Annotated in this window: 46 protein-coding genes and 1 pseudogene (1 of these 47 running past the window's edge); 30 read left to right on the plus strand and 17 right to left on the minus strand. The window is 71.2% G+C overall.

Annotated elements, in window-relative coordinates; genetic code table 11:
- Together ACK4TT_RS07925 and ACK4TT_RS07930 are read right to left on the minus strand one after the other, a co-directional pair.
- A protein-coding gene (locus ACK4TT_RS07925) for a CoA transferase (protein WP_410212757.1) crosses the window boundary here: on the minus strand, positions 1 to 592 show its 5' end (the start). The gene continues 617 nt to the left of window position 1, outside the view; 592 of the gene's 1,209 nt are visible here — the first part of the coding sequence; its start codon is at positions 590 to 592; its stop codon lies off the left edge, out of view.
- Positions 593 to 651: 59 nt separating this feature from the next.
- Positions 652 to 1,578, minus strand: a complete 927-nt coding sequence (locus ACK4TT_RS07930) for an aldo/keto reductase (protein WP_409635254.1) — start codon at positions 1,576 to 1,578, stop codon at positions 652 to 654.
- A 168-nt stretch (positions 1,579 to 1,746) separates the two neighbouring features.
- Between ACK4TT_RS07930 and cpaB the strand changes: the two genes are divergently transcribed.
- The 6 genes from cpaB to ACK4TT_RS07960 are packed head-to-tail and all read left to right on the plus strand — an operon-like array spanning position 1,747 to position 8,453.
- Positions 1,747 to 2,640: a Flp pilus assembly protein CpaB gene (gene cpaB, locus ACK4TT_RS07935; RefSeq protein WP_409635256.1), complete on the plus strand. Its 894-nt coding sequence runs from the start codon at positions 1,747 to 1,749 to the stop codon at positions 2,638 to 2,640.
- A gap of 17 nt (positions 2,641 to 2,657) precedes the next feature.
- Positions 2,658 to 3,974, plus strand: coding sequence for a type II and III secretion system protein family protein (locus ACK4TT_RS07940; RefSeq protein WP_409635259.1), 1,317 nt, complete (start codon positions 2,658 to 2,660; stop codon positions 3,972 to 3,974).
- Entirely contained in the window at positions 3,974 to 5,140 is a 1,167-nt protein-coding gene (locus ACK4TT_RS07945) for a CpaE family protein (protein WP_409635262.1), read from the plus strand. The genes ACK4TT_RS07940 and ACK4TT_RS07945 overlap by 1 nt, the downstream gene beginning before the upstream one ends.
- Entirely contained in the window at positions 5,140 to 6,549 is a 1,410-nt protein-coding gene (locus ACK4TT_RS07950) for a CpaF family protein (RefSeq protein WP_409635264.1), read from the plus strand. The genes ACK4TT_RS07945 and ACK4TT_RS07950 overlap by 1 nt, the downstream gene beginning before the upstream one ends.
- A gap of 3 nt (positions 6,550 to 6,552) precedes the next feature.
- Positions 6,553 to 7,506, plus strand: coding sequence for a type II secretion system F family protein (locus tag ACK4TT_RS07955; protein ID WP_409635267.1), 954 nt, complete (start codon positions 6,553 to 6,555; stop codon positions 7,504 to 7,506).
- Positions 7,507 to 7,511: 5 nt separating this feature from the next.
- The gene (locus ACK4TT_RS07960) at positions 7,512 to 8,453 is read left to right on the plus strand and encodes a type II secretion system F family protein (RefSeq protein ID WP_409635271.1); all 942 of its coding nucleotides are present in this window, start codon (positions 7,512 to 7,514) and stop codon (positions 8,451 to 8,453) included.
- On the opposite strand, the gene ACK4TT_RS07965 is transcribed toward ACK4TT_RS07960, so the two are convergent.
- Positions 8,450 to 9,526: a hypothetical protein gene (locus ACK4TT_RS07965; RefSeq protein ID WP_409635274.1), complete on the minus strand. Its 1,077-nt coding sequence runs from the start codon at positions 9,524 to 9,526 to the stop codon at positions 8,450 to 8,452. The genes ACK4TT_RS07960 and ACK4TT_RS07965 overlap by 4 nt on opposite strands.
- Positions 9,527 to 9,672: 146 nt before the next feature.
- Here ACK4TT_RS07965 and ACK4TT_RS07970 point away from each other — a divergent pair, with 146 nt between their 5' ends.
- The gene (locus ACK4TT_RS07970) at positions 9,673 to 10,689 is read left to right on the plus strand and encodes a phosphotransferase family protein (RefSeq protein WP_410212758.1); all 1,017 of its coding nucleotides are present in this window, start codon (positions 9,673 to 9,675) and stop codon (positions 10,687 to 10,689) included.
- Positions 10,686 to 11,069, plus strand: a complete 384-nt coding sequence (locus tag ACK4TT_RS07975) for a hypothetical protein (RefSeq protein ID WP_410212759.1) — start codon at positions 10,686 to 10,688, stop codon at positions 11,067 to 11,069. The genes ACK4TT_RS07970 and ACK4TT_RS07975 overlap by 4 nt, the downstream gene beginning before the upstream one ends.
- A gap of 109 nt (positions 11,070 to 11,178) precedes the next feature.
- Here the strand turns inward: ACK4TT_RS07975 and ACK4TT_RS07980 are convergent, their stop codons facing one another.
- Complete coding sequence (locus ACK4TT_RS07980) at positions 11,179 to 11,595, minus strand: DUF1810 domain-containing protein (RefSeq protein ID WP_410212760.1); 417 nt, start codon at positions 11,593 to 11,595, stop codon at positions 11,179 to 11,181.
- Positions 11,596 to 11,848: 253 nt separating this feature from the next.
- Between ACK4TT_RS07980 and ACK4TT_RS07985 the strand changes: the two genes are divergently transcribed.
- The 4 genes and pseudogenes from ACK4TT_RS07985 (at position 11,849) to ACK4TT_RS08000 (ending at position 14,251) form a co-directional block, all read left to right on the plus strand.
- A complete protein-coding gene (locus tag ACK4TT_RS07985; RefSeq protein ID WP_409635286.1) occupies positions 11,849 to 12,058 on the plus strand; it encodes a cold-shock protein in 210 nt (69 codons plus the stop codon).
- Between the two features lie 62 nt (positions 12,059 to 12,120).
- Positions 12,121 to 12,342 (plus strand): hypothetical protein, encoded by a 222-nt coding sequence (locus ACK4TT_RS07990; protein ID WP_410212761.1) that lies wholly within the window; start codon positions 12,121 to 12,123, stop codon positions 12,340 to 12,342.
- A 74-nt stretch (positions 12,343 to 12,416) separates the two neighbouring features.
- A pseudogene (gene infA / locus ACK4TT_RS07995) lies at positions 12,417 to 12,632 on the plus strand (translation initiation factor IF-1); the annotation flags it as partial.
- A gap of 125 nt (positions 12,633 to 12,757) precedes the next feature.
- Entirely contained in the window at positions 12,758 to 14,251 is a 1,494-nt protein-coding gene (locus ACK4TT_RS08000) for a CehA/McbA family metallohydrolase (RefSeq protein ID WP_410212762.1), read from the plus strand.
- Here the strand turns inward: ACK4TT_RS08000 and ACK4TT_RS08005 are convergent.
- Positions 14,248 to 14,673 carry an Lrp/AsnC family transcriptional regulator gene (locus ACK4TT_RS08005; protein ID WP_409635295.1) on the minus strand — a complete coding sequence of 142 codons (426 nt, stop codon included), beginning with the start codon at positions 14,671 to 14,673 and terminating at the stop codon, positions 14,248 to 14,250. The two genes, ACK4TT_RS08000 and ACK4TT_RS08005, sit on opposite strands and share 4 nt — an antisense overlap.
- 120 nt (positions 14,674 to 14,793) lie before the next feature.
- On the opposite strand from ACK4TT_RS08005, the gene ACK4TT_RS08010 reads away from it, so the two are divergent.
- The 4 genes from ACK4TT_RS08010 to ACK4TT_RS08025 all read left to right on the plus strand — a co-directional run bounded on the left by ACK4TT_RS08010 (position 14,794) and on the right by ACK4TT_RS08025 (position 20,005).
- On the plus strand, positions 14,794 to 15,903 hold the full coding sequence (locus tag ACK4TT_RS08010; protein ID WP_409635297.1) for a saccharopine dehydrogenase family protein: 1,110 nt from the start codon (positions 14,794 to 14,796) through the stop codon (positions 15,901 to 15,903).
- A gap of 4 nt (positions 15,904 to 15,907) precedes the next feature.
- A complete protein-coding gene (locus tag ACK4TT_RS08015; protein WP_409635300.1) occupies positions 15,908 to 17,434 on the plus strand; it encodes an aldehyde dehydrogenase family protein in 1,527 nt (508 codons plus the stop codon).
- Between the two features lie 254 nt (positions 17,435 to 17,688).
- Positions 17,689 to 18,642 (plus strand): AAA family ATPase, encoded by a 954-nt coding sequence (locus ACK4TT_RS08020; protein ID WP_409635303.1) that lies wholly within the window; start codon positions 17,689 to 17,691, stop codon positions 18,640 to 18,642.
- A gap of 10 nt (positions 18,643 to 18,652) precedes the next feature.
- A complete protein-coding gene (locus ACK4TT_RS08025) occupies positions 18,653 to 20,005 on the plus strand; it encodes a vWA domain-containing protein (RefSeq protein ID WP_409635305.1) in 1,353 nt (450 codons plus the stop codon).
- 173 nt (positions 20,006 to 20,178) lie between these two features.
- Here the strand turns inward: ACK4TT_RS08025 and ACK4TT_RS08030 are convergent, their stop codons facing one another.
- The 7 genes from ACK4TT_RS08030 to ACK4TT_RS08060 all read right to left on the minus strand — a co-directional run bounded on the left by ACK4TT_RS08030 (position 20,179) and on the right by ACK4TT_RS08060 (position 28,923).
- Positions 20,179 to 23,508, minus strand: a complete 3,330-nt coding sequence (locus ACK4TT_RS08030) for a carboxyl transferase domain-containing protein (protein WP_410212763.1) — start codon at positions 23,506 to 23,508, stop codon at positions 20,179 to 20,181.
- Between the two features lie 79 nt (positions 23,509 to 23,587).
- Positions 23,588 to 25,795: a molybdopterin cofactor-binding domain-containing protein gene (locus tag ACK4TT_RS08035; RefSeq protein ID WP_410212764.1), complete on the minus strand. Its 2,208-nt coding sequence runs from the start codon at positions 25,793 to 25,795 to the stop codon at positions 23,588 to 23,590.
- Between the two features lie 5 nt (positions 25,796 to 25,800).
- The gene (locus ACK4TT_RS08040) at positions 25,801 to 26,280 is read right to left on the minus strand and encodes a (2Fe-2S)-binding protein (RefSeq protein WP_410212765.1); all 480 of its coding nucleotides are present in this window, start codon (positions 26,278 to 26,280) and stop codon (positions 25,801 to 25,803) included.
- Positions 26,281 to 26,351: 71 nt separating this feature from the next.
- The gene (locus tag ACK4TT_RS08045; RefSeq protein WP_409635317.1) at positions 26,352 to 26,612 is read right to left on the minus strand and encodes a hypothetical protein; all 261 of its coding nucleotides are present in this window, start codon (positions 26,610 to 26,612) and stop codon (positions 26,352 to 26,354) included.
- A gap of 136 nt (positions 26,613 to 26,748) precedes the next feature.
- Positions 26,749 to 27,456 (minus strand): TPM domain-containing protein, encoded by a 708-nt coding sequence (locus tag ACK4TT_RS08050; RefSeq protein WP_410212766.1) that lies wholly within the window; start codon positions 27,454 to 27,456, stop codon positions 26,749 to 26,751.
- Between the two features lies 1 nt (position 27,457).
- On the minus strand, positions 27,458 to 28,264 hold the full coding sequence (locus tag ACK4TT_RS08055) for a TPM domain-containing protein (protein ID WP_409635322.1): 807 nt from the start codon (positions 28,262 to 28,264) through the stop codon (positions 27,458 to 27,460).
- Complete coding sequence (locus ACK4TT_RS08060) at positions 28,261 to 28,923, minus strand: LemA family protein (RefSeq protein ID WP_409635325.1); 663 nt, start codon at positions 28,921 to 28,923, stop codon at positions 28,261 to 28,263. The genes ACK4TT_RS08055 and ACK4TT_RS08060 overlap by 4 nt, the downstream gene beginning before the upstream one ends.
- Positions 28,924 to 29,046: 123 nt before the next feature.
- On the opposite strand from ACK4TT_RS08060, the gene ACK4TT_RS08065 reads away from it, so the two are divergent.
- Entirely contained in the window at positions 29,047 to 29,814 is a 768-nt protein-coding gene (locus ACK4TT_RS08065) for a class I SAM-dependent methyltransferase (RefSeq protein ID WP_409635328.1), read from the plus strand.
- On the opposite strand, the gene ACK4TT_RS08070 is transcribed toward ACK4TT_RS08065, so the two are convergent.
- Both ACK4TT_RS08070 and ACK4TT_RS08075 read right to left on the minus strand, forming a co-directional pair.
- Complete coding sequence (locus ACK4TT_RS08070; protein ID WP_410212767.1) at positions 29,811 to 30,587, minus strand: DUF1365 domain-containing protein; 777 nt, start codon at positions 30,585 to 30,587, stop codon at positions 29,811 to 29,813. The genes ACK4TT_RS08065 and ACK4TT_RS08070 overlap by 4 nt on opposite strands.
- Positions 30,584 to 31,924, minus strand: a complete 1,341-nt coding sequence (locus ACK4TT_RS08075; protein WP_410212768.1) for an NAD(P)/FAD-dependent oxidoreductase — start codon at positions 31,922 to 31,924, stop codon at positions 30,584 to 30,586. Before ACK4TT_RS08075 ends, ACK4TT_RS08070 begins: the two co-directional genes overlap by 4 nt.
- A gap of 95 nt (positions 31,925 to 32,019) precedes the next feature.
- Here ACK4TT_RS08075 and ACK4TT_RS08080 point away from each other — a divergent pair, with 95 nt between their 5' ends.
- The 11 genes from ACK4TT_RS08080 to ACK4TT_RS08130 all read left to right on the plus strand — a co-directional run bounded on the left by ACK4TT_RS08080 (position 32,020) and on the right by ACK4TT_RS08130 (position 41,645).
- On the plus strand, positions 32,020 to 32,829 hold the full coding sequence (locus ACK4TT_RS08080; protein ID WP_410212769.1) for a DUF1295 domain-containing protein: 810 nt from the start codon (positions 32,020 to 32,022) through the stop codon (positions 32,827 to 32,829).
- A complete protein-coding gene (locus tag ACK4TT_RS08085; protein WP_409635339.1) occupies positions 32,829 to 33,236 on the plus strand; it encodes a DUF2177 family protein in 408 nt (135 codons plus the stop codon). The genes ACK4TT_RS08080 and ACK4TT_RS08085 overlap by 1 nt, the downstream gene beginning before the upstream one ends.
- Before the next feature lie 73 nt (positions 33,237 to 33,309).
- A complete protein-coding gene (locus ACK4TT_RS08090; protein WP_410212770.1) occupies positions 33,310 to 34,893 on the plus strand; it encodes an AMP-binding protein in 1,584 nt (527 codons plus the stop codon).
- A gap of 76 nt (positions 34,894 to 34,969) precedes the next feature.
- Entirely contained in the window at positions 34,970 to 36,262 is a 1,293-nt protein-coding gene (locus tag ACK4TT_RS08095) for an amidohydrolase family protein (RefSeq protein WP_410212771.1), read from the plus strand.
- A 217-nt stretch (positions 36,263 to 36,479) separates the two neighbouring features.
- Positions 36,480 to 37,652 carry a DegT/DnrJ/EryC1/StrS family aminotransferase gene (locus tag ACK4TT_RS08100; protein ID WP_410212772.1) on the plus strand — a complete coding sequence of 391 codons (1,173 nt, stop codon included), beginning with the start codon at positions 36,480 to 36,482 and terminating at the stop codon, positions 37,650 to 37,652.
- 57 nt (positions 37,653 to 37,709) lie between these two features.
- On the plus strand, positions 37,710 to 38,495 hold the full coding sequence (locus ACK4TT_RS08105) for an SDR family NAD(P)-dependent oxidoreductase (RefSeq protein ID WP_409635351.1): 786 nt from the start codon (positions 37,710 to 37,712) through the stop codon (positions 38,493 to 38,495).
- A complete protein-coding gene (locus tag ACK4TT_RS08110) occupies positions 38,492 to 39,076 on the plus strand; it encodes a histidine phosphatase family protein (RefSeq protein ID WP_409635354.1) in 585 nt (194 codons plus the stop codon). Before ACK4TT_RS08105 ends, ACK4TT_RS08110 begins: the two co-directional genes overlap by 4 nt.
- A gap of 36 nt (positions 39,077 to 39,112) precedes the next feature.
- Positions 39,113 to 40,060, plus strand: coding sequence for a hypothetical protein (locus ACK4TT_RS08115; RefSeq protein WP_409635357.1), 948 nt, complete (start codon positions 39,113 to 39,115; stop codon positions 40,058 to 40,060).
- Between the two features lie 78 nt (positions 40,061 to 40,138).
- Positions 40,139 to 40,885 carry a YebC/PmpR family DNA-binding transcriptional regulator gene (locus ACK4TT_RS08120; protein WP_409635360.1) on the plus strand — a complete coding sequence of 249 codons (747 nt, stop codon included), beginning with the start codon at positions 40,139 to 40,141 and terminating at the stop codon, positions 40,883 to 40,885.
- A 29-nt stretch (positions 40,886 to 40,914) separates the two neighbouring features.
- Positions 40,915 to 41,082 carry a hypothetical protein gene (locus ACK4TT_RS08125; protein WP_409635363.1) on the plus strand — a complete coding sequence of 56 codons (168 nt, stop codon included), beginning with the start codon at positions 40,915 to 40,917 and terminating at the stop codon, positions 41,080 to 41,082.
- Between the two features lie 83 nt (positions 41,083 to 41,165).
- On the plus strand, positions 41,166 to 41,645 hold the full coding sequence (locus tag ACK4TT_RS08130; RefSeq protein WP_409635366.1) for an SRPBCC family protein: 480 nt from the start codon (positions 41,166 to 41,168) through the stop codon (positions 41,643 to 41,645).
- Between the two features lie 6 nt (positions 41,646 to 41,651).
- Here the strand turns inward: ACK4TT_RS08130 and ACK4TT_RS08135 are convergent, their stop codons facing one another.
- The 3 genes from ACK4TT_RS08135 to ACK4TT_RS08145 are packed head-to-tail and all read right to left on the minus strand — an operon-like array spanning position 41,652 to position 42,564.
- On the minus strand, positions 41,652 to 41,924 hold the full coding sequence (locus ACK4TT_RS08135) for a DUF5985 family protein (protein WP_409635369.1): 273 nt from the start codon (positions 41,922 to 41,924) through the stop codon (positions 41,652 to 41,654).
- Positions 41,921 to 42,193 carry a DUF5985 family protein gene (locus ACK4TT_RS08140; protein ID WP_409635371.1) on the minus strand — a complete coding sequence of 91 codons (273 nt, stop codon included), beginning with the start codon at positions 42,191 to 42,193 and terminating at the stop codon, positions 41,921 to 41,923. The genes ACK4TT_RS08135 and ACK4TT_RS08140 overlap by 4 nt, the downstream gene beginning before the upstream one ends.
- Positions 42,193 to 42,564 (minus strand): hypothetical protein, encoded by a 372-nt coding sequence (locus tag ACK4TT_RS08145; RefSeq protein WP_409635374.1) that lies wholly within the window; start codon positions 42,562 to 42,564, stop codon positions 42,193 to 42,195. The genes ACK4TT_RS08140 and ACK4TT_RS08145 overlap by 1 nt, the downstream gene beginning before the upstream one ends.
- Positions 42,565 to 42,783: 219 nt before the next feature.
- Here ACK4TT_RS08145 and ACK4TT_RS08150 point away from each other — a divergent pair, with 219 nt between their 5' ends.
- On the plus strand, positions 42,784 to 44,058 hold the full coding sequence (locus tag ACK4TT_RS08150) for an MBL fold metallo-hydrolase (protein ID WP_410212773.1): 1,275 nt from the start codon (positions 42,784 to 42,786) through the stop codon (positions 44,056 to 44,058).
- A 100-nt stretch (positions 44,059 to 44,158) separates the two neighbouring features.
- Positions 44,159 to 44,302, plus strand: a complete 144-nt coding sequence (locus ACK4TT_RS08155; protein ID WP_409635380.1) for a hypothetical protein — start codon at positions 44,159 to 44,161, stop codon at positions 44,300 to 44,302.
- The last annotated feature ends 171 nt before the right edge of the window (positions 44,303 to 44,473 follow it).

A 44,473-nucleotide genomic window follows, 5' to 3' on the forward strand; every position in this document is an offset into this window, starting at 1 on the left:
TGTCCGACAGCGGCGCGCGGATCTCGCGGCCCTCCCCGGTGCGGTGGCGCGCCAGCAAGGCCGAGACCAGGGTGAAGGCGCAGTAGGCGCCGGTCAGCAGGTCCCAGGCGGCCAACACGTGGTTCACCGGCCGGGGATCGTCCACCGGACCGGTCATCTGCGGCAGGCCGATGGCGGAGTTGATCGTGTAGTCCATGCCCTGGGAGCCGTCGGCCCAGCCCATGACACGCACGCAGATCAGGTCGGCGCGGAGCGTCTTCAGCGTCTCGTACGAAAGGAAGCCGTCCACCGGGAAGTTGGTGACGAAGAGGCCGCCGTCAGCACCCGGTGAGGCCGCCAGAGCCTGGGCGATCTCACGTCCCTTCGGGCTCGTCAGGTCGATGGCGACCGACTTCTTCCCCTTGTTCAGGCCCTCCCAGTAGAGGCTCATGCCGTTGTCGGCGAGCGGCCAGCGGCGGAAGTCGGGACCTCCGCCGATGTTGTCGAAGCGGATCACCTCGGCGCCCATCTGGGCGAGGTAAAGGCCGCAGGTGGGCGCGGCCACGAACGCGGCGCCCTCCACCACGCGCAGGCCCTTCAACAGGTCGTACATCCATCCTCCCAGCGATGCGGGCGCATCGTCCGCCAACTGCCCCTGCGTCCGGCAACCACCTAGGCGACGAGCGCCGTCACCTCGGCCACCTCGTCGGGCGTCAGCCGCCAGTCCGCCGTCGCGGCGTTGGCGCGGACCTGTTCCGGCCGGGTGGCGCCGGCGATCACCGACGAGACCACGGGCTGGCCCAGCAGCCAGGCGAAGGCCAGTTCCAGGAGCGTATGGCCCCGCGCCTTGGCCCAGCCCTCCAGCGCCTCGACCCTGTCGAAGTTGGCGTCGGTCAGGCCGCGCCCGCCCCAGGCGGCGAGCCGGCTGTCCGTGGGCGGCGCCTCGCCCCGCCGGTACTTGCCCGAGAGCAGCCCCGAGGCCAGCGGGAAATAGGGCAGCACGCCCAGGCCGAAGCGCTCGCAGGCGGGCAGCACCTCGAAGGCGGACTTGCGGTTCAGCAGCGAATATTCGTTCTGGGCCGAGACGAAGCGGTTAAGCCCCTCGGTCCGCGCGATCCAGTCGGCGTCGGCCACCTGCCAGCCGGCGAAGTTGGAATTGCCGATGTAGCGGACCTTGCCCTGGCGCACGAGGTCGTCCAGCGCCCGGAGCGTCTCCTCCACCGGCGTCTCCGGATCGGGCCGGTGGAACTGGTAGAGGTCGATCCAGTCCGTGCCCAGGCGCCGAAGGCTGTCCTCCACCGCCTGCATGATCCAGCGGCGCGAGCCGCCGGACTTCGCCGCATCGCCCCGGACATCCATGCCGAACTTGGTGGCCAGCACGATCTCGTGGCGGCGCTTGCCCAGCGCCTTGCCGAGGAACACTTCGGACTGGGTCCCGCCATAGATGTCGGCGGTGTCGAAGAGGTTGATCCCGGCGTCGAGGGCGGCGCCCACGACAGCCTGGGTTTCCGTCTCGTCGATGCGCATGCCGAAGTTGTTGCAGCCCAGGCCCACCTCGCTGACCTTGAGGCCCGAATTCCCAAGTCTGCGCATCCGCATGGCTCGCTCCTTCTGAAGTCGCCAAGCGTAGCCCTCGCCAGGGGGCGGTCAAAGCGGCGCCGGACAACATGCTTTCCGACCGTTCACCAGGTTTGTTGGGGATATCGCAAGTCCCCGCCCGTTAACCTCGCGATCTCAAAGAAGAAACTCTCCTGAGAGTCGGATCGGATGCGGGTCATCACCATCGTCAGCCTCGCGGCGTCGGCCGTGCTCGGCCTCGGCGCGCTGGTCGTCGCCAAGACCGTGCTGCCCAACGGCGGCGCGGCCAAGAGCGCCGCCGCCGCCCCCGAGGTGAAGGGCGTTTCGGTGGTCGTGGCCGCCCGGCCGATCAAGTACGGCGACCGCCTGGAAGCCGGCATGCTGACCCTCGTCCAGGCGCCGGCCAACATGGTCCCCGAAGGCGCCTTCCAGACCATCCAGCAGGTGCTGGGCGCCGACGCCGGCAAGCCCCCCGTGGCCCTGACCCCCATCGCCGCGCGCGAGCCGGTCCTGCCGGCCAAGATCTCCGGCCCCGGCGCGCGGCCGACCGTCGCGGCCGAGCTGGCCGACGGGATGCGCGCCTATACGCTGCGGGTGGACGACTCCAGCGGCGTGGGCGGCCACGCCCTGCCCGGCGACCGGGTGGACGTGGTGCTGGTGCGCGACGCCACGCCGAACGGTCCCGACCGCACCTGGGTCTCCCACGTCGTGGTCCAGAACGTCCGTCTCCTGGGTGTCGACCTGAACGCCGACCCCACCACCGAGAAGCCCGCCTCACCTTCGACGGCGACCATCGAGGTCTCGGTGGAGGAGGCGCAGAAGCTGTCCATCGCCGCCACCGTCGGCAAGCTGTCGCTGGCGCTGCGCAAGACCGGCGAGGTCGAGATCGCCGACGCAGGCCCGCTGCGCACGGGCGACTTCCTCGTTGGGGCCGGCGGCCGTTCGCCCGTCCGCGCGCCGGGCGGCCCCGCCCGCGCCGCCTCCGGCATCATGGTGATCGAGGGGACCGCGGTGAAGCGCGAGCGGCCGCCGCCGGTCGTCGCCCCCGGCGCCTCGGCCGTCGTCGCCTCGGCCAACCCCTGACCCCGCGAGACGCCCCGATGCTCATGACCCGCACCGTCTTCGGCGCCCTCGCCTGCGCCTTCGCCCTTTCGGCGGCCGTCCCCGCCACGAGCCATGCCCAGGTGCTCGCCAGCGAACCCGCGCTGCGCCGCTCGATCCATGTGCCGCGCGACAAGACCCTGTCGTTCCGGCTGGCCCAGCCGGCGACGCGCATCGTCGTGGCCCAGCCCGAGATCGCCAAGGTGAGCGCCACCTCGGACCGCAGCTTCTACGTTCAGGGCATGGAGTTCGGCTCCACCAACATGCTGGTCTTCGGACCGGGCGGCCGCCTGCTCGAGGTGCTGGACATCCGGGTGGGCTACGACGCCGACGGCCTGCAGCAGGACCTGACCGCGGCCTTCCCCAACGAGCCGCTGCGGGTGCGCAACCTGGGCGAGGCGCTGATGCTGACCGGCGAGGTGTCGGACACCGGCGTCCAGTACAAGGCCGAGGCGATCGCCCGCCGCTACGCCCCCGACGGCCTGATCTCCCGCGTGTCGGTGCGCGCCTCCCAGCAGGTGATCCTGGAGGTCCGCGTGCTGGAGGCCTCCCGCTCGGCCCTGCAGGACGTGGGCGTCGCCGGCACGATCCGGAGCAACAACTTCCGCTTCGACTGGGGCAACGGCCTGATCGGCGGCGTCTCGCCGACCGGGCTGGTGCAGGTGAACGGCACGATCGGCGCCACCTCGGTCGACCTGGCGCTCGCCGCGCTGGAGGAAAAGGGCGTCGTCCGCACCCTGGCGCGGCCGAACCTCGTGGCCATCCCGGGCGAGAAGGCGACCTTCCACGCCGGCGGCGAGTACCCCTATCCGGTGCCCCAGAAGCAGGACGTCATCAGCCTGGAGTTCCGCAAGTACGGCGTGGAGCTGTCCTTCACGCCCGTGGTGCAGGACAACGGCCTGATCCGGCTGGAGGTGGCGCCCAAGGTCAGCCAGCTCGACTTCTCGAACTCGCTGCGCCTGCTGGGCTTCACGGTGCCCGGCCTGATCTCCCGCGAGACCGAGACCACCGTCGAGCTGAAGCCGGGCGAGTCGCTCGCCATCGGCGGCCTCTTCCAGCGCGACTACACCAACGCCATGCGCCAGGTGCCGGGGATCGGCCAGGTCCCGGTGATCGGCACGCTCTTCCGCTCCGCCCGCTGGAAGAAGGCCGAGACCGAGCTCGTGGTCATCGTCACCCCGCGTTTCGCCAGCCCGGCCGACCTCGCCAAGGCCGCCGAGACCCGCGCCGCGCCGGGCGACGAACCTTCGGCTGGGCGGCTGATGCTCGAAGGCAAGGCCCTGGACAAGCCGATCAGCGGGCAGGAGGGCCGGTGATGCCGAACGCCAATATCAAGGGGCGTCGCATCCTGGCGCTGGGCGCCGCGCTCGCCCCGCACGCCAAGGGCCCGCTGGCCGGCGCCGAGATGGAGCTGGGCGGCATGGAGCAGCTCGCCGAACTTTCCGCCGTCCCACGCGACCTGGTGCTGATCGACGCCGACGCCTGGGAGGCCCCCGAGCTCGCCGCCGCCGTCAAGACGCTGTCGGGCCTCAAGGCCTGCCCGCCCGTGCTGCTGGTGGGCGAGAGCCTGCCGGCCGGCCTGGTCCGCAACCTGCTGCGCCTGCCCGACTCCGACGTGCTGGAGGCTCCCTTCACCGGCGAACAGCTCGCGGGCGCGATCCATGCGCTGCTGGCGGCCTCGCAGCCCGCGCCCCAGGCCACGTCCGGCGACAGCCGCTGCTGGGCGGTGACCGGCGCCGTGGGCGGCGCCGGCGCCACGACGCTGGCCATCGAGATCGCCACGGCCCTGGGCGCGCGCGCCAGGAAGGAACGCAGCGTCTGCCTGGTGGACCTGAACCTCGCCGACGGGGCGACGGCCGCCTATCTGGGCGCCCAGCCGGCCATGCGGCTCGCCGACTTCGGCCAGGCGGCCGAGCGTCTGGACGCGGCCATGCTCCAGGCCTTCATCACGCCGGTCTCCAAGCAGCTCGACCTGCTGGCCGGCGTCCGCGACCCCGGCGGCTTCGATGCGGTTTCGCGCGAGGCGGTGCTGCGCGTGCTGGAGGTCGCCTGCGAGTGCTACGACTGGGTGATCCTGGACGTGCCGCGCCACCGCCGCGCCTGGACGCTTGAGGCCCTGGCCGGCTGCGACGAGGTGCTGGTCATCTCCGAGCTGACCGTCCCCGCCCTGCTGGCCGCACGCTCCTATTCCGACGAGATCGAGGCTGCGCTGGGCACGGGCCTGAAGCCGCGCATCGTGCTGAACCGCCTGGCCAGCCGCATGTTCGGCCCGGCCCCCTCCATGACCGAGGCCGAGCGGGCGCTGCAGCGCAAGGCCGACGCGGGCGTCAGCTCCGACTGGGAAGCGGCGGCGGCCTCCGCCAACCTGGGCGGCCCCATCGCCCAGCACCGGCCCAAGTCGAAGATCGTCAAGGACATCCAGACCCTGGTCGAGCGCCTGGCCGCCGCGCCGGCGCGCGGCCCGGGCGCGAGGGCCGCCTGATGGCCCGGTTCAGCCTCGCGCGCGCCCAGCCGGCGCCGGAATCCAGGGCCCCCGCGCCGACCAGGGCCGCCAAGGCCGCGCCCGCCCCTGACCCCCAGCCCAAGGAGGTCGCCCGCCCCGCGCCGCCCGCCGCCGACGCCAAGCGGCTCGACCTGCGCCTGCGTCTGCACTCGAAGCTCATCGACGAACTCGACCTCGCCAAGCTCGACAAGCTCGACGAAGCCGAGCTGCGCCGGCAGGTCATGGGCCAGGTGGTCGAGTTCGCCCGGGCCGAGCGCATGGCCCTCAACACCCAGGAGCTCGAGGAGCTGGGCGCCTCGATCTACGACGAGATGGTGGGCCTGGGCCCCATCGAGCCGCTGCTGAAGGACGAGTCGATCAACGACATCCTGATCAACGGCCCCTACCAGGTCTATGTGGAACGGCGCGGCGAGCTGGAGCTCACCCCGGTCCACTTCCGGGACAACGACCACCTGCTGCGCATCGTCCAGCGCATCGTCGCCGGCGTCGGCCGCCGGATCGATGAGAGCCAGCCGATGGTGGACGCCCGCCTGCCCGACGGCAGCCGCGTGAATGCCGCCATCCCGCCCATCGCCATCGACGGCGCCTCGGTCTCGATCCGGAAGTTCTCCAAGAAGCCGCTGACGCTCGAGAAGCTGGTCGAGTTCAACGCCATGCCCCAGGCGGTGGCCGACTTCCTCTATGGCGCGGTCCGGGCGCGGGTCTCGACCGTCATCTCGGGCGGCACCGGCTCGGGCAAGACGACCCTGCTCAACGCGCTCTCGGCCGCCATCAGCCATGGCGAGCGCCTGATCACCATCGAGGACGCCGCCGAACTGCAGCTCCAGCAGCCGCACGTCGTGCGCATGGAGACCCGCCCGCCGAACATCGAGGGCAAGGGCGAGATCCGCCAGCGCGAGCTGGTCAAGAACGCGCTCCGGATGCGGCCTGACCGCGTGATCCTGGGCGAGGTTCGTTCGGAGGAAGCCTTCGACATGCTGCAGGCCATGAACACGGGCCACGAGGGCTCCATGGCCACCATCCACGCCAACAATCCCCGCGAGGCCGTCAGCCGCCTGGAGCAGATGGTCGCCATGGGCGGCATGAACATCAGCTATGACGCCATGCGCTCCCAGATCGCCTCGGCCGTCGGCCTGATCATCCAGGTCATGCGCCTGGCCGACGGCCGTCGAAAAATTACACATGTAACAGAGATCGTCGGGATGGAGGGGAACGTCGTGCAGATGCAGGACATCTTCACCTTCAACCGGACGCATACGGGGGCGGATGGAACGGTGCACGGCGAGTTCCGGGCGAGCGGGCTTCGGCCCCGATGCCTGGACGAGATGCTGCGCCGGGGCATCTCGTACGACACGGCCAACTTCGACCCGTCCAAGCCGCTGGGCTAGGCCATGGACGCCAACGCCGTCTTCCTGGTGCTGGTCTTCGCCGCGGTGTTCGCCGCCGCGCAGGCGCTGATCGGCCTCTTGAGCACCGCCGCCCAGAAGCGGCTGGTCAACCGGCGCCTGAAGGTGGCCGAGAAGGTTGACGGCATCTCGGCCCTGGTCGTCGAGCTGCGCAAGCAGCGCGGCCTCTCGGCGACGGGCGAACGCAGCGGCCGGCTGCGCTGGCTGTCCGATCTGATCGTCGCCTCCGGCCTGCCCTACGATCCGCGCAAGTGGACGACCTACGTCCTGGGGGCCGCGGTGATCGGCGCGGGCGGCCTCGCGGTCATGACCCGCAATCCGCTGGCCGCGATCGCCGGGGCGCTGATCGGCGGCGTGGGCGTCCCGATCCTGGTCCTGAAGTTCATGGCCGGCCGCCGCGCCAACGCGCTCGGCTTCCAGCTTCCCCAGGCCCTGGAGATCATCGTCCGCAGCCTCGAGGCCGGCCATCCGGTCCCCACGGCCATCGCCCTCGTGGGCCGCGAAATGTCCGATCCCGTCGGCTCGGAGTTCGGCATGGCCGCCGACGAGATCGCCTACGGCGCCACCCTGGAGCAGGCCGTCGAGCGCATCGCCGAGCGCTGCCAGCACCCCGACGTGGACCTGTTCGCCGCCACCATCCGCCTGCAGGAGCGCACCGGCGGCAACCTGACCGGCCTCCTGAAGCTCAACGCCAGCACCATCCGCGAGCGCCACAAGATGCGGCTGAAGATCAAGGCGGCGTCCTCCGAGGGCCGCGCCTCGGCGATGATCCTGACCTCGGCGCCCTTCCTGGCCGTCGGCGCGATCATGCTGATCTCGCCGAAGTTCTACGGGGACGTGATCAACGAGCCGGCCGTGAAGTGGGGCCTGATCGGCACCTTCATCTGGATCGTCATCGGCAACCTCGTCATGCGCCGCATGATCGACATGAGGCTCTAGAGGCCATGGACCTGGAGACGATCATCTACGGCGCGGGCCTGCTGATGGTGGGCGGGGCCGTCGCCGGCCTGGCCTTCCTGGTGGTGTCGGAGCTGCGGGTGCGCGCGCTGCGCCGCAGCCGCTTCGCCGCGGCGGGCGCGGCCGCCGCCCCCACGGTGGAAAAGCCCCAGGGCCTGGCCCTGCCCGACCAGGTGCTCTCGACCGTCCGCAGGCTGGGTCAGCAGAGCGCCGTGCGCGATCCGGCCAAGCTCTCCCTCCTGCGCTCGCGGCTGATGCAGGCCGGCTTCTTCAACCGCGAGGCGCCGGTGATCTTCCTGGGCGTGAAGGCCGCGCTGATGGTGGTCGCCACGGTGGGCGTCCTGCTCACCCTGCCGATGACGATCGGCGGCAAGGGCGGCGGCATGACGCCGCTGATGCTGGCCTGCGGCCTGTCGCTGGCCGCGCTCCTGGGCCCCGAACAGGTGCTGAAGGCCCGCAAGACCAAGCGCGAGCGCGAGTATTCGGACGGCTTCCCCGACCTGCTCGACCTGCTGGTCGCCTCGGTGGAGGCCGGCATGAGCCTGGACGCCTCGGTCAGCCGGGTGACCGACGAGCTGCAGCGGCGCTATCCGAACCTCACCGTCCACCTGCGCTTCCTGGTGCTGGAACTGCGCGCCGGCCGGGCCCGCAAGGACGCCTGGGCGGCCTTCGCCGACCGCCTGGGGATCGAGGACGCCCGCGCGCTCGCCACCATGCTGCGCCAGGCCGAGGAGATGGGCACCAGCCTGGGCGAGACCCTGCAGGTCTTCTCCCAGGACATGCGGGCCAAGCGGATGCTGCGCGCCGAGGAGAAGGCCCTGGCGCTGTCGGCCAAGCTGACCGTGCCGCTGATCCTGTTCATCTTCCCCTCGCTGCTGGTGGCGCTCATGCTGCCGGCCGCGGTCAGGACGATGAAGGTGCTGGGCTAGCCGATCCCGTACGGCCGGTAGGGTCCGAGGATCAGTTGCTCGAAGACGCCGACGCCCGCGCGGTCGGGCTCGCCGGGGGTCCTGAGGACGGCCTTGGAGATGGCCTGGATGTGCAGGTTCTCCATGGCGCCCATGTCGGCCGTCCCGAGGTCGATGTCCTCGCGGGCCACGGCCAGCTCGCCCTTCAGGCCTCCGTGGCGCCATTCGCCGCCGTAGCCGATGCCGCGCATCAGGAAGGTCGCGACCGGCTCGAAGGAGACGGTCGCCGAGCCCTCGGCCAGCGGGATGGTCAGTTCGCCGCGCTCGGCGTGCTTCAGGCCCTGGCGGAGCGTCACCTCCATGGTCGCCTGTTCGGTGTGCCAGCCGCCCTCGGGTCCGGCCCCGTCGGGCAGCACCACGGCGCGGGTGTTCCAGGGCTTGCCGTCCGGGTCGGCGTTGACGTGGAAGAAGACCGAGCGGTCGTCGAAGTTCACCGGCGTCCACTGCCAGAAGAAGCCGGTGATCCCGGCCCCGGGCGTCGGCTGCGGGTCGGGCGCGCCCACCGGGCGGATGCCCCACGAGCGGTCGCGGGTGCCGAGCCAGCCCGAACAGTCGATCCGCTGGCCATCCATCTCCAGCCAGCCCGAGACCCGCATGTTCTGGGTCAGCCGCGTATAGTCCATGAAGAGGCGCGGGCCGAGCCGCTTGACGAAGCGCGGCTCCTCGATGGGGAAGGCGCGGCCCTCGAAGACCAGTTCGCCGGCCAGGCCTTCGGCGGGCGCTATGGTCACCTTCAGGCGCTGGAGCGGCTCCAGCACCTCGATGGAGATGGGCCCCACGGTCAGGTCCATCCGCTCCATGTTGAGGACCTTCGAGGCGTGCAGGCAGCGCTGCACCCCGTCCTTGACGATGGAAACGTGGGCGTCGGCGACGTTCAGCGCCGGATAGACCCCGAAGGCCACGGCCACGAACTCGGTCCCGTCCGGCGAATAGGCATTGAAGAAGTAGCGGTCGTAGAAGTTGCGGTCGGACCCCGCGTAGGCGATGGGCTCGGGCGTCTGGTGGATCGGATAGTCGTCGCCCCTGGTGAGCATCGCGCGGCCTCCCTCAAAGCTTCCCGTCTCGTTGACGCGCGGTCAGTCTTGCCGAGCCGCGTCCGCGGGTATCAAGTGATCAAAGATAAGAAGAAAAGGGAGGCGTCGTCTCCGGTGACCTCGCGTCATCCGACGGCGAAGTTTTCGTGTCACATCCGCTTGAGCCGCGCCTGGCCGCCTACATCGCGCGCAAGATGCCCGACGCCCGCGACCTCGCCGTCTCGGGCCTGGAGCGCATCTCGGGCGGCGCCTCGCGCGAGACCTACCGCTTCCGCCTGACCTGGGACGGCGGCGAGCGCCGCATGATCCTCAGGCGCGATCCCCCGGCCAGCCTGATCGAGACCGAGCGGCGGGTGGAGTTCGGCGCCTACCGCGCCTTCCACGGCTCGGCCGTGCCGGTCCCCGAGATGCTGTGGCTGGAGGAGGCGGACGACGCCCTCGACTACCCGTTCTTCATCGCCGAGGAGCTGTCGGGCCACGAGGCCTCGCCCCAGGTGCTGTTCTCGGGCTTCTACGACGCCGTGCTGCCGCGCGTGGCCGAGCGGAAGTGGACCATCCTGGGCGAAATCGCCAAGGCCGACCCGGCCGCCCTGGGCCTGACCGAGGTGCTGGAGGCGCCCGCGCCCGAGGCCTGCTGGAAACGCGAGCTGGACCACTGGGAGGGGCTGATCGACCGCGACGCGGTGGAGCCCCTGCCGATCACGCGGGCGGCCATCCGCTGGCTGCGCGCCAACCCGCCGCCCCCGGCCCAGAAGATCAGCGTGGTCCACGGCGACTACCGGACCGGCAACTTCCTTTTCGACACGTCCGGCGAGATCCACGGCGTGCTGGACTGGGAGATGTGCCACCTGGGCGATCCCCTGGAGGACCTGGGCTGGAGCCTGCAGCCGGTGTGGACCTTCGGCCGCGAAGGCCTGGCCGGCGGCCTGGTCCCCGAAGCCGAGGCCGTCGCCATCTGGGAGCGCGCCAGCGGCCTGAAGGCCGACCCCGCCGCGCTGAAGTGGTGGACCCTGTTCAACTGCGTGAAGGGCCAGGGCATCTGGGTCGGCAGCGCCAAGGCCTTCATCTCGGGCGGCAACCGGGCGCCGATCATGGTCTATCCCGCCTGGATGCTCATCAACTCCCAGGAACGCGCCATGCTGAAGGTGATGGGCCGCCTATGACCCCCGAAATCCCCGCCGTCCTGGGAGAGCTCGCGGGCCTCCTGATGAAGAACGCCGACCCCTCGGTCCCGGCGGCCGAGCGGACCAGCGACCTGATGCTGAGCGCCATGCTGCTGGCGACCGCCGCCGAGACCTGGGATCGGGCGGCCCACGTGCTGGTCGAGGAGAACCGCGCCGTCCGCGCCCTGCTGGGCGAGAAGGGCGAGGACGCCGACCTTCGGATCTCGGCGCTCACGGCCGAGAACAACCGCCTGCGCGGCCTGCTGATCGACCGCCACGCGGCGGCCGAGGCGGCGGGCGATACGGCCACGGTCGAAGCCATCTGGGCCGAACTGATCGCCGGGACCGAGCGGCGCAGGCTGTCCGGCGCGCCGGCGTAGGGGGCAAGCCCTCTCACTGCCCTCTCCCTCTCGCTTCGCGGGGAAGAGGAGGCATGACGTCTCAGGATCGTCCCCGTTCTCCTCCCCCGTCGGGGGAGGAGAAGGCCCCTTACAGCCGCGCGAGCGTCGCCGGGTCTTCCTCGCCGCCGTAGAACTTCGCCAACGCCTCGCGGAACAGCGCCTCGTCGCTCGCGTGGGCGAAGAGGGTCAGGCAGGAGCGGAACTTCAGGTCGTCGGGGCTGCCGAAGATCTCGTGCGCGGTGCGGCCGGTGACGGCGAGCACGGCCGTCACGCATTCCCGCAGCCGCGAGCCCAGCACCGGATGGGCGAGGTAGGCGCGGGCCTCTTCCAGACTTGAGATCGCGTAGGCGCGGGCCATGGGGCTAGATCCCAGGCCCGCGATCTGGGGCAGGACGAACCACATCCAGTGGCTGCGCTTCTGGCCGGCGCGCAGTTCGGCGAGCGCCTGGCCGTAGGCATCGGCCTGGGCGTCCACGAACCGCTGGAGGCCGAAGGGATCGTCCATGGCCCATCCTACGCCCAACCGCCGTGCTTGGCGCGCCGGCCCGCCGGAATCCGCTTCCGCGGATGGAGGCTAGATTTATCTGGATTTCCGGATCAAATTGTGCGAAACTATCAAAGTCGAATATCGATTTCGGTTCGGTTGCTCTCCACGCTTGTTCTTCGGATCGAGCCCGAGCCTGCCAAGACCATCTCCGAAAATTTGATATCGCACGCCGCGTTGGCGGGCGAGAACTCATGACTGAAAGATCAAAACCATGGCTATCGGCACTGTGAAGTGGTTCAACCCCACCAAGGGCTTCGGCTTCATCCAACCCGACCAAGGCGGCCCGGACGTGTTCGTCCACATCTCCGCCGTCGAACGCGCGGGCATGGGCTCGCTGGGCGAAGGCCAGAAGGTCTCCTATGAGCTGGAGCGCGATCAGCGCAGCGGCAAGATGTCCGCCGGCCAGCTGCAAGCGGCCTAAGGGACGGGCGACGGCCCGGAGGCGGTCCCTGGACCGCCTCCCCCACCGCCGTCGCGGACTGCATGACCATCTCGACCATCGAACGCGCCTATCAGGTGGCGCGGTCCGGTGAAGCGCCCGACTTCGCCAGCCTGAAGAAGCGCCTGCACGCCGAAGGATGCCGGGCGGTCGACGCCCTGCTCTCGCAGCGCAGCCTCCGGGGACACCTGGAAGCGATCTGCGCGGCCTCGAGCCGCAACACGTCCCCGCCGCCCGCGGACGACCCGGGCGCCCGCGGGGCCTGAGAACGGGCGCGCCCCGCCAGGCGGCGCGCGGCCCGTCACCCACGTCGCGAACGCGACCCGAACAAGGAGCGCCCATGGCGAAGGAAGAGCTCGTCGAGTTCGACGGCCAGATCATCGAACTGCTGCCCGAGGGCCGCTTCCGCGTGCGCCTGGAGAACGACCACGAGATCCTGGCCTACACGGCCGGCAAGATGAAGAAGCACCGCATCCGCTCGATGGTCGGCGACCGCGTCACCGTCGAGATGACGCCCTACGACATGGACCGCGGCCGGATCACCTACCGCCACAAGCCCGAGGGCGCCCGCCCGGCCGGCGCCGCCGCCAGGCCGCAATTCCGCCGCCGCTAGAGCGGCGAGCCCCCAAGCCCGGCCGGACCTTCGCGGCCGCCGTGCTATACCCGCCGGCGATGCGGGGCATGACCAGGCTTTGGAAGTGGGGCTCGGCGGCGCCCATCGGCGCGCTTGGGGTCGCCGCGCTCCTCGCCTCGCCCGCCGCCGCCCAGGACCTGACGCTGGCGGGCGTCATGACGCACGCCGACCTGGCGACCTACCGCGAGGTCCCGTTCAAGGTCCCGGCCGGCGTCAGCGCGGTCACGGTCGAGTTCGACTACCAGGGCAAGGCGGAGCGGTCGGTCATCGACCTGGGCGTCCGTGATCCCATCCGGTTCCGGGGCTGGAGCGGCGGCAACAAGGCCCGCTTCACCGTCGCCGACACCTGGGCCACGCCGTCCTACCTGCCGGGACCGATTCCGGCCGGCGAATGGAAGCTGATCCTCGGCGTCCCCGCGATCCGTCCGGCCTCGAAGGCGCCCTACACCGCGAAGATCTGGTTCGAGCGTTCGCCGAAGGACTTCCGGGGCTTCGCCGCCGCGCCGCTCAAGGACGGTCCCGGCTGGTATCGCGGCGACCTGCACCTGCACACCGCCCATTCCGACGGAAGCTGCGCGGCCCAGAGCGGCCAGCGCGGCCCCTGCCCCCTGTTCCGGACCACCGAGGCGGCGGCGGCCCGGGGCCTCGATTTCATCGCGGTGACCGAGCACAACACCACCTCGCACCACCAGGCGCTGGCCGAGCTCCAGCCCTACTACGACCGGATGGTGCTGATCCCCGGGCGAGAGATCACCACCTTCCAGGGCCACGCCAACGCCTTGGGGACCACCGCGCCGCTGGACTTCCAGTTGGGCGGGCCGCGGGCGCCGAAGCTGGGGACGATCCTCGACGAGCTCGAAGCCGCCGGCGGGATCATCTCGGTCAACCACCCGGGCCTGCCCTCGGGCGAAGCCTGCATGGGCTGCGGCTGGACGGCCGAGACCGACTGGTCGCGCGTCGCCGCGATCGAGGCGATCAACGGCGGATCGCTGAAGTTCGGCGCCGAGGGGCCGGGTACGGGCATCCCGTTCTGGGAAGCCCGGCTGAACGCCGGCTTCCGGCTGACCGGCGTGGGCGGCTCGGACAACCACGACGGGCCGACGCCGCTGCCGCAGACCCAGTCGGTGGGCTCGCCGACGACCGTCGTCCATGCGGAAAACCTCTCGCAGCCGGCGATCCTGGCGGGCCTGCGCGCTGGCCGCGTCTTCGTCGACGTGGAGGGGACGGCCGACCGGCTGCTGGACGTGACCGCCACGGCCGGGGGCCAGACGGCTTACATGGGCGGCGTTCTGAAGCTGAAGCCCGGCGAGATAGTGCGGATCGTGGTCGCCACGGCCGGGATCGCGGGCGGCCATGTGGCCTTCGCCGGGCCGGCCAAGGGCCTGATGCGCGCCGACACCCCGCCCTTCGCCGAGGGCGAGACGCGGACGCTGCTGATGACCGCCGACGGGTCCAAGGGTTGGCTGCGGATCGACGTGCGCGGCCCAGACGGCAAGCTCTGGCTGCTCGGCAATCCCATCTACCTGGAGCCCGCCTCCTAGCGGTCGAACTTGGTGGAGAGGACGAGGGAGGTGTTGGTGCGCTCCACGCCCTTCACCGCGCCGATCTCGTCGATGATCGCGTCCATCTCGGCGACGCCCGCGGCCTCGGCGGTGGCGATCATGTCGAAGGGGCCGCTGACCGACTGGAGGCGGCGTACGCCCGGCATGCGCTTCAGGGCGGCAGTCACGGCGGCGGCCTGCTTGGGCTCCACCGTCAGCATGATGAAGGCGTGGACCCGGCCCGCCTCGTAGGTCGGCGCGAGCTTCACCGCGTAGCCGGCGATCACCCCCGAGCGCTCCAGGCGCGCCAGCCGGCTCTGCACCGTGGTGCGCGAGAGGCCCAGCGCCCGGGCCAGTTCGGCGACGGGCGCGCGGGCGTTCTCCCGCAGCTTGGCCAGCAGGTGCTCGTCGAGGTCATCCATCGTCAACATGTCCAGGTTGATCGGCGATACGCCCAGAATAGCGCAACGAATCGACCAGGCGCCAATTGAAAGCGGCGCCCGGGCCGCCGACTCTCGGCCGCTCAACGTGGGAGGACATCCATGCGCAAGATCGCCGTCATCGGTGCGGGCAAGATCGGGTCGACCGTCGTCGACCTGCTGACGGGTTCTGGCGACTACGAGGTGCTGGTCCTCGACCAGTCCGCGGCGGCGCTGAAGGCCCTGGAGGGCCGCCACCGCGTCGAGACCGCCTGCCAAGCCATCGACGACTCCGACGCCGTGGCCCAGCGCATCGCCGGCTGCTTCGCGGTCGTGAACTGCGCCCCCTACCACCTGACCACGGCGGTCGCCCGCGCCGCCAAGGCGGCCGGCGCCCACTACCTGGACCTCACCGAGGACGTGGCCTCCAGCCGCGTGGTCCGCGAGCTGGCCAAGGACAGCAAGACCGCCTTCATTCCGCAGTGCGGCCTGGCGCCCGGCTTCATCACCATCGCCGCCTGGGACCTCGCCAAGCACTTCGACGAGTTGCACGACGTGCGCCTGCGGGTCGGCGCCCTGCCCCGCTATCCCTCGAACGCGCTGAACTACAACCTCACCTGGTCCACCGACGGGGTGATCAACGAGTACTGCGAGCCGTGCGAGGCCATCGTCAACGGCAAGCTGCGCGAGACGCCGGCCATGGAGGAGCGCGAGGAGTTCGCACTCGACGGCGTGACCTACGAGGCGTTCAACACCTCGGGCGGCCTGGGCACCTTGTGCCACACGCTCGACGGCAAGGTGCGCAACCTCAACTACAAGACCATCCGCTATCCGGGCCACGCGGCGATCGTGAAGGCGCTGCTCAACGACCTGAACCTGCGCAACCGTAGAGACGTCCTGAAGGACATCCTGGAGAACGCGGTGCCCGCCACCATGCAGGACGTGGTCATCGTCTTCGTCACCGTCTCGGGGATGAAGGACGGCCGGCTCATGCAGGAGACCTACGTCAACAAGGTCTACGCCCAGCCCGTGAACGGCGAGGTCAAGAGCGCCATCCAGATCACCACCGCCGGCGCCATCTGCGCGGTGCTCGACATGCTGGCCGACGGGACGCTTCCCCAGACGGGCTTCATCCGGCAGGAAGACATCGCGCTTCCCGACTTCCTGGCGAACCGCTTCGGGCGCTACTACGCCCCCGAAGACGCCGTCACCCTCAAGGCCGCCGCCGAGTAACCCGATGAACGTCCAGACCAAGATCGCATCCGCGGCCTCCGAGGCCGCCGAAGTCCTCGAACGCCTGGGCGTCGCCCAGGCGCTGTGGACCGGCGGGAACCGCCCCGTCCGCTCGCCGGTGACCGGCGAGGTCATGGCCCACGTCCACGACGACACCCCGGCCAAGGTGAACGCCGCCGTCGAGGCGGCCCACGAGGCGTTCCTGGCCTGGCGCAACACGCCCGCGCCGCGCCGGGGCGAGCTGGTCCGCCTGTTCGGCGAGGAGCTGCGCGCCGCCAAGGCCGACCTCGCCAAGGTCGTCACCCTGGAGGCCGGCAAGATCACGTCGGAAGCCCTGGGCGAGGTCCAGGAGATGATCGACATCTGCGACTATGCGGTCGGCCTCTCCCGCCAGCTCTTCGGCCTGACCATCGCCACCGAGCGGCCGGACCACCGGATGATGGAGACCTGGCACCCGCTGGGCGTGGTGGGCATCATCTCGGCGTTCAACTTCCCCGTGGCGGTCTGGTGCTGGAACTCGGCCCTTGCCTTCGTCTGCGGCGACGCCTGCGTCTGGAAGCCGTCCGAGAAGACCCCGCTGACGGCGCTCGCCACGCAAGCCCTGTTCGAGCGCGCGCTCAAGAAGTTCGGCGACGCCCCGGCGGGCCTCTCGGCCGTGGTCATCGGCGGCCGCGACGTGGGCGAGACGCTGGTCGACCACCACAAGGTCCCGCTGGTCTCGGCCACCGGCTCGACGGCCATGGGCCGCGCCGTCGGCCCCAGGCTGGCGCACCGCTTCGCCCGCGCTCTCCTGGAGCTGGGCGGCAACAACGCGGCGATCATCGCGCCCACCGCCGACCTCGACCTCGCGCTGCGCGGCGTGGCCTTCGCGGCCATGGGCACGGCCGGTCAGCGCTGCACGACCCTGCGGCGCCTGTTCGTCCACGAGAGCAAGTACGATGGCTTCGTCGCCGCCCTGAAGAGCGCCTACGCCTCGGTGCCGGTGGGCGACCCGCGCGAGGCCGGGACCCTGGTCGGCCCACTGATCGACCAGTCGGCCTTCGACCACATGCAGAAGGCGCTCTCCGACGCCAAGGCCCAGGGCGGACTGGCCCAGGGCGGCGAGCGCGTGGACGTCGGGAACGACGGCTTCTACGTCCGCCCCGCCATCGTCGAGATGCCCGGCCAGACCGAGGTGGTGAAGCGCGAGACCTTCGCGCCGATCCTCTACGTCATGAGGTACCGCGACCTCGACGAGGCCATCGCGCTGCAGAACGACGTGCCCCAGGGCCTGTCGTCCTCGATCTTCACCAACGACATGCGCGAGGCCGAGCTGTTCATTTCGGCGCGCGGCTCGGACTGCGGCATCGCCAACGTCAACATCGGCCCCTCGGGCGCCGAGATCGGCGGGGCGTTCGGCGGCGAGAAGGAGACCGGCGGCGGGCGCGAGTCCGGCTCGGATTCCTGGAAGACCTACATGCGCCGGGCCACCAACACGCTCAACTACGGCAAGACCCTGCCGCTGGCCCAGGGCGTGAAGTTCGACGTCTAAACCCTCCTCTCCCCCCACACGCAGTGGGAGGGGAGAGGCCGGGTGAGGGGCGAGGCCAGACTGTCCGCCGGCAGGCGGGTCCAGCCATGACCATGGCGGGCCCTCGGCCACCCGCAGGCGTCGCCCAGCCGCCCCTCACCCTGCCCTCTCGCCTCGGGAGAGAGGAGCGTGCGGTCAAACGCTCGTTTGCCCTTCCAGGCGCGGCTTGGCACAATCGCCGGCGTTCTTTCCCCGCGATTTCGAAAGCCGTTCCTTTGACGACCTCCTCCCCCGCGGCCGCCAATTCGGGCGCCGATCCCCTCGCCTCGGTCGACGCCCTGATCGAGGGCCTGGCCGGCGTGGGCTACATCGCCTCGCGCCGCATCGCGACCGCCCTCTACATGGCGGTGAACCTGCAAAAGCCGATCCTGGTGGAAGGCTCGGCGGGCGTCGGCAAGACCGAGCTCGCCCTGTCCACGGCGACCATGCTGGGCCAGCCGCTGATCCGCATGCAATGCTACGAGGGGCTCGACGAGTCCAAGGCGCTGTACGAGTGGAAGTACGGCAAGCAGCTCCTCTACACCCAGATCCTGAAGGACCGGATGGGCGAGGCCCTGGCCGACGCCACGTCCATGGAGGCGGCCATGGAGCGGCTGCACGGCATGGGCGACCTGTTCTTCTCCGAGCCGTTCCTGGAGCCGCGCCCGCTGATGAAGGCGCTGCGCGAGGACGACGGCTGCGTGCTGCTGATCGACGAGGTGGACAAGTCGGACGAGGCCTTCGAGGCCTTCCTGCTGGAGGTGCTCTCGGCCTACCAGGTCTCGGCGCCCGAGCTGGGCGTCATCAAGGCCAAGACGCCGCCGCTCGTGTTCCTGACCTCCAACAACGTCCGCGACCTGGGCGATGCGCTCAAGCGCCGCTGCCTGCACCTGCACATCCCCCTGCCCGAGGCCTCCCTGGAGGAGAAGATCGTGGCCAGCCGCGTGCCGGGCATCGAGGCCAGGCTGACCCGCGAGCTGGTGGCCTTCGTCCAGTCCCTGCGGACGCTGGACCTGCGCAAGGCGCCCTCGATCTCCGAAACGGTCGACTGGGCCCGCGCCCTCGTGCTGCTGCACGCGGGCAGCCTCGACGCCGAGGTCGTGCGCGACACCCTGAACGTGATCCTGAAGTTCGAGCAGGACATCGCCGCGGTCGAGCCGCAGGTGGTGGAGCTGATCCATCGCCGGTAAGGGGGCGGTGATGCAGCACACCCTCGAACAGTTCTTCCGGGCGCTCAGGGCCGCCGACGTTCGCGTCTCGCCGGCCGAGGCGATCGACGCCTCGCGGGCGGTGGCGGCCGTGGGCTTCTCGGACCGCACGCTGTTCAAGGACGCGCTCTGCGCCACCCTGGCCAAGTCGCGGGACGAGGTGGACCGGTTCGACGCGACCTTCGAGGCCTTCTTCGACCGGGACGCGGTGGAGCTTAGCGAGCCCGAGGGCGGCGAGCTCTCCGAGACCGAGGCCGAGCAGGTCGCCGACAGCCCGCTCGCCCAGGCCGTGCTGCAGGGCGACGCCACGGCCGTCCAGCAGGCCATGGAGGAGGCCGCCGAGCGCGCGGGCGTGGCCGAGATCCGCATGACCACCCAGAAGAGCCGGCTGACCCGCCGGCTGCTGGAGGAAATGGGCCTGGAGGAGATCGAGCAGATCATCGCCAGGGCCCGGCGCCTGCCGGATGGCTCCGGCGAGGGCCTGGCCGAGCGGCTTGAGGCGGCGAGGCGGGCGCTGTTCCGCGACGCCCGGGCCTACGTCCAGCGCCAGCACGACCTCTATGCGGCGGGCTCGGTGCGCGAGTTGCGCGAGGAGCGGCTGGTCCGCAAGCAGCTCAACGCCGACGGCGGGATCGACCCGGTCGACTACGCCCTGATGCAGCAGCTCGTGAAGCGCATGGCCAGGCGCCTCGCCGCCAAGTACGCCCGCCGCCGCCGGGTCGCCCAGAAGGGCCACCTGGACGTGCGCAAGACGCTGCGGCGCTCCACGGCCTACGGCGGCGTGCCGTTCGAGGTGGCCTGGAAGGTGAAGAAGGTCGAGAAGCCCTCGATCGTGGCCATCTGCGACGTCTCGAAGTCGGTGGCCGCCTTCGCCCAGTTCCTGCTGACCTTCCTCTATTCGCTGAACGAGGTGGTGGACCGGCTGGACGCCTTCGCCTTCTCGGGCCGGCTGATCCCGGTGGGCGACATCCTCGACGAGCACGAGGTCGAGCAGGCCATCTTCCACGTCCTCCAGCAGATCGGCTTCCAGTCCACCGACTACGGGACCGCGCTCCAGGATTTCTGCGGCAACCACCTGGACCGGCTGGACCGGCGCACCACGGTGATCGTCCTGGGCGACGGGCGCTCGAACCACGCCGAGCCGCGCCTCGACCTGATGAAGCAGATCCACGACCGCAGCCGGGCGGTGATCTGGCTGAACCCCGAGCCCGAGAGCTACTGGGGCCAGGGCGACAGCGTCATGGACCGCTACGCCCGCTTCTGCCACGTGGCCAAGCAGTGCGGGACGCTGGAGCAGCTCGAACGCGTCATCGACGACGTGCTCCGAAGCTACGTGCCGCACTGACCTCCCTCCCTTGATGGGGAGGGACAGGCCGCGCGAGCGGCCAGGGTGGGGAGGTCACGACCGGGCGCGGCGACCGGGGATTGGCGGGCCGTCCGACGCTCACCGCCCTATGAGACGCTTCCCCACCCGGCTCGCCTGCCGGCGAGCTGTCCCTCCCCAGACGGGGAGGGAAATCACCAGACGTCCACGAACGGGCGCTTCTTGCCGGAGGATTTCGGCGGGACGGGGCAGGCCTTGAGGCCCCGCAGCAGCCAGGCGCGGGTCTCGGCCGGGTCGATGACGGCGTCGATCTCGACCACCGAGGCCACCGACAGCGCCTTGCCGTTCTCGTACATCTTGCCGACCAGCTTCTCGAACAGCGCCTGGCGGGCGATCGGGTCGGCCTCGGCCTCCAGTTCCTTGCGGTAGCCGAGGCGCACGGCCCCCTCCAGGCCCATGGGCCCGAACTCGGCGGTGGGCCAGGCGACCATCATGGCGGGGGCCGAGAAATCGCCGCCGGCCATGGCCTGGGCGCCCAGGCCATAGCCCTTGCGCAGCACCACGGTGAACATCGGCACGGAGAGGCTGGTCGCCGTGACGAACAGGCGCGAGCCCCGGCGCACGGCCGCCGTCGTCTCGCTCTGCGGGCCCACCATGAAGCCCGGCGTGTCGCACAGGGAGAGCACCGGCACGTCGAAGGCGTCGCAGAGCTGGAGGAAGCGGGCGCCCTTCTCCGCCCCTTCGGAATCGATGGCGCCGCCCAGATGCCGGGGGTCGTTGGCGATGAGGCCCAGCGGCCGGCCCTCGATCCTGAGGAAGCCGGTGATCATCCCCTTGCCGTAGCCGCCGCGCAGCTCCAGCCAGGTCCCGGCGTCGGCGAGGGTGCGGATGACCTCGCGCACGTCGTAGGCGCGCACCCGGTTCTCCGGGATCAGGTGGCGGAGGCGCCGCTGGTCCTCGCAGGCCCAGTCGCGGACCGGCCCCTGGAAGACGCCCAGGATCTGCTTCGCCGCGGCGGTCGCCTCCGCCTCGTCCCCGACCAGCAGGTCGATGGCCCCGTTGGCGAAGAGCACGTCCGAGGGGCCGATCTCGTCCGGCGTGAAGACGCCCAGCCCCCCGCCCTCGATCATGGCGGGTCCCCCTAGGCCGATGTTCGAGTAGCGGGTGGCGATGGTCACGTCGGCGCAGCCGAAGAACACCGCGTTGCCGGCGAAGCAGCGGCCCGAGTTGATGGCGATGCGCGGGGCAAGGCCCGAGAGCCGGGCGAAGGTGGTGAAGCTGGTGGTGTCGAGCGAGGAGGCCGCGAGCTGGCCGCCGTCCACGTCGCCGGGCCGCCCGCCGCCGCCCTCGGTGAACCAGACGATCGGCGCCTTCCAGTGCTCGGCGAACTCCAGGATCCGGTCGGTCTTCTTGTGGTTGAAGTGGCCCTGGGTCCCGGCCAGGACCGTGAAGTCGTAGGCCAGGCCCACGCAGCGGGCCGTGTCCTCGTCGAACAGATGGCCGTTCACCTCGCCGACGCCCGTGACGATGCCGTCGGCGGGCGTGTTGGCGCGCAGGTCGTCGAGGGACCGGCGGCGCCGCTGGGCGGCGACGGCGAGCGCGCCGTACTCGCTGAAACTGCCCGGATCGAAGAGGTCGGCGAGGTTCTCCCGCGCCGTGCGCTGGCCGGTCCTGCGGCGTTTGGCGACCGCCTCGGGGCGGGCCTCGTCCAGGGTGAGCCTGTGGCGCTCGATCACCTCGGCGAGGTCGGGACGGATGGCGTCCAGGTCGAGGGCGGCTTCGGCCTCGGCGTCCGCGTCCTCGGTCCCGGCCGCCTCCAGGAAGGCGAGCGGATGGCCCTCGAAAACGGTGTCGCCGGCCTCGACGGTGATCGCGCGCACGACGCCCGAGGCGGCGGCCTCGACCACGTGCTCCATCTTCATGGCCTCCATGACGAGCAGCGCCTGGCCCTTGCGCACGGTCTCGCCCACGGCGGCCTGGACGCCGATCACCGTGCCCTGGAGCGGCGCGCGCAGGGCCGTCGTTCCCTCGGGCGCGGCGGGCTCGGAGGTCGCGGCGGCGCGGCCGGCGCCTTGCGCGGCGGCGTCGAAGTAGAGCCTGGGATGGGCCTCGGGAGCGTGGGCGAGTTCGCCCATGTGCTCGTCGATGAAGCGGGTGTGGACGTCGCCCGCCGCCACCGCCGGCAGGGCCAGCAGGTTCTGGAGGAAGGCGATGTTGGTGTCCGAGCCCTCGATGCGGAATTCCGACAGCGCCCGGTAGGCCTTGGCGACCGCGCGGGAGAGGCCGCCCGCGCCCGCGTGCACAATCACCTTGGCGAGCAGGCTGTCGAAGCGGGCCGAGGTGGCGTAGCCCGCGTAGCCGAAGCCGTCGACGCGCACGCCGGGTCCGGACGGCGGCTCGAAGACGTTCAGCACCCCGCCCGCCGGGCGGGCCGAGCCGTCGGCGGCCATGGTCTCGAGGTTCACCCGCGCCTGGATGGCGTGGCCGCGGGGCTCGGGGACCCGGTCCTGGGTGAGCGCCAGGTCGGCCAGGCTGCGCCCGGCGGCGAGCTGGAGCTGGAGGCGCACGAGGTCCAGGCCCAGGACCTCCTCGGTGACGGTGTGCTCGACCTGCAGGCGGGCGTTGGCCTCGATGAAGACCGCCTCCTCGCCGTCCACCAGGAATTCCACGGTGCCCAGGCCCCGGTAGCCGGCGGCCCGCGCGAGCTCGACCGCGTGGGCGAACAGCCGCTCGCGCAGGGCCTTCGGCAGCATGTCGGCCGGCGCGATCTCGACGACCTTCTGGCGCCGGCGCTGGAGCGAGCATTCGCGGTCGTGGAGGTGGACGATGCGCTCGCCGTCGCCCGCCACCTGCACCTCGACGTGCCGGGCGTAAGGCAGGAAGCGCTCGACGTAGAGCCGCGCGTCGCCGAACGCCGCCTGGGCCTCGGAAGCGCAGCGTTCGAAGGCCTGGGCGAGTTCCTCGGGGGTCGTCGCCGGCCGCATGCCGCGCCCCCCGCCGCCGGCGACCGCCTTGACCATCACCGGGCCGTGGGCGGCGAGGAACGCCTGGGCCTCCTCCAGCGACGTCGGGCCGTCGGTCCCGCCCGGGACCGGAACGCCGCAGGACTGGGCGAGCGCCCTGGCCCGGGCCTTGTCGCCGAACAGATCCAGGGTCTTAGGGCTCGGCCCCACGAAGACCAGGCCGGCGTCCGCGCAGGCCCGGGCGAAGGCGGCGGTCTCCGAAAGGAAACCGTAGCCGGGATGGACCGCGTCGCACGCGGCGGTCCTGGCGGCCTGCACGATCCCCGCGATGTCGAGATAGGCGGCGGGGCCTGAGCCCGTCAGCGGCACGGCGGCGTCGGCGCGCTTCACGTGCAGCGAGGCCGCGTCGTCCTCGGAGAAGACCGCCACGCTCTCCAGCCCCATCTCGGCGGCCGTGCGGGCGATCCGGACGGCGATCTCCCCGCGGTTGGCGATCAGCAGCTTCTTCACCGGACGCGTTCCCCGCTCAAGCCGGCGGTCTTGAGGCCGCCTCGGCCACATCAAGCAAGACGACGCGACGGGAGCCAAGTGGTTTGAGGGACGCCTTCTCCTCCCCCGCGGGCGGGGGAAGGAGCGAACGCTACGCCTTCAGCATCTCCGGGCGGATCGGCAGGCTGCGGACGCGTTTGCCGGTGGCGGCGAAGATGGCGTTGGTCAGCGCCGGGATGGCCGGCGGCAGGGCCGGCTCGCCCAGGCCCGTGGGCGGGTAGTCCGTCTCCAGGAACTTCACCTCGACCGGCGGCGCCTCGTTGATCCGCATAAGCGGATAGTCGTGGAAGTTGCTCTGCTGGGTGCGGCCGTCCTTGATGGTGATCTCCTGGTGCAGCGCCTCGGAGAGGCCGTCCAGCACCGAGCCCTGCACCTGATTGATGGCGCCCAGGGGGTTGATGATCTGGCGGCCCACGTCGCCGGCCACCCAGACCTTCTTCACGGCCACCTCGCCGCCCGGCGAGACGGCCACGTGAGCCACCTCGGCGAAATAGCCCATGTGGCTGTAGTAGCAGGCCACGCCCATGCCCTCGCCCTTGGGCAACCTGCCCCGGTTCGCCCAGCCGGACATCTCGCCCACGGCCCGCAGCACGCCCGCCATGCGGCCGGCGGCGTAGGCGGCGGGCGGCTCGCCCACCACCGGCTTGTCGCCCAGGAGCTTGAGCTGGAAGGCCAGCGGGTCGGCGCCCGCCGCGTGCGCCAGCTCGTCGATGAAAGACTGCATGACGAAGGCCAGCGCGTTCGAGCCGGGGGCCCGCAGCGGACCGGTCGGCACGCCCAGCGGCATGACGGAAACGTCGATCCGGCAGTTGGGGACGAAGCGGGCCGGGAACTCCGTCGGGCCCATGCCGGCGCTGGGCGCGAAGCCCTGGCCCTCACCGAAGGACACGAAATGGTCCTGCCAGGCGATCAGGTTTCCGGCCGCGTCCAGGCCGCCCTTCAGGAAGTGGAAGCCGGCCGGGCGGTAGATGTCATGCCGGATGTCGTCCTCGCGGGTCCAGATGAGCTTGACCGGCGCCCCGGCCTCGCGGGCGATCCAGGCGGCCTCCACCATGTAGTCGTTGGCGAGCCGGCGGCCGAAGCCGCCGCCGCAGCGGACCATGTGGATGGTGATGTCCTCTGGCTTGATGCCCAGGGTCTTGGCGCAAAGCTGCCGGCCGGGCTCGGGGTTCTGGGTCGGCGCCCAGATCTCCAGCTTGCCGTCCTTGAACTCGGCCGTGCAGTTCATCGGCTCCAGGGCCACGTGGGCCAGGAACGGATAGGCGTAGGCGGCCTCGACGGTCTTGGCGGCGGTCTTCAGCGCGGCGTCCACGTCGCCGTCGTTGCGCGGCGTACGCTGCGGCTTGGCCGCGGCGAGCGCCCTGGCCTGGGCGGCGAAGCCTTCGCTGGACTGGCCGGAGGTTGAATGCTCCGCCCACTGAACATCAAGCTTGTCGCGCCCCTTGCGCGCCGCCCACCAGGTGTCGGCCACCACCGCCACGCCGGGCAGCAGGCCCGGGCCGATCTGGCCGGCGGCGGGCTGCAACGCCTCGGAACTGCCCTCGACGACGAAGGCCTTGCGCACGCCCTTCACCGATTGCGCGGCGGCGAGGTCGGCCCTGGCCACCCCGGCGGCGAACACCGGCGCCTTCTCGTAAGTGGCGTACAGCATCCCGGGCCGCTTCACGTCGATGCCGAACAGCGGCTGGCCGGTGACGATCTTCGCGGTGTCGTACTGCGGCGTGGGCCGCCCGATGATCCGGTAGTCCCTGGGGTCCTTGAGCGTCAGGCTCTTGGGGTCGGGCGCGGCGATGCCGGCGCACTTGGCCGCCAGCGAGGCGTAGGTCGCCCTGCGGCCCGAGGCCTTGTGGACCACCACGCCGGGCTCGGTGACGCATTCGCCGGCCGGGACCTTCCAGCCGCCCGCCGCGGCCTGGATCAGGATGGCGCGGGCCACGGCGCCGACGCGGCGCAGCTCGTCCCAGTGCAGCGGCGTGGCCATCGAGCCGCCGGCGAACTGGCGGCCATAGACCTTGGGATCGTTGTCGGCCTGCTCGATGCGGACCTTGTCCCAGGCGGCGTCCATCTCCTCGGCGATCAGCATGGGCAGCATGGTCTTGATGCCCTGGCCGATCTCGGGGTTCTTGTTGACGATGGTGACGAACCCGTCGGGCGCCACGCGGACGTAGGCGTTGATCGGCTGGGGCGCCGAGCCCTGCGCGCCGGCCTTCGAGGCGATCGAGAACGAGAGGACCAAGCCGCCGGCCCCGGCGGTCTTGAGGATCTCGCGGCGGCTGGCGCCGGTCATCTGGACGGTCATGATCCTTACGCCTCCGTCTTCTGGCCGGAAGCTTGGCCGGAGGCCTGCTTGATGGCGGCGCGGATGCGCGTGTAGGTCGCGCAGCGGCAGATGTTCCCGGCCATCGCCGCGTCGATGTCGGCGTCGGTGGGCTTGGGCGTCTTCGACAGCAGCGCCGTGGCCGACATGATCTGGCCGGGCTGGCAGTAGCCGCACTGGGCCACGTCGAGCTCGCTCCAGGCCGCCTGCACCCTCTTGCCGACGGCGGTGGCGCCGACGCCTTCGATGGTGGTGACCTTGGCCGCGCCCACGGCCTCGACCGGGATCTGGCACGAGCGCATCGGCTCGCCGTCCACGTGGACCGTGCAGGCGCCGCAGGCGCCGACGCCGCAGCCGTACTTGGGCCCGACGATGCCCAGGCTGTCCCGCAGCACCCACAGCAGGGGCGTGTCGGGGTCCACGTCGGCCCGCAGGGCCTTCCCGTTGACGTTGAGGGTGAAAGCCATGCCCGCGCCTCCCGCTTTTGACCCAATGCTAAGGCGCGGCGGGCCGCAGCGGCAAGGCCGCGCCGCCCAGATTACCGATTGGTCATGGGCAAGCTGATCCGGGCGCGGAAACCCTCGGGATCGATGGCCGCCTCGACCTGGCCGCCCTGCGGCCGCAGGCAGACCTCCAGCAGGCGCGAACCGAGGCCCTTGCGCGACCCCTGCCGGACCTCGGGCCCGCCCCGCTCGATCCAGTGCAGGACTGCGTGTCCGTCCGGTCCCTCGGCGCGCACGATCTCCACCCGTCCGGCGGGGGCCGAGAGCGCCCCGTATTTCACCGCGTTGGTGGACAACTCGTGCAGCAGCAGGCCCAGCGGCTATTCAAGGACAAACGGCCGTCACAGTGAGCCGCAACCACGGCTCCACAACAACCCATGTTGCATGGTCTGACGGCGTGGTCGATTCGCCGCAGGCGGCCGAAACCGCCGCCTAGAGGCGCGGCAGGATCACCACGGCGTCCGGCAGCTCGTTGGGGTTGTCGCCCGCCCGCGCCGGGAACCGCTGGGCCAGGACGTCCGCGCACAGACCGACCGCCGCGGCGAAGCCGGCGCCCGGCTCGCGCCGCTTCAGGCCGGCGACGAGCGCCGCCATCGCCCGGTCCCAGACGCCGGGCTCCACATGCTCGGCGATCCCCTCGTCGGCGATCAGCTCGGCCATGTGCTCGGCGAAGGAGACGTAGATCAGGACGCCGGTCCGCTCGCGCGTGGCGTGGAGGTTCTTGGCGACGAATTGCTCCTGGGCGCGGCGGCGCACCCGGTCGCGTTTCATGGCCTTCGGCGTCAGCGCGCGGCGCACGGCGGGGATCGAGACGAGCGCAAGGGTCGCCACGAACAGCAGGCCCTGCAGCATCACCGCGCCGATCAGCGCGTCGCGCGCCGCGGTCTCGGCGGCGTCGGCGACCTGGGCCGCGCTCCAGCCGCCCAGCAGGTCGGGCGCCTCCACATGGACGCCGCCCAGCAGCAGCAGGGCCGGCCCCAGCAGGGCCACGCCCGCCGCCCAGGCCAGCGGGGTCTCGCGATAGTCCGAGCTTTCCTCTGAGACCACGCAGTAGATTTCGCCCGTCGTGCGGGTCTCGGCCTCGCGCACGGCGGCCTCGATGGCCGAAAGGTCGGCGGGAGTCAGAAGCGTCTCGGCCATCTCACCAGCTCCCCGAGGATCCGCCGCCGCCGAACGAGCCGCCGCCGCCGGAAAAGCCGCCGCCCCCCCAGCCTCCGCCGCCGCCCCAATCGCCGCCGCCGCGATGGCGGCCGCTCCCGGAGAGGAACAGCGGCAGCAGCCACCACAGGCCGCCGCCCCGGCGCCGGCCGAAAAGACCGAGTATCCCGCTCAGTATCCAGAAGATGATGAAGACGACCACGATGACGGGTATGGCCGAGCCGCCGTCGTCGCGCTGCGCCTGCGCCTGGGCGGCCTCCGCCACCTTGGCCTTGGCTTCGTCCTCGGGCAGGGCGAGCTGCTGCACGATGGCCTCGGCGCCGGCGACGATCCCCTGTTCGTAGTCCCCGTCCTTGAACCGCGGCAGCACGGCGCTCTGGAGGATCACGTTGGAGAGCGCGTCGGTCAGCACCGGCTCCAGCCCGTACCCCACCTCGATGCGGACCTTCCGCTCGTTGGGCGCGACCAGCAGGATGACGCCGTCGTCCTCGCCCTTCCGGCCGATGCCCCAGGCGCGGCCGAGCTGGTAGCCGTACTCCTCGATCTCGTAGCCCTGGAGGTCCGGCACGGTGGCGACCACCACCTGATGGCCGGTGTCGGCCTCCAGCTTGGCCAATTCGTCCGACAGCCGCTGCTCGGTCTGGGGCGACAGCAGGTTGGCGTCATCGACGACCCGGCCCGTGAGCGGCGGGAACTCGGGCGCGGCGAGCGCGCCCCCCGCCGCGAGGACGGGAACGAGGAAGACCAGGAGCGCGAGGACGAGGCCCCGCGCTCCCGCAAGCAGGGTCATTTCGCGGCCGGCTCCGGCGGGGCGGAACCGGGAGCGGCCCCTTCAGGCTGGCCCACCGTGCCGAAGTTCACCGTGGGCGCCGACTGGGCGGCGGCCGTGGCCTGGAAGAGCTGCATGGGCTTGGAGCCGCCATAGAGCGTCTTGGCCCAGAGCACGGTCGGGAACACGCGCAGCGTGGTGTTGTAGTCGCGGACGGCCTCGTTGTAGTCGCGCCGGGCGACGGCGATCCGGTTCTCGGTGCCCTCGAGCTGGCTCTGCAGGGCCAGGAAGTTCTGGTTCGACTTCAGGTCGGGATACCGCTCCTGGATCATCATCAGCCGGCCCAGCACGCCCGACAGGCGGTCCTGGGCGGCCTGGAACTGCTGGAACTTGGCCGGGTCGGTGAGGGTGGAGGCGTCCACCTGCACCTGGGTCGCCGAGGCGCGCGCCTCGGTCACCTCCGTCAGCACCGCGCGCTCCTGGGCGGCGTACCCGCGAACGGTCTCGACCAGGTTCGGCACGAGGTCGGCGCGGCGCTGATACTGGTTCTGCACGTCGCCCCAGGCGGCGCGAGCCTTCTCTTCCTTGGTCGGGATGGCGTTGATGCCGCACGAGGCCAGGAAGACCGGCGCGGCGACGATCAGCGCGACCCGCGCGATCCGTTGGAAAAGCTTGTTCATCGGATTCCCCATGAGGCCGGTCCAAGAGCTTGGCCACGCCATATGTGGCCACGTGTTGATCTGACGCAACGGCGCGCGCATCACAGGGCGCAAGAAGCGCGGGGGCGCGGGGGGATTCCGGGAATGGCCAAGGTCAGACCGTACTATGCCGAGGGCGGCCTGAGCGCGGCCTTCTACGACGTGGTCACGGCGGCCGACCCGACGCTGGCGGGCGACATCGAGACCTATGCCGCGCTCGCGCCGCCGGGTGGATCGGTGCTGGAGCTGGGCGTGGGGTCGGGGCGGGTGGCCCAGGGCCTGGCCGAGCGCGGCCTGTCGGTCACCGGGGTCGACATAGCGCCGGCCATGCTGGTCAAGGCGCAGGCCCGCTGCGCGGCCATGGCGCCGGACGCGGCCGCCCGCATCGAGCTGCGCCGGGGGGACATGACGGCGCTGGACCTCAAGCGGACGTTCGATGCGGTGATCTGCCCCTTCTACGCGCTGGCCCACACGCCCGCCGGGGCGGCCTGGAAGAACACCTTCGCGGTGGCCGCGCGCCATCTGCCGCCCGGCGGCAAGGCCGCCTTCCATCTGCCCAATCTGGACCGGATGCGGAACCTGCCGCTGGTCCGGCCAGACCTGCCGGTGATGGACCAGGCGCTCCCCGACGGGGGCCGGCTGCTGCTGTTCGTCAAGGAGCGCAGCTTCCGCGAGCCGCCGGGCCGGCTGGACCAGGTGATCGAGTACGCCGTGGCCGATGCGAACCGCCGCATCGTCCAGCGCTCGCCCGAGCGGCTGACCTTCTGGATGGCCGATCCGGAGCCCTTCGCCGCCACCGCCGGCCTTTCCCTGGACGGCCCGCCGAAGACCCTGGGCGGGGCCGGCGACATCTGGGTGTTCAAGAAGGGTTAGGCGGCGACCACCGTCACCGGCCGCGCCGGCTTCGGCGGACGGGGCCGCAGGCGTTCGCCCTTCAGCCAGATCTTCAGCGCCTCCCAGTGGATGGCCGCGAGCACGCCCAGGCTCATCCACGGATGGCCGAGCCAGGCCCTCAGCAACGCTGCGTCCGACAGTTCCACGCGCCGCCCCGCGAAGCTCGCGGCCAGCACCACGCCGTCGTCGTCACGGGCGTCCACCTTCACGACGACCTCCTCGCCGGGCGGCCGGATGCGGAAGGCGTAGGACAGGTCCATGTCCATGAAGGGCGAGACGTAGAAGCCCTTGTCGCAGCCCTGGCGGACCAGGGCGGCGTCTCCCTCAAGGGCTCCCGCCGGGATCAGGTAGCTGTGCCGCTCGCCGAAGGTGTTGCTCACCTCGTAGAGGATCGCCGAGAGCGCGCCGCCCGACCTGTGGCAGAAGTAGACGGTGAGCGGATTGAAGCCGTGGCCGAGCACCGTGGGCAGGGTCAGCATGCGGATCGCCCCGCCGCCGTCGATCCCCGCCCCGGCCAGGATGGCGGCCACCTGGTCCTTGAGCGGCCGGGCCGACCCGTCGCCGTGGCGGCGCGGGTCGAAGCCGATCAGGTTCGGCCGCCGGACGGAGAAGAGGCGCAGGCGCCGGTCCTGCGCGTCCACCTCGTCCAGGTCGATCAGCAGCATGAAGACGCGGTAGCGCAGCCGGTGCTTCCGGGGCCGGGTCCGCGCGTGGACGACCACGCCGGGATAGAGGGCCGAAGCGAAGCTCACGCCGCCGCCGTCAGCGCCGCGGGCGGGCGCACCTGGATTCGGCCGGACTCGTTCTCGACCGTCCACGGCCGGCGCGCGCCGCCGAGCTGTTCGGCCACCGCGAGGCCCGCCTGCAAGGCGTCCTCGTGGAAGCCGTGGCCGAAGTACGAGCCGCAGAACCACGTCCGCCGGGCGCCCTGGAGGTCCCAGAGTTCGCCTTGCGCGGCGATGGCGTGCGCGTCGAACAACGGGTGGCGGTAGAGCTCGGTGCGCACCACCGCCTCGGGCGCGACGGGCTTGGTCGGGTTGAGCGTGACGAACAGGTCGGGCGCGTCCTTCAGGCTCTGCAGCCGGGTCATCCAGTAGGTGACGCAGCCTTCGCCCGGGGCGTCGCGGCGGCCGATGTGGTTCCAGCTCGACCAGGCCCGGCGGCGCCTGGGCATCAGGCCGCGGTCCGTGTGCAGCACCGCCAGGTTCCGGCTGTAGCGGAAGGCGCCCAGCACGCGCCGCTCGTCCGGGTGGGCGTCCTCCAGCAGGGCCAGCCCCGCGTCGGCGTGGGTCGCCAACACCACCTCGTCGAACCGCTCCACCTGGCCGTGGACGTCGCGCACCGTCACGCCCGCGCCGTCGCGCCGGACGCCGGCGATCCGGGCCCCGGTGCGGACCTCGCCCTGGAATTCCTCCGCCAGGCGCGTGACATAGGCCCGGCTGCCGCCCTTCACCGTCCGCCACGCCGCCCGGCCCACGATCCGCATCATGCCGTGGTTGAGGAAGAAACGGATCAGGGCGGCGGCCGGGTACTGGCCGATCTCCTTCAGCGGCGTCGACCAGATGGCGGCGGCCTGGGGCAGCAGGTGGTCGTCGCGGAACGCCTGGCAGTAGCCCTTCTCCTCGAGGTAGGCCTCGAGCGAGGTGAGCGGCGCCTCCAGGCCCGCCAGATCCTTGGGCCCGTGGCGGTAGAAGCGGCGGATGTCACGCAGCATGGCCCAGAACCTGGCCGAGAACAGGTTGCGCTTCTGGGCGAAGACGCCGAGCGCGCCGTAGCTGGAATATTCGAAGCCGCCGTCGTCCAGGGAAACGCTGAGCGACATGTCGGCGTGGATGCTCTCGACCTTCAGGTGGGCGAGCAGGGCGGTGAAGTTCGGATAGTTGTCCTCGTTGAAGACGATGAAGCCGGTGTCCACCGGCACGGGGCCGCGCCGCCCCGGCGCCTCGGTGGTGTTGGCGTGGCCGCCCAGCCGGCCTTCGGCCTCGAACAGCACCACGTCGTGCCGCTTCGAAAGCAGCCAGGCCGCCGAAAGCCCCCCGATCCCGCCGCCGATCACGGCGATCCGCCGCCGCTGAACCTGTCCGTCCACGTTCGAAGCCCCTTCGCCTGTTGCGGCCTAGCTACGAAGGGCCTCGGGCGGCGGATGCGTCCGGAGGCGCGGCGAGGCCGTACCTGCGACCAATGGTGACGATCGGTTTCCTTTCGCTGGCGGTGCTGGCGCTGATGACGGGCGTGATGACGGCCGCCTGGGCCTATGGCCTGAAGGTCCGCAACGCCGGCTGGACGGACGTCTTCTGGACCTTCGGGACCGGCGGCGCCCTGGCCGGGGCGGCGCTCTGGCCCCTGGTCTGGCCGCCGACCGGATGGACGCCCGAGCCGCGCCAGTGGCTGGTCGCGGGCCTCGTGGCCATCTGGGCCGTGCGGCTCGGCCGTCACCTCGCCGCGCGGGTGGCCGCGGGCCCGGAGGACGCCCGCTACGCCGCCTTCCGGACGCAGTTCGGGAGCGCCTATCGCCTCCGGATGCTGGGCGTGGTGCTGGCCCAGGCGCCGGCCAGCGCCCTGCTCGCCCTCTCGGTGATCGCCGCGGCCAGGCGGCCCGAAGCCGGTTTCGACCTGCGCGACGCGGCCGCCGTCCTGCTGATCCTGGCGGCCCTGGCGGGCGAGGCCGTGGCCGACGCCCAGCTCCGCGCCTTCAAGGCCGACCCAGCCAATCGGGGCAAGGTGATGGACCGGGGCCTTTGGGCCCGTTCGCGCCATCCCAACTACTTCTTCGAGTGGCTGGCGTGGCTGGCCTGGCCGGTGATGGCCTTCGATGCCGCCCATCCCGCCTCCTGGCTGACGCTGGTCGCCCCCGCGGTCATGTACCTGCTGCTCAACCTCGTATCGGGCGTTCCGCCGCTGGAGGCGGCCATGCTGCGCTCGCGCGGCCAGGCCTTCCGCGACTACCAGGCGCGCACGCCTGCCTTCTTCCCCCGCATCTTCCGGAGGTCCTGATGCTCCAGTTCGCCGCCGCCTGGCTGGGCGCGGGCGCCGTCATCGCCGCCCTGGACGCCGTCTGGCTGACCCAGGTGGGCCCGAGGCTCTACCGCCCGACCCTCGATCCGGTGCTGGCCGACAGGCCGAACATGGCCGCCGCCGTGGCCTTCTACCTGGTCTACGTCACAGGCGTGGTGCTGCTGGCCGTCTGGCCGAACCGCGAGGCGGGCCTTGCGAAGACCACGCTCGTCGGCGCGCTGCTGGGCGGCTTCGCCTACGCCACCTACGACCTGACCAACCACGCGACGCTGAAGGCCTGGTCCGTGCGCATCACCCTCACCGACATGGCCTGGGGCGTGGTCCTGACCACGGCGGGCGCGGCGGCCGGGTGGCTGGCCTGGCGCTGGGCGTACCGGACTTTCTGAGTGGACCGCCGCCCTTCCCGCCCCTCATAGTGGGGCCAAGAACGGGCCCTTGAGCCCGCGTGGGAGGAGCGTGATGGAAGCGGTGAAGGACCGCGCCGGCCTGGCCGAGCGCCTGGAGGCCGCCGCCCTGGACGGCACGACGCTTTCGGTATGGGCCGAGGTCCAGCCGGACAAGGCCTGCGTCATCGACCCGGACGGCCGCACCCGCTCCTTCGCCGAGGCCGACCGCAACGCCAACCGCATCGTGCGCCTGCTGCGCCGGGCGGGGCTGACGGCCGGGGACGCCGTGGCGCTGCTGACGTCCAACCGCGGCGAGTTCGTCGAGGTGCTGGCGGCGACGCTCCGCGCCGGCTTCCGCATCACGCCGGTCAACTGGCACCTGACAACGGACGAGATCGCCTACATCCTGAACGACTGCGAGGCCAAGGCGGTGTTCTGCGAGGCCCGCGTCGCCGCCTCCGCTCCCGCCGCAGCCCAGGCGCCCGGCCTCAGGCTCAAGGTCGCCATCGGCGGCGACATCGAGGGCTTCCTGAACTACGACGAGGCGCTGGCGACGCTGGACGGCCACGCGGCCGAGGCCCCGGTGCTGGGCAACCAGATGCTCTACACCTCGGGCACCACCGGGCGGCCCAAGGGCGTCTTCCGGCCCAATCCAGTCATCGTGCCCCAGGCGACCTATGCGCTGCGCGGCTACGACTCCCAATCCGTCCAGCTCTGCGCGGGGCCGGCCTACCACGCCGCGCCGCTGGCCTTCGACATCCGCGCCGCCATGGGCGCGGGCGCGACCCTGGTCTTCCTCGACAAGTGGGATTCCGAGCGGACCCTGGCCACGATCGAGGAGCGGCGGGTGACGCACATGCACCTCGTGCCGATCATGTTCCAGCGGCTGCTCGCCCTGCCGCCCGAGGTGAAGGCCCGCTACGACCTGAGCTCGGTGAAATACATCGTCCACGGCGCGGCGCCCTGCCCGCCCGAGGTGAAGCACGCCATGATCGACTGGTTCGGCCCGGTGCTGAACGAGTACTACGCCGGCTCCGAGGGCGGCGCGGGCTTCATGATCGACAGCCACGAATGGCTGAGGAAGCCGGGCTCGGTCGGCAAGCGCCCCGCCCTGCTGGGCTCCAAGATCCTCGACGAGCAGGGAAACGAATGCCCGCCGAACGTGGCCGGGACCATCTACCACCAGCTCCCGCCGGGCGGCGCCTTCACCTACTACAAGGACGAGGCCAAGACCCAGGCCAGCCGGGTCGGCGACTACTTCACCATGGGCGACATGGGCTACTTCGACGAGGACGGCTACCTGTTCCTCACCGGACGCAGCGCCGAGACGATCATCTCCGGGGGCGTGAACATCTATCCCCAGGAGATCGACAACGAGCTGATCAAGCACCACGCCGTGGCCGACAGCGCGACGGTGGGCGTCCCCCACGACGAATGGGGCGAGCAGGTGAAGGCGGTCGTGCTGCTGAAGCCGGGCTACGAGCCCTCGGACCTCCTGGCTGACGAGATCCTGGCCTTCGCCCGCGACAGCCTGCCCAGCTTCAAGGTCCCCCGCAGCCTCGACTTCGTGACCGAACTGCCCCGCTCCGAGGCCGGCAAGATCCAGCGCGGGAAGGTCCGCGCCCGCTACTGGGAAGGCCGCACGCGCCAGATCTGAAGCCAGCGGTTTTCGGCCTTGGAATCCGGGTGCGGCGGGGCTTAGATCGCGCCCTCAAGTTCCGGGGGTCCCGCCAGTGAAGCATCTCGTCCTCGGCGCGCTCTGCGCCGCCGTCCTCGCCGCGCCCGCCGTCGCCCAGCCGGCGCCGGCCACCACCTTCGTCCAGGCCGGCCGCGTCCTGCTCGATCCCGCCAGCGGCAAGGTCGAGACGGCCAAGACCCTGGTCGTCCAGGACGGCAAGGTGGTGCGCGTCGCCGACGGCTATGTCGCCGAGCCCGGCGGCAAGGTGGTGGACCTGAAGGACAGCTTCGTCCTGCCCGGCCTGATCGACAGCCACGTCCACATCACCGGCCAGCAGAACCCCAACTCCCGGCTTGAGGAGGTCACCCAGTCCTCGGCCGAGCAGGCGATGATCGGCGCGCGCTATGCGAAGAAGACGCTGATGGCCGGCTTCACCACCGTGGCCGACCTGGGCGCCGACAACGAGGCCATCTTCGCGCTCCGCAAGGCCGCGGCCCTGGGCGACGTGCCCGCCCCGCGGATCATCGCGGCGGGCTCGGCCATCTCGGTCCACGGCGGCCACGGCGACGTGAACGGCTACCGCGAGGACGTGATGCACGTGCTGCGTCCCGGCTCGGTCTGCTCGGGCGTCGAGGACTGCCGGCGCGCGGTGCGCGAACAGGTCTGGCTGGGCGCCGACATCATCAAGATCACCGCCACCGGCGGGGTGCTCTCCAACACCGCCGCGGGCCTGGCCCAGCAGTTCTCGCAGGACGAGCTGGACGCCATCGTCGAGGCCGCCCACCGCATGGGCCGCAAGGTGACCGCCCACGCCCACGGCGCCGACGGCATCAAGAGCTTCCTGAAGGCCGGCGGCGATTCCATCGAGCACGGCACCTGGCTGGACGCCGAGGGCATCGCGCTGATGAAGAAGAACGGCGCCTACCTGATCCCGACCCTGATGGCCGGCGACTTCGTGGTCGGCATCGCCAAGGGCCCGAACAACTTCTTCACCCCGGCCCAGACCGCCAAGGCGCTGCAGGCCGGCCCGCTGATGCTGGACATGACGCGGCGCGCCCACGAGGCGGGCGTGAAGATCGCCTTCGGCACCGACACCGGCGTATCGGCCCACGGCGACAACGCCGGCGAGTTCGCCCTGCTGGTGAAGGCGGGCCTCTCGCCGATGGAGGCGATCCAGGCCGCCACCGTGAACGCCGCCGCCCACTTCGGCCTCTCGGACGAGATCGGCGCGCTCACGCCCGGCAAGGCCGCCGATCTCATCGCGGTGAAGGGCGATCCCCTGGCGGACGTGAACGTGCTGCGCCAGGTGTCCTTCGTGATGAAGGGCGGGACCGTGTTCAAGGAGTAGGCGCGCCATCTCCTCTCCCCCGCGCAGCGAGAGGGGAGGACAAAGGAGAGGGCCGGCGCTGGACTTGCCATTTCGCCGGCGCCGGATCGTTCGTCGGAGCCGTCCCTCTCCCTACCCTCTCCCTCTCTTCCCCCGGCCTTCGCCGGGGTCGGGGGAGAGGCGACCACGCAACACACCGTCACCAAGCGTGTTTTGGCGGGGCGCGGCGGCGCATGGCATGAGCCCCGCCATGATTCCGTTCATCGACCTGCAGGCCCAGCGCGCCCGTCTCGGCCAGCCGCTGGAGGACGCGATCCTCAAGGTGGTGCGCTCGGGCGCCTACATCATGGGCCCCGAGATCGCCCAGCTCGAGGCCGCGCTCGCCGCCTTCGGCCAGGCACCCCACGCGCTCTCCTGCGCCTCGGGCACCGACGCCCTGGTGCTGCCGCTGATGGCCTGGGGAATCGGCCCGGGCGACGCGGTCTTCTGCCCGTCCTTCACCTTCGCGGCCACGGCCGAGGCCGTGGCGCTGGTCGGCGCCTCGCCGGTGTTCGTGGACATCCTTCCGGACACCTACAACCTCGATCCCGCGACGCTGGAGGCCGCCATCCAGGCGGTGAAGGCGCAGGGCACGCTCGTCCCGAAGGCGATCATCGCCGTCGACCTGTTCGGCCAGCCGGCCGACTATCCGGCCATCTTCGAGGCGGCTCGGCGCCATGGCCTGAAGCTGATCTCGGACTCGGCCCAGGGCTTCGGCTGCGCCTTGAACGGCCAGCATCCGATCCACTGGGCGGACGTGACCACCACCAGCTTCTTCCCGGCCAAGCCGCTGGGCTGCTACGGCGACGGCGGGGCGGTGCTGTCGAAGGACGCGCGGCTTCACGACCTGCTGGTCTCCCTGCGCGTCCACGGCCAGGCGGTGAAGTCCGACCTCGAAGGCAAGACCTTCGACCACGACCCCAAGTACCTGAACATGCGGGTGGGGATGAACAGCCGGATGGACACGATCCAGGCCGCGGTGCTCCTCCAGAAGCTGACCATCTTCGCCGATGAGATCGGGGCCAGGAACCGGGTCGCCGCCCGCTACGCCGAGGGCCTTTCCGACGTGGTGGCGACGCCGCAGGTGATCGACGGTGGCGTCAGCGTCTGGGCCCAGTACACCATCGAGACCGACGACCGCGACGGCCTGGGCGCGGCGCTGCGCGAGCAGGGCGTCCCGACGGCGGTCTATTATCCGATGCCGCTGCATCGCCAGCCGCCCTACGCGGCCTGTCCGCAGCCGGGCGGCCTGCCGGTCACCGAGGCGAAGGCCGGCAAGGTCATCAGCCTGCCCATGCACGCCTATCTGGAGCCCGACGTGCAGGACCAGATCATCGCGGCCATCCGCAACCACGTGAAGCGGAACGGCTAGACGCGCCGCCCTCCGGCGTGCGATCCATCCTTCAAACAACTGTTTGAAGGAACGCCCATGGCTCGTCTGTCCGGCAAGACCGCCGTCATCACCGGCGCCGCCAGCGGCATCGGCCGCGCCGCCGCCAAGCTCTTCGCCTCCGAGGGCGCCAGCGTGGTCATCGCCGACCGCGCCGAGGCCGTGGCCGAGACCGCCGAGGCCATCACGGCGGCCGGCGGGCGCGTGGTCGCCCTCGTGGGCGACGCCGGCGACGAGGCCTTCGTGAAGGGGCTGGTGGACCGCGCCCAGGGCGATTTCGGGAGCCTGGACGTGTTCTGGGCCAACGCGGGCATCTCGGGCGGCTTCACGCCGCTGGAGGAGCAGACGCCCGACTACTGGGCCGAGATCCTGCGGGTAAACCTGATCGGCGCCTTCCTGGGCGTGAAGCACGCCTCGGCGGCGATGATCCCGGCGGGCAAGGGCTCGATCATCTGCACGGCCTCGGTGGCGGGCATCCGCTCGGGCGCGGGCGGGCCGGCCTATTCGGCGTCTAAGGCCGGCGTCATCAGCCTGGTGCAGACCGCCTGCAACGAGCTCTACGGCACGGGCGTGCGGGTCAACGCCATCGCGCCCGGCCTGATCGAAACCGGCATGACCAAGCCGATCTTCGACGGCGCCCGCGCGCGGGGCAACGAGGACAAGATCGGCCAGCTCAACCCGCTGACCCGCTACGGCGTCCCCGAGGAGATCGCCCGGGCCGGCCTGTTCCTGGCCTCGGACGACGCCTCCTACGTCAACGGCCAGACGCTTCCCGTGGACGGCGGCCTGTCGTCCTCGCACCCGGTCGTGCGCCGCAAGCGGTGATCCTGCTCCTGCGCCATGGCGAGACCGAGTGGAACGTGGCCCGGCGCCTTCAGGGCCGCAGCGACTCACCCCTGACCGAGCGCGGACGCCGGCAGGCCCGCGCGGTCGCCTCGCTGGTCGCCGACCTCGTGGCGCGGGAAGCCGGCGCCTGGCGCCTGGTGTCCAGCCCGCTCGGGCGCGCCCGAGCGACGGCCGCGTTCGTCGCCGCGGCCACCGGGCTGACGATCGAGACCGACGACAGGCTGATGGAGGTCGACTGCGGCGCGTGGGAGGGCCGCGACTGGACCGAACTCGTCGGCCGTCCCGGCGAGCCGCTGCGCCGCGCGCGGATCTTCGACGCGCCGGGCGCGGAGAGCCACGCCCAGGTCCGGGCGCGGCTGGAGGACTTCCTGGCCACCCTGCCGCCCGAGCCGGACCGGCGGGCGATACTGATCAGCCACGGCGTGACGGGGCGCGTCCTGCGGGCGATCTACATGGGGCTGCCCAGCGACGCGATGCTCGACCATGACGCGGCGCATGAGGCCGTCCACCGTCTGCAGAACGGCCAGGTGGTCCGCTTCGACTGCGAGCCGATCGACTGACGCAATTCCGCCGCGACGCAGGCTAAGCTGCCCGGCATGCATCGCGCCGTCCTCGCCCTCGCCCTGCTCGCCTCCGCCTGCGCCTCGGCGCCGCCGAAGGCCGCGGCCCCGCCGCCCCCGGCCGACCCGTACCTGGCCGTCATCCTGCCGGCCGCCAGGGACGCCGCGCCGGAGGCCAGGGCGGGCGTCGCCAGCGACCGGATGCGGCGCTGGGTCTGGAGCCTGGCCGCCCCGCCGGCCGCGCCCGAGCCCCAGTCCGGCTGGCTGGCCGAGGGCCTGGGCGATTTCCTGGCCATCCGCGCCCGCCTTCGCGCCGGCTTGGCCACGCCCGAAGACGCCGCCCACGAGCTCGACGCGGCGCTGAAGGCCCATGACGCCGCGCCGGCTGCGCCCAGTTCGGCCCGCGCCCTCCTGCTGGCGCTCAAGTGGGACGAGGAAATCCGGCTGAAGGCGCCGGGCCGGGACCTCGACGACGTGATCAAGGCCGCCCACGACCGCCGCGCCCTCGCGCCCGCCGAGACCACCGGCTTCCTGGACCGGCTCATGAACGCCGCCTGGGGCTCGGTGCAGCTCAACCTGCGGCAGGATGTGGCGCGCCACGTGGCCGGCCGCGAGCGCATCTCCCCGCCCGAGACGATGTTCGGCGGCTGCCTGCTGTCGACCGTCACCCTCACCCACGGCTTCGACACCGGCTTCGACGCCCAGGGCTCGCTGGCCACGAAGACGGTGCGCGGCGTGATCCGGAACGGCCCGGCCTGGATGAGCGGCCTGCGCAACGGGATGAAGCTGGAGAGCCTCGCCTTCACGCCCGGCGACACCAGCCACGAGGTGGTCGCCAGGTTGGTCGACGCGCGCGGCCGCAAGCGGACCATCCGCTACTGGCCCTACGGCGACGAGGACCGGGAAATCCGCCGCATCCAGCTCCGCTCCGGCATGACGCCCGAGGAGACCGCCGCCTGCGGGCGGACCATCGCGGGGCTGTAGCCCGGCGGGGGTTCCGCGCCGACGGCGCTTCGGGGTAGAAGCCCCGCAACTCCACCTTCAACGCTTCCCGAACGGACGATGGCCGGACACTCAAAGTTCAAGAACATCATGCACCGCAAGGGCCGCGCCGACGCCGCCCGGTCCAAGCTGTTCTCCAAGCTCTCCCGCGAGATCACCGTGGCGGCCAAGTCCGGCCTGCCCGACCCCGACATGAACCCGCGCCTGCGCCTGGCGGTCCAGAACGCCAAGGCCGAGTCCATGCCCAAGGACAACATCGACCGCGCCATCAGGAAGGCCGCCGGCGGCGACGCCGAGACCTATGAGGCCATCCGCTACGAGGGCTTCGGTCCGGCCGGGGTCGGCGTGATCGTCGAGGCCCTGACCGACAACCGCAACCGCGCGGCGGCCAACGTCCGCTCCATCTTCACCAAGAACGGCGGCAACCTGGGCGAGACGGGCTCGGTGTCCTTCATGTGGGACCGGGTGGGCCAGATCGAGTACGGCCCCGACGCCGGCTCGGAAGACAAGGTGATGGAGGCCGCCATCGAGGCCGGCGCCGACGACGTGGAGTCCGACGAGGACGGTCACACCATCTGGACCGCCTTCGACGCCCTGAACGAAGTGGCCCAGGCGTTGGAGGCCGCGCTCGGCCCCGCCAAGGCCACCAAGATCGCCTGGCGGCCCAAGACCATGACGCCCGTTGAGGGTGACGCGGCCGCTACGCTCATGAAGCTCATCGAGGCGCTCGAGGACGAGGACGACGTCCAGAACGTCTACTCCAACGCCGACATCTCGGCCGAGGAGCTGGAAAAGCTGGCGGGCTGATGGCGCGGCGGCCGAAAGACGACCCGCGTGTGACCGACCTTCGCCGCTACCGCAAGGCCCGCGAACAGGCGAAGCGCCGGCCGCCGCCCCGGCCGCCGGGGCAACGCATCCTGGGCTCCAATCCGCACGCCGCCCGCATCCTCGTCATCGCGGCGCTGGTCCTCCTGGCGCTCTGGCTCCTGCCCGCCCTCATCTGACGCCGGGGGCGGCCCGGAAAGACCGGCTTGGCTTCGAGCTTCCGGTATGGCCTGATCGGGCCAACCAAGAGGGGGGAAGCACCATGCGTCTGAAGATCGCGCTCGCCGCCGCCGGCCTCGCCGCCGGGTTGGCGGGGACCGCCCATGCGGGCGAGTACGTCTCGATCGTCCAGGAGACGGCGGTGAACGCGCCAGCCGAGACGGTCTGGAAGAAAGTCGGCGGCTACTGCGACATCGGCGCCTGGCTCAAGGCCACCTGCGAGATCACGCAAGGGACCGACGGCGAGGTGGGGGCGCTGCGCAAGATCGCCGGACGCATCGAGGAGGTGCTGGTGGCCAGGACCCCGCTCTCCTACACCTACGCCGACATCGACCCGAAGATCCTCTACCACGGGACCGTCGAGGTCCGGCCGGTGGACGCGAAGACGTCGAAGATCGTCTACACCCTGTTCTACGACCAGGCCTCGATCCCCGCCGAACAGCGCGACGCCAACAAGGCCCGCCGCACGCAGATGTTCGCGGGCGTGCTGCAGACCATGAAGGCCCAGGCAGAGACGCCGTAAGGCCTGTCAGCGCTTCTGGAGGTTCTTCCGCAGGATCGCCAGGATGATCAGGGCGAAGCCCGCGAACCGAAGCAGGTAGACGGTCCCCTGGTCCTCGCGCGGGATGTTGAAGATCACAGGCGCGGCCTGGTTGGCGGCCAGCAGCACGAAGGCCACCGCGAAGGTCAGGAACAGCGGGTCGCGCGAGCGACGCCAGAACTTCAGGAAGAAGACGGCGGCCACCAGGAAGCCCAGGGTCAGCGCGCCGCCGAAGAAGCCCAGGATCAGCGGGTCGATCACTGCTCGGCCTCCCAGATGAAGCCGTAGACCAGCACGCCGATGGCGAGCAGGGAGGCGGCCTGGCGCCAGGGCCAGAGGAAGACGTTCGGGAAGATCACCATGTCGGCCACCAGGAAGAGGTTGTTGATGGCCAGGAAGACGAAGCTGGTGGCCGTCCACAGCAGCAGGCGCGAGCGGCTCTGTCGCCAGGCGCGAAGGAGCAGGCCGGCGCACAGCGCGCTGGCCAGGAGGCAGAGGCCGTAGACCAGGCCGGGTCCCAGGTCCGTCATCACTTGTCCCCGCGGAACTTGAAGGCGTCGGCCAGGCCCTGGATCGGGTCCACGGGCCGGGCGATCAGGTTGACGATGGCCACCGGACGCTCCCGGTAGGCCTGCTCCAGAAGGCCGGCCAGGGCGTCCAGCACCGGGCTCGCCGGGGCGTAGCGCCAGCCGTCGTCGTCGTCGCGGATGACGAGCCCGCTGCGTTCGAACCGCGCGAGGTTGTCGCCCACCAGCGTCGTGCTGGCGCGCAGTTCCCGCACCAGATCGGCCGCGGGCCAGCGGCGCTCGGGATCTCGCTTCAAGAGCAGCAGCAGCTCCAGCGCCCATACGGAGCGCACGTGCTCGCGCACGAAGCCTGCAAGTTCCGGATCCTCGGCCAACGAAAGCTCCCCCGGGGGGCGAGCGACGTTCCTCGCCGCGCACCCCTGCCGGCCCCACGGGACCGGCTACCTTCCGGGCGAAAACGCCCCGACCCCGGCCTGGTTCCCCGGAAACGCCCCATAGCCTCGGGCCATGCGGGTGAAGCCCGGGCCGCCGATTGACCCCCGTGCGCGCGCGGACGAGCTTGCGGACCGTCGGATTTCAAGGACCGCTCCCGCATGCGCACCCTCGCCGCCGCCCTCGCCCTGATGCTCGTCGCCGGCGCCGCCCACGCCCAGCCCCTGACCAACGTGCAACCCACCAGCGCGGGCGCCGACCAGACCGAGGCCCTGCACTTCGCGAACGGCCGCATCCATCAGGCCATCGGCTTCGGCAACACCTACATGGTCACCACCAAGGGCGGGAACGTGATCGTCGACACCTCGATGCCGGGGCCCGCGGCGCGCCACCACAGGCTGCTGACCGCGGTCTCGGATGCGCCGGTCCGCTACATCATCCTGACCCACGCCCACGGCGACCACGCCGGCGGCGTGCCGCTGTGGAAGGGGCCCGCCACCAAGGTCGTCGCCCAGGCCCACCAGACCGAGTTCCTGGACTACCAGACCCGTCTCGCCGGCTTCTTCGCCTATCGGAACGCCGCCCAGTACGACAACACGGTGCGGCGGCGGCCGGGCGCCGCCAGCCCCGGCAACCATGCCGGGCCCAAGGTGGCCGACATCCTCTTCGAGAAGGAGACGACGCTGAAGGTGGGCGACCTCACCTTCCGGCTGATGGCCACGCCGGGCGAGACGCCCGACCACCTCACGGTCTGGATTCCCGAGCTGAAGGCCGCCTTCGTCGGCGACAACTTCTACGGCTCGTTCCCGAACCTCTACACCCTGCGCGGCACCGAACAGCGCAAGGCCCTGGAGTACGTGGACTCGCTGAACAAGGTGCTGGCCCTGAACCCAGAGGCGATCTTCCCCAGCCACGGCGAGCCCGTGGTGGGCGCCGAGAAGGTCCGCGCGGCCCTGACCCGGTACCGGGACGCCATCCTCTATGTCCACGACGCCACGGTGCGCGGGATGAACGAGGGCCAGGACGTCTTCACCCTCATGAAGACGATCAAGCTGCCGCCCGAGCTGGACGTGGGCGAGGGCTACGGCCAGGTCGCCTGGTCGGTGCGCGGCATCTACGAGGGCTACGCCGGCTGGTTCGACGGCGACCCGGCGACCATGTACGCGGTCTCCCCCGCCGAGGCCCAGGCCGAACTCGCCAGGCTGACGGCCGGGGCGGGGCCGATCGCCGCGCGGGCGGCCGAGCTGAACGCCCAGGGCCAGCACGCCCTGGCCCTGCGCCTGACCAGCGCGGCGCTGGCCGTGGAGCCCGCCAATCCCGCCGCGCTGGCCGCCCGCCGGGACGCGCTGAAGGCGTTGTTGGCCAGGTCCGGCAACTCCAATGAGAGCGGCTGGCTGAACGCGGCGCTGCGCGAGGTGGAGGCGGCCGGAAAATAGCCGGAGGCGGACCTTTTCCCGATTCGACCGCTCCGCATCGGCTGGGCTAGAACTCCGCCCGAGACCGGCCAAGAACCGGCCAGGACCCGGGGGGAGACGCATGCAGCGGCGGAAGGTCGACAGGGCCCAGCGGATGCGCGCGCGCCGCATCTGGTGGGAGCGCAACGGCGCCTTCGTGCGCGGGGCGGCCACCGGCGCGGTGCTGACCGGCCTCGGCGCCTGGCTGCTGCAGATGTTCCTGTAGAGCGCGATCCGCAGGCGTGGGCGCGGTCTTGCGATCGGATCGCGCTCAAGGCTCTAGGACCAATCCACATTCAGGATTCCCATGCCTGAAAGGTGCTGAATCAATCGGTCTCCGGGTTTGTGATTCGGAGCGGGTTGATGAGCGTGAAGCGCTACGAGCTGAGCGGGAAGC

It is taken from the genome of Phenylobacterium sp. (assembly GCF_046463815.1).
Lineage (GTDB): Bacteria > Pseudomonadota > Alphaproteobacteria > Caulobacterales > Caulobacteraceae > Phenylobacterium.

Excerpts from the sequence above, each read along its gene's own strand:
- ACK4TT_RS08140 (WP_409635371.1), bottom strand. The coding sequence starts at position 42,193 with ATGACGGACCTGGGACCCGGCCTGGTCTACGGCCTCTGCCTCCTGGCC.
- ACK4TT_RS08055 (WP_409635322.1), bottom strand. The coding sequence starts at position 28,264 with ATGACCCTGCTTGCGGGAGCGCGGGGCCTCGTCCTCGCGCTCCTGGTC.
- ACK4TT_RS08155 (WP_409635380.1), top strand. The coding sequence starts at position 44,159 with ATGCAGCGGCGGAAGGTCGACAGGGCCCAGCGGATGCGCGCGCGCCGC.
- ACK4TT_RS07960 (WP_409635271.1), top strand. The coding sequence starts at position 7,512 with ATGGACCTGGAGACGATCATCTACGGCGCGGGCCTGCTGATGGTGGGC.
- ACK4TT_RS07975 (WP_410212759.1), top strand. The coding sequence starts at position 10,686 with ATGACCCCCGAAATCCCCGCCGTCCTGGGAGAGCTCGCGGGCCTCCTG.
- ACK4TT_RS08060 (WP_409635325.1), bottom strand. The coding sequence starts at position 28,923 with ATGAACAAGCTTTTCCAACGGATCGCGCGGGTCGCGCTGATCGTCGCC.
- ACK4TT_RS08100 (WP_410212772.1), top strand. The coding sequence starts at position 36,480 with ATGAGCCCCGCCATGATTCCGTTCATCGACCTGCAGGCCCAGCGCGCC.
- ACK4TT_RS07955 (WP_409635267.1), top strand. The coding sequence starts at position 6,553 with ATGGACGCCAACGCCGTCTTCCTGGTGCTGGTCTTCGCCGCGGTGTTC.
- cpaB (WP_409635256.1), top strand. The coding sequence starts at position 1,747 with ATGCGGGTCATCACCATCGTCAGCCTCGCGGCGTCGGCCGTGCTCGGC.
- ACK4TT_RS08050 (WP_410212766.1), bottom strand. The coding sequence starts at position 27,456 with ATGGCCGAGACGCTTCTGACTCCCGCCGACCTTTCGGCCATCGAGGCC.
- ACK4TT_RS08015 (WP_409635300.1), top strand. The coding sequence starts at position 15,908 with ATGAACGTCCAGACCAAGATCGCATCCGCGGCCTCCGAGGCCGCCGAA.
- ACK4TT_RS08115 (WP_409635357.1), top strand. The coding sequence starts at position 39,113 with ATGCATCGCGCCGTCCTCGCCCTCGCCCTGCTCGCCTCCGCCTGCGCC.
- ACK4TT_RS07945 (WP_409635262.1), top strand. The coding sequence starts at position 3,974 with ATGCCGAACGCCAATATCAAGGGGCGTCGCATCCTGGCGCTGGGCGCC.
- ACK4TT_RS07985 (WP_409635286.1), top strand. The coding sequence starts at position 11,849 with ATGGCTATCGGCACTGTGAAGTGGTTCAACCCCACCAAGGGCTTCGGC.
- ACK4TT_RS08030 (WP_410212763.1), bottom strand. The coding sequence starts at position 23,508 with ATGTGGCCGAGGCGGCCTCAAGACCGCCGGCTTGAGCGGGGAACGCGT.
- ACK4TT_RS08040 (WP_410212765.1), bottom strand. The coding sequence starts at position 26,280 with ATGGCTTTCACCCTCAACGTCAACGGGAAGGCCCTGCGGGCCGACGTG.
- ACK4TT_RS07980 (WP_410212760.1), bottom strand. The coding sequence starts at position 11,595 with ATGGACGATCCCTTCGGCCTCCAGCGGTTCGTGGACGCCCAGGCCGAT.
- ACK4TT_RS08025 (WP_409635305.1), top strand. The coding sequence starts at position 18,653 with ATGCAGCACACCCTCGAACAGTTCTTCCGGGCGCTCAGGGCCGCCGAC.
- ACK4TT_RS08010 (WP_409635297.1), top strand. The coding sequence starts at position 14,794 with ATGCGCAAGATCGCCGTCATCGGTGCGGGCAAGATCGGGTCGACCGTC.
- ACK4TT_RS08150 (WP_410212773.1), top strand. The coding sequence starts at position 42,784 with ATGCGCACCCTCGCCGCCGCCCTCGCCCTGATGCTCGTCGCCGGCGCC.
- ACK4TT_RS08085 (WP_409635339.1), top strand. The coding sequence starts at position 32,829 with ATGCTCCAGTTCGCCGCCGCCTGGCTGGGCGCGGGCGCCGTCATCGCC.
- ACK4TT_RS07940 (WP_409635259.1), top strand. The coding sequence starts at position 2,658 with ATGCTCATGACCCGCACCGTCTTCGGCGCCCTCGCCTGCGCCTTCGCC.
- ACK4TT_RS08005 (WP_409635295.1), bottom strand. The coding sequence starts at position 14,673 with ATGGATGACCTCGACGAGCACCTGCTGGCCAAGCTGCGGGAGAACGCC.
- ACK4TT_RS08035 (WP_410212764.1), bottom strand. The coding sequence starts at position 25,795 with ATGACCGTCCAGATGACCGGCGCCAGCCGCCGCGAGATCCTCAAGACC.
- ACK4TT_RS08130 (WP_409635366.1), top strand. The coding sequence starts at position 41,166 with ATGCGTCTGAAGATCGCGCTCGCCGCCGCCGGCCTCGCCGCCGGGTTG.
- ACK4TT_RS07930 (WP_409635254.1), bottom strand. The coding sequence starts at position 1,578 with ATGCGGATGCGCAGACTTGGGAATTCGGGCCTCAAGGTCAGCGAGGTG.
- ACK4TT_RS07965 (WP_409635274.1), bottom strand. The coding sequence starts at position 9,526 with ATGCTCACCAGGGGCGACGACTATCCGATCCACCAGACGCCCGAGCCC.
- ACK4TT_RS08120 (WP_409635360.1), top strand. The coding sequence starts at position 40,139 with ATGGCCGGACACTCAAAGTTCAAGAACATCATGCACCGCAAGGGCCGC.
- ACK4TT_RS08000 (WP_410212762.1), top strand. The coding sequence starts at position 12,758 with ATGACCAGGCTTTGGAAGTGGGGCTCGGCGGCGCCCATCGGCGCGCTT.
- ACK4TT_RS07990 (WP_410212761.1), top strand. The coding sequence starts at position 12,121 with ATGACCATCTCGACCATCGAACGCGCCTATCAGGTGGCGCGGTCCGGT.
- ACK4TT_RS08105 (WP_409635351.1), top strand. The coding sequence starts at position 37,710 with ATGGCTCGTCTGTCCGGCAAGACCGCCGTCATCACCGGCGCCGCCAGC.
- ACK4TT_RS08065 (WP_409635328.1), top strand. The coding sequence starts at position 29,047 with ATGGCCAAGGTCAGACCGTACTATGCCGAGGGCGGCCTGAGCGCGGCC.
- ACK4TT_RS07950 (WP_409635264.1), top strand. The coding sequence starts at position 5,140 with ATGGCCCGGTTCAGCCTCGCGCGCGCCCAGCCGGCGCCGGAATCCAGG.
- ACK4TT_RS08090 (WP_410212770.1), top strand. The coding sequence starts at position 33,310 with ATGGAAGCGGTGAAGGACCGCGCCGGCCTGGCCGAGCGCCTGGAGGCC.